Origin of the sequence: Rhizobium sp. FKY42 (assembly GCF_005222835.1) — a bacterium.
GTDB lineage: Bacteria > Pseudomonadota > Alphaproteobacteria > Rhizobiales > Rhizobiaceae > Neorhizobium.
The window spans coordinates 5699-46658 of the sequence record NZ_STGA01000056.1; the positions used below are offsets into that span (position 1 = coordinate 5699).

Below are 40960 nucleotides of genomic sequence, written 5' to 3' on the forward strand. Positions count from 1 at the left end.
ATTCAACGGCGGAACCGCCTCCCGGCCCGCTACGATGGACACCGGAAACCGTGGAAGCGATAGAAACGACAAGGGTATCGCGGTTAGCACGCGAGATTTCCGAGTACCTTCGGGAAGTCGCCCCCGAGGTCACACGGCCCATGTCTGGCCCGCAGTTGGAAACAGCGACGACCCAATACATCCGGGAGGCGCAAAAGCTTGGCGTCACCCACAATGTGGCGTTCGCTAAATGGTCTTACATGCGCATCACCAATTCCCATGAGGGACAACTCCTCAAGATGCAAAAATTCATGACGGATACCTCGATACCGAGCCACCCCAACAATCGGGTTAAATATCTCATGCAGTTTCAGGTAAACAGGCTGGAGGCGCTCTAGATGCCTGCCCCTCTCATCCTGATTCCCCCTGCTGTCGAAGCCCTGTTGTGGGCGCTGGGGATTGGCGCAGCGGCGGGAACCGCAGGGCTGGCCATGTCCAACGCCCAGCAGAAGGCAAACGCAAAATTCAAAGCAGCAGCCACGACGCAGGCTTGCTCGACCTGCCCACCGCCAGAGTGCAAGGACAACGCCGAGCAGCGAGAAAAATTGCGAAATCAACTAAAAAAACGCGCCCAGGAAATGCGAGAAGACAAGAACAATCTCTTCAATGACCACTACTATGAATGGCAGAGACATCCTACACCCGGCATAGGGAGCTGGATGGGGCACGTGCGTCAATTCCAACAGAAGCAAAAAACGATTAGGGACATCATACAAATTGGAGAAACTCTCGGATGCCCAGAGCCAGACGATGACAGTTGGCATTGGGCGACTCGACCGGCTCCAACACAGCCCGGAGTGTATTAAAAATGGACCAAAAGCGCCTTTTTGCTCTATCAAAAATAAGAGACCAAAGTCTTGCCAAGCTAAAAGAGCATGAGGGAACTCTATGGAAAGAAGTTCAAGGAGAGTTTCACAGTGCTTGGAAAGAATTGCCAACTTGGATTCTTCTGTACGAAGACAGCGAAATCGAAAAGTGTCATGCGGAATTCACCAAAATCGTCTCACCGTATTTCGATGAAATTGGTGATGCGAATTTTACGGTAGCTTATAGCGTCTACAAAGATAACAAAGACGTATATCTAGAATTTCTAAACGACAACAATGAGATCGCCCGTGGTTACGGTGTATCAGGTAAGCTCGCGGATATGCCGGAAGAGCATCCGATACCAAAGGACAGCATTTTTTTATCAAGAGATTCTAAGCGCCCATAACCATGCACCCAACGGCTAGCCCGCCCCGGCCCGCTCTTTTTGATTGGGCTGTAGGGCCGGGGCGGGCGGGTTTCTACCGCTCGAAGTCCATTCCCCTGCTGTGTTGGCGCTGCTGCTGGCGGTTTATTTCCTGAGCCTGCTGAGTGCCTCGTTCAATGAGTTCGTGCCGGTCTCGTAGGCGCTCAACCGCGCCTCGGATGCGGTCAATCGCTCGGTGAAGCCCTGCAAGATGCCCGTTAACTTGCTCCATGCCTCTCGCTGTTGCGCTTCGAGATCGCTCAGACGCCGATGCTGCGTCTGCTGTAGCCTCGCGGCTCTGAAGCCTCTCCACGGCCCTCTGCGCTCCTTTCTGGCCCAGTCGGCCCGAAGCTGCGATTTTGGCCAACTCGCAGAACGTTGTGGGAACACGGCGTGGAGGATTGACCCGAGAAGTGCCCGGTCGTGACATTGCGCTCCAATTTGAGGAGCGCTTTAATGAGTACGGGTATTACGAGTTCGGACATTGTCGGCCAATGGAGCCTGAGCTTCGCCGACATTGATTTCATCAATTCCAAACCGGCCGCGACGAGGCTCGGCTTGGCCTCGCAGTTGAAGTTTTTCAGCGCACGCGGTTTTTTCGCTGACAATGGCACATTGATCCCGACCGATGCTGCCGAATACCTGGCCGAGCAGATCGGCATCCCAGCCGACGAACTGTCTAGCTATGATTTCGGCGGGAGAACAGCACGTCGGCATTGCGCCGAGATTTTGCAGTATCTCGGCTTTGGCCGCATGACGCGACAAGACCGCGAAGCGCTTTCTTATTGGATTATCGGCGAGCTTTGCCCGTCCGGACAATCCGTCAGCGCCATGCTTGAGGCGATGTTCCTCTGGTGCCGGGATCGCAATATCTATGGTCCGTCTGCCAAGGAGCTTGAACGGCTTGTTCGTTCGCAACGGCAACAATATCTCGACGGCTGGCTTCATGAGGTGAGCGCAGCGCTTCCGCCTGGGACTGTTGCAGCGATGGAAAGCTCCCTGGCTGACGCGGAAGGGTTGACAGGCTTCAATGCGATGAAAGCAGACGCGGGGCGAGCAACCTTGGACAACATTCTCGAGGTGACCGCCCGGCTTGCGTTCATCCGGAGCCTGAAACTCCCACGGAATATGCTTTCAGCGATGAACCCGGCCTGGATCGAGCATGTTGCCCGCCGGGTTTCCGGCGAAAAGGCATCGGAGATGCGCCGTCATACAGAGACACGCCAACTCGCGCTTTATGCGGTGTATCTGATGGCGCGGGAAACGGCGATGACCGATGCAATGGTCGAGTTGCTCATGGAAACGGTACACAAGATCACAACCCGGTCGAAACGGAAGGTGGTGGGTGATATCGCCAAGGATGTCGAACGGGTCTATGGCAAGGAACGGCTGCTCGTCGACATTGCAACCGCATCGATTGACGATCCGGACGGTCGCATCTGCGATGTCATCTTTCCGGTTGTCGGCAAGGAAAAGCTGGCGGCGATCATCAAGGAAAGCAGTGCCAAGGGGGCGCTTGATCGCCGCATCTATGCAGTCATGCGCAATTCATGGGCCAATCACTATCGGCGGATGCTACCAAGCCTGCTTTCCGTGCTGGAGTTCCGGTCGAACAATGCGGTCTGGCGACCAGTTTTGTCCGCCCTCGACTGGATCAAGGCAAGGCTGGAGGACGGTTGCCGGTTCGTGCCGCAGAAGGATGTGCCGATAGACGATGTGATCCCGGCTAAGTGGCGCAGTTCGGTCATTGATGGAAATGGTCGCGTCAACCGGATCAGCTATGAACTCTGCGTCCTGACCCAATTGCGGGAATGCATCAGGTCCAAGGAAATCTGGGTTGTCGGCGCGGACCGTTACCGCAATCCCGATGATGATCTCCCGAAGGATTTTGCGGCTCGACGCTCCTCTTATTATTCCAAGCTGAACCTGACACAGGACGCATGCGAATTTGTGGCGATGGTTCGCAAGGAGCTGGAACACGAGTTGCTGCTTCTGAACGAAACAATGCCACGAAACGAGAAGGTGAGAATCCTCTGGCGCGGCGAAAACCGGATATCGATCACGCCGTTCAAGCCAGCGCCGGAACCGAAAGGGCTGGCAGCCATCAAATCGGAGATTGGTCAGCGCTGGCCGATGACGGGCCTTCTCGATGTGCTGAAGGAAGCAGCCCTCGACACCGGATTTCTTGACGCATTCGAGACCTCGGCCTCCCGTGTCGCCCTTTCCAAGCCTGTTTTGGATCAACGACTGCTTCTTTGCCTCTATGGCCTCGGCACCAATGCCGGGCTGAAGCGGGTGGCCGGTGCCACCACCGATGCCAGCTATGAGGAACTTCTTCATGTGCATCGCCGCTTCATTCACGGGGGCGCTTTGCGGGAAGCCTGCGCTCGGGTTGCCAATGCAACGCTTGCAATTCGCAATGCAGCGGTCTGGGGTGACGCCGGAACGGCCTGCGCATCGGATTCCACGAAGTTCGGGGCCTGGGATCGCAACCTGATGACGGAGTGGCATGCTCGCTATGGCGGGCGCGGCGTCATGATCTACTGGCATGTCGAAAGGCGGGCCACCTGCGTCTATTCCCAGCTCAAGCGGTGCTCGTCGTCGGAAGTTGCATCGATGATCGAAGGTGTTCTTCGCCATTGCACCGATCTGGAAATCCAACGGCAATATGTCGATAGCCACGGCCAGAGCGCCGTTAGTTTCGCCTTTTGCCGCTTGCTCGGCTTTGAACTCGCCCCGCGCCTGAAGGCGATTGCCCGGCAGAAGCTGGCACTACCGGATGCGAGCTTCCGGGCAAGATTGCCGAACCTGCTTCCGGTCCTTTCCAACCCGATCAACTGGGAGGAGATCGAGCAGCAATATGACGAAATGGTTAAATATGCCGCTGCCATGCAGACGCGCACGGCCGATCCGGAGGCGATCCTGCGCCGCTTCGCGCGGGCAGAAGTAATGCATCCGACCTACAAGGCGCTGAGCGAACTCGGCCGCGCGCTCAAGACGACCTTTCTATGCCGTTACCTGCGCCAGGAAGCCTTCCGCCGGGAAATCCATGAAGGGCTGAACGTCGTCGAAAACTGGAATAGCGCCAACGGTTTCGTCTTCTTCGGTAAAGGTGGTGAAATGGCGACCAACCGCATTGATGAGCAGGAGGTTTCGGCATTGGCGCTACACCTTCTTCAGGCTTCGCTCGTCTATGTGAACACGCGCATGCTGCAAACAGTGCTTGCAGAACCAGCCTGGCACGGTCGTATGGTACCGGAAGATTATCGCGGCCTTACCCCGCTGATCTACGCCCACGTCAATCCCTACGGTCGGTTCGATCTCGATCTGGACAGCCGGATAGATTTCGGCAAAATCGCTGCCTGAGTAGCGGTGCGAAAATGCGCGTTGCAAAACTCGGGCGCAAAATTCTAACTTTTGTGGGGAGTTTTGCGACAATCGCGACCTAAAACGTGTTTCAGGTCGCAAAGATGTTGAACAAGGTGCAAAAGCGCGTCTGAACTCACCCAAATTTAATGTCCGGCCCGCATGCTATTCCTTCCGCTATCGTTTTTCGTCGCCATACTTCTCATCATCCTGTTCATCGTCGTGGTGAGGGCTGGGGATGGCCGTACTTCCCGGAACGCTTCTTTTCTTGTGCTCATTCTGCTCAGTGCGTTCCAAGCGGTTCTGTCCGGGCTGCGCTGGGGATACGGCATAGTCGAAGTGATGTATGTGGCGCCTGTGGGGGCTGCGTTCGTGCCGCCGCTTGTCTATTGCGGTGTTGCGCGGCTGGTGCGCAAAGACGATCGCGCCCTTGATTGGTCGATTGTCTTGCACGCCCTTCCGGCGGTTGCCATCGTCACTCTGTTGACCGCGACGGGATGGCGAGGTGCGATCGATGTGGTTCTGCCGGCAATCTTCATCGGATATGCAGGAGCGATCCTCAATCTCATGCGGCGGGGACCCGACGGATTGAGGAGGACACCCTTCGAAAGCGCCGTTCCGGTCTATCGGGCTCTCGTCTTCGCCGCTTTGGCCTTGCTGATGTCGGCGGCGCTCGATCTGCTGATAGTCTTCGATTTCTCCTGGACACACGGCCGGCATGCGGCAGGCATAGTGGCGACCGGCAACCTCGTTGCGCTTGTCGTCCTCTCGATCGCAGCCGCCGTCGCGGTTCAAGGCCGGAACTCCTCGGATGCCGAAACCGAGGCTCCTGCAGCTGACGAGTCAGGCGACAAGGAGACGCTTGCCGCGATCCAGTCGCTGATGGAAATGAAGCATTCATACCGCGATCCCGACCTCAACCTCGATCGGCTGGCGCGCAAAGCTCTTATTCCGGCGCGACAAATCTCGACCGCGATCAATCGGACCACCGGCAAGAATGTCTCGCAATATGTCAACGAGTTGCGTATCGCGGAGGCTTGCAAGCTTCTGGCCGAGACAGAAAAATCGGTGACTGAAGTCATGCTCGATGTGGGTTTTCAGACCAAATCCAATTTCAACCGCGAGTTCCGCAGGGTCACCGACATGACACCTGTCCAGTGGCGATCAAGCCGCGCAAATTCCGGCTGAATTCGCCTTCACGACGTCCAAAATCGCGATTCAGCACGGTCTGAAACGTGTTTGAGGTCGAGCGGCACCCATAAAGCCGGCATTGCTTGCGGCATGAACACGCTCACCGAACACGACCGAAAGCTCGCCGAAACGCTCAAGTCTCTGTCTGTGGAGACGATGACCGAACCGCCGAAGCCACGCCGCAAAGCGATCCTCTGGATCACGGGCGTCCTGATGGCCGCAGTCGTTCCTGCGACCGTTATCCTCATTTCCCCGAACTCTGCGATTGCCATCAAGACCGCACTTTTTGGAGCGCTTGAACCTGCCACAACGGTTCGGTCCATCTCGCTCCAAAAGGATGCGATCGAGAGCAACAAACTGCCTGTCGATGCCAAGCCGTCGTCGCCAGCCGCACGTGAGATTACGGGCTCCGGCTATGTCGTCGCACCGCAATCGACAGCCGTCTTCGCCAAATATCAGGGCGAGATCACCGGCATTGCCGTCGAGCCTGGCGACTGGGTCCAACCCGGCCAGCCACTCGTCATCCTGAAGGATCCGAGCGCAATGCTGGCTCTTGAACAGGTTAGGGCGACCAAGGTCTCCGCCGATCTGGTCCTGGCTGCACGAGAAATCAGCCTTGCGCAGACGGAGGCGGCTTTTCATCGCGTCGAGACGCTCGTTCAGCGGAATGCGACGTCCAGAAAGGACTTTGAGGACGCGGAAGCAGCCTGGATGAGCGCTTCAAACCTCGTCGATCAGGCTCGCCAGGATATCATCAGTGCCGAACTCGCAATCCGCATTGCACAAGAGCAAGTGGATTCGCTGACAGTGCGCGCGCCCTTTGCCGGAACCGTGACGAAACTGACCGCCCACGTGGGCGACACGGTCCTTGCCCGTGCAGACAGCGTCCGGGAAAGCCAGAGCCTTCTGACGCTAACGGACATGAACAACATGGTCATTGACGCCGATGTTGCCGAAACCAATACCTCGATGCTTCGAGCTGGCTTGCCTGGCGAGGCCGTCCTCGACGGTTTTCCGGATCAACCGTTCAAGATCGAGCTGCAGCGGGTCGCGCCGGTCGCATCCGTCGAAAAAGGCACGGTCGGAATCCGGCTCTCACTCCTCAATCCGCCTGCCGGCATCAGGCCCAACATGGCGGCACGCATCCGCATCTCTGTCCCGGAACCCCAGACACAATCCCAACCTTAAGTCGGAGAAGCCCAGCCATGAGCGATCAGCCAACAGACACGCCCTTTATCCGTTTTCGACATGTCAAAAAGGGATACAGGATCGGAGGAGAGGCAATCTCGATCTTTGACAATCTCGATCTGGATATCCCGCGAGGCGATTTCGTCGCCGTCATGGGGCCGTCGGGATCGGGCAAATCGACGCTGCTCAATATGCTGGCGGGCGTCGAAAGCCCAGACGCGGGCGAGATTGCCATTGGCGCCGCCAGACTGGACCTGATGGGCGAAAGCGCCCGTTCGGCATGGCGCGCGCACAACATGGGCATCGTCTTCCAGTTCTACAACCTTCTACCGATGCTAACTGCGGCGGAGAATGTCGAACTGCCGCTCCTGCTCAAGCCTGTCTCGGCAAAAGAGCGTCGCATCCGCGTCGGCAAGGTTCTCGATCTTGTCGGCCTTGCGGGGCGTGAGCGACAGTATCCGGGCCTGATGTCCGGCGGCCAGCAACAACGGGTCGGCATTGCCCGCGCTATCGCGGCCGATCCCGATCTCCTGTTGTGTGACGAACCGACCGGCGATCTCGATCGCAAATCGGCGGATGACGTGCTGGCCATGCTGCGTCTCCTCAACCGGGAGCTGGGAAAGACCATCGTGATGGTGACCCACGATCCGCAGGCCGCCCGTCACGCCCGCCGGACCTTGCATCTCGACAAGGGACGTTTCACCGAAGAGAGGGAGGCCGCCTGATGAGTTTCTTCCGCCTTGCCAGGCGCAACGCCTGGCGCAAGCCATTGCGCACGCTTCTGTTGATCTTTTGCGTGACAGTCGCCTTCCTGATCTACGGGCTGACCGCAAGCTTCCTGAGTGGCACACAGGGAACGTCCGCCGCCAGCGATGATCTCCTGGGCGTCATGAGCGCGGCTGGGCGAACGCAAGCCTTGCCGATGGCCGCCATGACACGCATTGCCGCCGAACCCGGCGTCGCCTCAGTCGCTTACACGACGCGCATGCGCGGCTACGTGACGGTCGAGAAAAACGTGGTGGCGGTGAGCGCAGTCGATCCCGCACAGATCACAAAGGTGAACGGCAAGGAGCTTGGCCTGACGCCGGAACTGGTTTCGGCGCTCGGCGAGGCGCGCGACCGGGTGCTGGTGGGCCGGGCGCTCGCGCAGGCACAGGGATGGTCGGTTGGTCAGCGCATCACGGTCACCTCTTTCCAGACCGCGCGCAAGGACGGAAGCCGCGATTGGCGCTTCGACATCGCCGGCATTTTCGAAGGCGAGACCGCCAGCACTGACACCTATTTCATGCTGGCAAACTACGATTACATCAATACGGCGCGTTCGCGCGGCACGGATACCGTCGATGCCTTCGTCGTGCGGCCGGCGCCGGGTACTTCCGCTGGCGCGCTTGCAGCACATATCGATGCCATCTTCGCCAATTCAGCGACACCGACCCGCACTCAATCGGAGAAGCAGTTTCTGGAAGGCTTCCTGCGCCAATATGCCGATGTCGGGTTGATCATCAATCTGGTCATTGGCGCCGCTTTCGTGACCTTGCTGATGATCGTCATCAATACAATGATGTTTGCGGTGCGCGAGCGCACCTTCGAAATCGGCGTCCTTAAAACCCTGGGCTTCTCACGGAAGCGCATTCTCATTCTTGTCCTCGGCGAGACACTGTTTCTGTTTGCACTCGGCGGCACGCTCGGCCTCGTCCTGGCAAAGCTTGCCACAGTGATGACCGGACCGGCGCTCGGCCTCGTCTTCTCGACGACGGTGCTGGCCAAGGCCGCCTCACTCATCGCCGCGCTTGGGCTCGTCACCGGCCTGATACCGGCCATAAACGCCATGCGCACACCGATCACGACCGCCTTCAGAGCGAGATAAGAAGATGTCATCCCAATTCAATCAAGTGCTCGTCATGACCAGAGCAAACCTCCTGAGCCTGCCACGTCGCTCAGCGATCGCGGCATCCATGGCCTTTTCCGTCGCGCTCGTCGTCTGCGTGCTGGCCGGCTTTCTCTCGATGGCCGCCGGCTTCGAGACGGCGTTGAAAAGCGCCGGTTCTCCGACCGTGGCCGTGATCCTTGGAGGCGGCACGAACCAGGAGACCGGCTCCGATGTGCCGGCCGGCGTCATCCGCACCATCGAGGCCATGCGGGGCGACATAGGCGCTGCACGGGGTTCGGCGGGTAACCTCATTGTGTCACGGGAAATCGTCGTGCCCGTCGAAAAGACCGACGACAAGACTGGCCAGACAAAGATGCTGGCGCTGCGGGGCATGGACCCGACCGGCCCCGCCTTGAGGGATGGGATCACATTGACAACAGGGCGCTTTGCGGGACTGGGTGCGCGCGAGATCGTCGTCGGAAAGCAGATCGCCGCCGCGTTCCCAGCGCTTGCGATCGGGCAATCGGTGCGGCTTGGCTCCGTGAACTGGACGGTGGTCGGTCAATTCTCCTCCGGTGGCAGTGCGTTCGAATCCGAAATATGGGGTGACCTCGACGCGGTTCGCGCGGCCTTCGACCGGCAGGGCGAAGTGCAGAGCCTTCGCTTGCGGCTTGAGGGGATTGATGCGATCGGTACACTGAGAGCCGCTCTCGCAACCATCTCCGATACGCCTTTGAATGTCGTGACCGAAGCCGATCTCTACGCCGCGCAATCAGCCGGAACGGCCAATCTCATTCGGTTGTTCGGATGGCCGCTGGCTCTGCTGATGGCGCTCGGCGCAACGGCCGGGGCGCTCAATACGATGATGAGTTCGGTGTCTGATCGAACGGTCGAAATCGCCACTGTACGAGCGCTCGGCTTCAGCCGTTTTTCTGCTTTCATTGCGACATGGGTTGAGGCCATTGCGCTTGCAGTGCTGGGGGTCTTCATCGGCCTGATGGCGTCCTGGCTGATGTTCAACGGCTGGCAGGCCAGCACCGTTGGCGCCAACAATGCGAGCCTGTCGTTCCAGCTCACGATGAATGGCCATGTCATGCTGACAGCAGGTCTTTTGGGCCTGGCAATTGGTGTTGTCGGTGGAGCTCTGCCTGCGCACTCCGCCACGCGCCTGCCTTTAACGGCCGCCTTGCGCGCTCGCGGATAACCGGTCATGTCGCAAAAATTCTAATTTTCGCGACAAGAACGACTGGCATTGAATTTTTGTACAAATTTCGTTCGCAAAAGTCTTTCGCAAAATACCGAGTTACGCGACCGATTTTAGCGACAGCTTTGGGTAGTAGTTGTCCTAATGCGGTTCCTTTCCATTTTACCGGCGTGCAAACGCCAAGGTGCGTCTGCAAAAGCCGGTAAGCTCCTGATCGTTGATGACGGCTGTTTGCCAAGCTGCGTTGCTATCGTGGTGGAAACGATTGCCGTAGTCTTTAAGCGCTTCCAGTTCTGTGATGTCGGCCTGTGATAAAATCTCATGGGCAGTTCCAACGCGCTGTCGGCAAAGTCCCAGGAAGGGGCCGAGCAAAGTCTCCGGAGGATAGTGCGCCGGGAAGGCGACACGCATGAAGGCCTCCAGGATCGGGCGTAGTGCTTGCGCCGCCTCGCGTTCGGTCTCCGGGCCGCCGTTTGCAATATAGTCGCTGACGAGGGCATGCCTACGGTCATGTTCGGTGACCGCGTCCTGCGTCACGTCCCAGGCAGACAAGGTTGAGCCGGTACCCTGCCGGGCGATCCGGATGGCGGTACGGCTTGCTGCCCGGTCGGCGCCGTTCCAGACACCAAGAAGGAACGGCTTGGAGTGCGAAAGCACGATCATCTGGCTGACGCGGTCGTGGAGCGTCCGCATTTCGTGGACGGTGGTCAAGGAGCGGTGCTCATCGAGGCTCGTCATGGGGTCGTCGATCACGACGATCTTGTCGGCGAGCGATGGGTCGCGATCGAGCGAGGCAAAGAAAAAAGCGAGCGCCAGCGTGTTACGATCGCCGGCACTCAGGGTGTTGCGGAAAGACGGACCGTTTCCGGTCAGTGCGACCGAGGCGTTGTTTATTACAACGTTATAATTGGCCGACGAACCACTACGGCTGTTGACCGAAGCAACGGCGCCGATGCGAAACCCCGCATTGAATCGTTGGAGGTAGTCGTTGATGGCCGTCTGGTAGGCCGGAAAAACTCTCTGACGATACTGGTCGAGCGCCTCCCGGGCATTGTCGCGCAGCGTTTCCGTTGCGGTCTTAGCCTGCTTTTCGGCTAGATAGGCCGTGCAGAGATCTGTCGCGGGTTGTGTATGGCGTGTCCGGACCAAGACAAGCCGCTGCAAGTCGGCCGTGAGAGCTGCAAGGTTGGCGCCGGCCGCACGCTCCTTGACGATGGCGATATTTGCGTTGGCGGCCTGTAGGCGTCCAGAGAGCGCCTCGATATCGCGACGTGCGGCTTCATAGGCATCGATCGCAGCCTGCGCCTCAGCCGAAAGCGCCGACGGCTCAAGCGGGGAAGCCTGCTTGCTCCGTAGCGCCGCCACAACAGCGGTGCGCGCCGCGTTCCAGACGCGGGCAATTGCCGCTGTATCCACCCCGATCGCAGGGACGTCCTGTGTAAATCGCGTCCAGAACTCGCTAGTCTGCGCGGCGGTGCGGATACCGCGCTCGAAGGCGGCCGGGGTGTCGCCGGCATGGGCGGTGTTGACGCCTGATATCGCGGTAGCGATGTCCGTCTTTAGCGTCTGATATTCGGCGCTGAAATACGCTTGGTAATGTGTAATGAGCGGCGAACCTCTCAGATCTTGGGCGCAAAACGGACAGACCTCGTGATCTTCACCGGCCGAAGCCGGTCCGATGCGGCCCATCCCCTGGCTCACCCACGCTTCGCCGCCCTGGCCGAGCACGCCGAAATGCGCCTGAACCTGGGCGGCGGCGGCGGCTTCTAGAGCGGGCAAATCCCGTGCGAGCAGGCTGTTGATCGCCACCGCGTCGAATGCCGGCAGGCTCACCAGCTGGAATGTGTCCTGGCGCTGGACTGCGTCGGCAGCCCGCGCAGCGGCCAATTGACGCTCCGCCTCTTCAATCTTGCCGTCCACTCCCGCATCGGCCTGGAGCGCGCAGAACGCATCGACCGTCAGCGCCCCGCGCATGGCTTGGGGAATGGCGTCGGTCCGCTCCTTCAACGTCCGGTTATGCTGCTCTATCGCGGCGATATGCTGAAGCACCGTCGCATTGAGCTGTACCCCCTGCCCGCCGAGGATTAGTTCATGCAGGTTCTGGCGATGGGCCGTTTCGATCTCGATGCCGGAGCAGACGTTCTGCGCCACAAAAGCATCGTCGAAGACCGCAATATGCGGAAGCGGCTGGCTCCAGGCACCGTTTTGAAACATGTGAGGCGCCGTGCCCTGCCGGGTCACGATGATATGTGGCGGATTTTGCGCTCCGAGGCGCTGCCGTTCGCTGACCAGATCCGCCTCACCCGAGCTGAGCGACCGCAGGATGGTCGCCAGCGTCGTCTTGCCCCGGCCATTCTCCGCGTACATGAGCGTCAGCTTGCCGAACGGTAGCTGCGTTCCCGTGGCGACATTGTCAAACTGCCCGACATTGCGCAAAAGTTGAATTCGATCGACCGTCATATCTCCCCCCGAAGTTGCATGCAATGTGCGCAACTCACGTAGTTTATTTCAAGAAAAATCTCTGGCTTAGCCTTCATTACATTGAGGCTCGCAGGGTCGCTCTCAAGCAACATGCTATTTGCAGGCGACTGCTTCTAATTTGCTGGCGCGTTGTGGCCGAGTTCTTGAGCTTTTTTGCGCTGAGCGGATGTCAAGGCTTTCCAGATCCGATGCACATTGCGCGATGGCATTGCGCCGAGATCGGTGACGTAGCTTGCTTTGTCGAGGCGCACCTTAAAAAATGACGGATCATGATCGATGGCGTTGGCTTGCAGGCGCCAGAATACCACGTTGGCAAACTTGGGAGTCAAAGCCTTATGGAGTTTGTAATATGCCAGCGCGCTAGCAAGAATATCGTTTGATTCAGTGGCTGCCAGTCGTTCCAATGCACGCAGGCAGCTTTCTAGGCGCATCTGCCGTACGCGCTCGGCAAGGGCTTTACGCGCCTCTTCAGGCGTCAGTTCTCGCCCTTCATCAAAGACTGCAACCTGGAATTTAAGGATGCACTCAGAGCCAACATCTAGCCGATGACCCGTTTGGCGATTTCTGATTTCGAAATGATATCGGAGACCTTCCTTGTCGCATAGATTGCAGGTCTCCTCCGGAATTTCGTGGTCGACAGTTTCCCCAGTGAAGTACCATTCCCGAAAAGCGGCGGGCAGAGTGCCCGATGTCGACTTCGGCAGGATATTCTCGGCAACTCTCCTGGGAAAACTGTGCATGTCGGTAACACCTCGGCTTCCACCATGTTGACGACTTCATACATCAAGCGCGCCGACCACCAGATATCCAGCTGGTGTGCCGTCTCCCGAATTCGGGAAGACTTTAGTGCTCTCGATCTCGTGGCGGGATCGGATCATTGCCGCCGCCTAAGGTGTCTTTGCTGCGAATCTTGCCGTCGCGTCCCTTTACGGTCAGCTCTCCACCACCAGAATTGACAAGCTTTTCACGCCCCGAGGCGATCGCCGCTGCTTGGGTGTCGAATGTGAAGCCGCGGCTGGCGTCATTACGCTTGTCCACCCATTTGTTATCGGATGGGCGGCGGTAGATAGTGCGGTCATTATCCTTGCTCATGATCAACCTCCTTGGTTGTCGATGTCGATATCGCTTTCAATGACGGCAGTTTCGACGAAGGCTCCGAGCTGATCGCGCAGCTCGTTGTAAACGTCATCATCCTCGTCTCCCGTGCCGAGCGAGAGTACGAACACGGCGTCCATTTCCGGTACCTCTTCAGCTGCCGTGTAGCCGTAGAGGTAAAGATCGCGGGCATAGAGTCTTGCGTAGACACGCAGCGTATCGCCATCGAAGCCGACACTCTGGAAATCGTTTTTGTGGTGCCGGATCGGGCTCCACTTGTGATCGATCGTCCGCGCGTCTTGCTCTGTGATCTTGTCGGTGTCGAGAGACCCGAGGAGATTATGGAACTTCGTGGCGCCTTTAGGTGTCTTGCCGCGTTGGTATTGCAGAGCAGCCGCAAGCCGGACGCTGAAATAATTAGGACCGGCGTAGTCCGTCACCATTGGATGCGGATTGAGGATGGCCGTGAGAGACCCCATGCCTCGAAGCTTGCCTGATTGGCGCATGGAATATGGGATCGGAAGTTCCCAGTAGTAGGCGGCACCTGGACGGAGGGCCGCCCGCCATTGCAGTGTGACGAAACCTGGACGGCACTCCCAAGGTAGCGATGTAACGGCCGGCGTACCGAAACCTAGAGCAGGGTTAAAGCCTTGCCCATCGGCATTGTGCAGAAGCAGCGCTTTTACAAGATCGGGGGAGGCCTCTCGCACGCGGCGCATCGTGTGGGCGGCCACCGGAGATGCCAGCGCAGTCGAAAAGCTCGACCCCGAAATAATTGTGCCGCCCAATGCCCGCACGTGGGAAAAGTGAGAAACGTCTGGCTTCAGCATGCTCGAAGGCCCTGGCCCGATAAGGCTGACCGGGCATTCTGAACCAGGTGCGCCGTTGTCGCCATGCAGGCGACCGCCAACCGTCAGAGCCGCTTCACAATCTGCAGGGGGTTGTAGCCGATTGCCAGGTTTGTTGCCGATCGAAATCACCGGAAGTACGCGGTGTTTACGGGCCAGGAGGGCAATATCATGGCCAAGCTGGCTCACGGAATCGAGCGGGCATTCCTGCTTCTGATTCAGCGAGAAATTCCAGACCTTTGTCTCTGGGTTCGCTGTCATCACACTGTCGAGATAAGCAATGAAATCCTGCGGATCGACAAGTGCGCGAACATTTTCGCGAGGAACGGCCTGTACAGTGCCGATCTGACAATAGAGCGGCGGCAGGGTGAGATTGTTGTTCCAGTCGTGACCTTGAACAACTAGCGATGTAACGCGATTGCCATGCTGGGTATCAGCAATACCGTCCCTGATAAAGGGCGGCGCGCGCCATGCTTCGGCGTGGCGGTAGGAGGCGGCTGTCATGCCGCCATCTACAACACCGACAATCGGCAGCGATTGCATATCAGCGGGAAGCGGACGATCGGGTTCGCGGCCCTCTCCCGGTGACGTGGAGCTGATCGGCTGTACAGGTTCAATTCGAAAGACAGTGCCAGAAGCAACAAGCTGCTGCAGAGCTGTAACCGTTGGTACGATGACAGTGGTGCGAGCGCGGTGGCGAAGACGATATTCCCGTACCGCGAGATTGAAGCGATCGCCAGCCGCATTTGCAGCTCGAAGACTATGGCGCATGGCCGCTGGCACGGTTGCATCTAGCCCTGTGGTGATGTCAGCCAATAGCGGCGGTGGTGCGATGATCGTTCCGTCTCGCAGAGCCGCAAATTTCTGGATCAGGTTCTCGGCAGCCTCGCGGCCACGGAGTGGCATAAGCCAGATAACGAATGCTTTTCCGCCATCGGTCTCAGGTGCTTTATCCCAGATCGTATTCAGTGAATGAGCGCCAGCCGCATCCTCATCGTTGAAAAATCGTACCGATTCTACACGTGAAATATCGACCTGGTCTTTCGCCGTGCTCGTTTGCTGGACGAGGCGTGCAAAGCCTCCGAGTTGGGACGCTGCGACTTCAACGAGGTATCCACCTCGATAGGGTGCTACAAGGCGGGCGTTACGATCTGGTTGAAACAAATCGTTTGGCGTCCATGTCGGGGCGAGTGAATCGTCAAACATGGCCGCATACAGAATAACACGCCCATCAAAGCGCGGCTGTTGGGGCGCTTCTGACGCAAGGCTGCTAAATTGAGTTGCAAGCGTTTGCCGTTGCCTGGGCAGCCGTTCTTCCTTGATGCCTTTGGCGTTCTTGCCCCCACCAGTCACACCTTCGGGTTTCGGATCCCGTGTGAAAAGGAGGACTGGGTTAAGGAGCGGCCGTGGAGTCTCAGCCATGTTCAGCCTCCTTTAGGTATCGGTGAACCATCTGGCGGCTGACGCCGACAATGTTGGCGATATCAGCTACCCGCGCGCCACCTTTCTCGTGAAGGAATACCGTCAAGGCTTTCTTGTCGGTCGTGCTGAGCTCGCGATTGTCTAGGAGGCGAGGGCTGCCGACGCGCGAAGATTGAACTGCCAGTAGGATCTGGGCGAGGCTCGGTTTTTGGTTTCCGAGGATCGAGCGGCGACGAGCGGCGAGTGCAATATTCTCTATATCTGCGCCATTTAGGCCATTTGAGGCTCGAGCCAGCAAGTCGATTTCTTCCGGTGTATCGGAATCTTGGAAGAGGAAGTGATGCCATAGGCTACGACGCACATCCTCATCCGGGAGCGTCATTTCCACTTTGTATGGGAACCGGCGCCAAATTGCAGGATCGAGGAGGTGTGGATGATTGGTTGCGCCGATTGTCACAACGTCATCAGTCAGGGAGTCGAGCCCCTGTAGCACGGTGTTGACGACGCGCTTCAGTTCCCCCAACTCGTGCCGGTCATCACGAAGCTTGGCAACAGCATCCATTTCATCGAGAAAGAGGACAGCATTGCGCGCTGGAACGAATTCAAAAATCCCACGAATATTTTTTGCAGTTTCGCCAAGACGCGAGGAAATCAAAGAGTCTAGCCGAGCGATGTAGAAAGGGCGCTTAAGGCTTGCAGCTATATGGCCTGCCAGGAGAGATTTTCCGGTTCCAGGCGGTCCGTACAGGAGCAGGCCAAGGCGTGCGGACACTCCTTTCTCGGTCAGCAGCCGGATGTTTTGCGCGTCTTCGATAAACTGGCTGATCGTATGCCCTGCCTCGTTACCGAGCAGGATCGGCGTAGTTGGCCATTCACCCTCTTCTACTAAAGGCAGGCGCGAGCCGGCATCTCGCGGCAAGGCTTCTGCATAGCCTGACGCTTGCAGGGGGACGCCCCTCTTACGAAGCAGGCTCTGCAGCGCCTTTGCGCCTTCAATATCATTTTGCTCGGCCAACCGTTTTGCGATTTGGCCGCCAATCCTGCGAACGCCTGTGTAGTCCGCGGACATTGCGGCTTCGATCAGCGTGGTTATGAGTGCTTTGTCAACTTGCATGGCGTAGAAGTCTCATTTATAGGAATAAACGTCAACCGATATTCAAAATATGTAAACATAATATTTAGGGGGTAGGGTCAGTAGCGAATTAAGCGCAAGAATCAAAAATGTCGCAAAATTGGTGTTTTCGCGACGGATTGCACGCGGTAGATTCCGGCTCACACCATATCGAACGGAAGCCGCCTTGCTGATCGGATATGCTAGAGTTTCGACTGACGACCAGACCTTAGACCAGCAGCGCACAGCGCTGAAGGCGGCGGGGTGTCAGCGTATTTTTGAAGAAAAGGTGTCCGGAGCCAAGCGCGATCGACCGCAACTCGCCGCGTTGTTCGATCAGCTCCGTGACGGCGATGTGGTAACCGTCACCCGGCTAGACCGCCTCGCCCGCTCGACGCGCAATCTTCTCGACATTGCCGAACAACTGGATGCGGCCAAGGCCGGATTGCGTTCGCTGGCAGAGCCGTGGGCCGATACAACGTCACCAGCTGGTCGCATGGTGCTGACCATCTTCGCCGGCATTGCCGAGTTTGAACGATCTCTGATCCATGATCGCACCAGCAGCGGTCGGGCCGCGGCGAAGGCAAAAGGCGTTCGATTCGGCCGTCCCCCTGCCCTCTCGGCCGAGCAAATCGCTCTTGCCAGAAAACTGATAGATGAGGGGCAAACGGCACGTAATGTCGCCGCGATGCTGAAGGTGCATCCTGCCACGCTATACCGCTGCATTTCGGGATAATACGGTCTATAGCGAAATCCCGGTCCGATCCTCGATCTGCTTCCTGATGAAGCCCTTGGCGAGGTCTTTCAGAAGATCGACCGTAAATCCGCCGGCCTTCAGAGCGCCTGCCTTGGTTCTATCCCAAACATCTGGATCGCGAACGCTATCCAGGAAATCATGCCCCGACCACGTAATCCCCTCAACGAACCAGCCGCCGGCGCCAGTTTTACGAAACTCGACCTGACCGGATTCCTGCAGAAGGTTCAGATGATAGTTCCATTTGTCGGCCTCTTCGCGTGACAGAGAGCCCTCTTCTTCTATTCCCAGCGCCCTGCTCATTTCGCCTGAGCGAATGTCGTACATGCGTTTTCCGCCCTCGATTTCCAGCAAAATCTCGCGGATAAGGTCCATATCGCGCTTCATGAAGGCTCCCGGCCATTGTTCAAAAGGCGGTGTCATTCCCCATCATATGGTTTTGTCACCCGCCGTAGAGGTGCTTCGAGCCGGCGTTTGATGACGCGGCGGTTATATTCGAGCTTATTCAGCACTTGGCTAATCGTCGTCTGCGAGACGTTGAACTCCTGAGCCAGCGCCGCAAGGGTTGCTCCGTCTTTTCGCTTTTTCTCAATCAACGCATTTCTGCTGGCTTTATTGGCCGTCATTCCGCAAATCTCCGCCGTCAAACGATTGAGATGCAGGCATATCACGGCGCTGCGTGTTCTTCATTTGTTTTCTTCATGGGGTTGTGATCTCCACAGGCACGCCCCTCCGGGGCCAGGCTCTATTCCGCCGCGGTGCGGCTCCACGGAACCCCTTTCCGGGTTTCCGCCGACAAGCGGTGACGATCCTTCGTGCATCCGGCATGCTTGCCGGGACATGACGCGCGTTTGCGCGAGTTCATTTGTCTGATGGGGGAACCGAGGGCCTTGCCCTTCTCGCCCCCAAAATAGCCTTCCGCCCAGCTTCCTCCACTGCGCTGGCGCTGCGTTCCGTGCAGCCGGTTCCCCGCGAAGGCTATTTTCCCCCTCCATCCCACCGCTCGCGCGGCCCCGGGAAGCAGGACGAGGTCCTGCTTCGCAGTCTAGGACAAGAAAGGACAAGGGAATGTGCGAACCTACTTTCGAGGAATGGTTTTTCAGCTTTGCGGGCGAGCTTGCCCGGCTCAACGGTGAACTGCCGGATTTCGATGCCGCCTATGATCGGTATTTCCCGGCCTATGAGAACGGCATTTGCGGCGGCACATGCGCCCGTCAGGTCGCCGGGATCGGCTCGGCCGCCGTCTATGCCGACGAATGGGAGGGCGCCGAATGATGCGTTTTGCCCCTTCACGCGATTTCTACATCCCAAAAGGTTCCGTGAAGATCGCAGACAAGGCGGGTGACGGCCTTGTTTACATCTACACCAGCGCCAAGGGCAGACCTGCCGCCATCGCCTTCCACGGCAAGGCAGCAAAGCCCGACTGGCACCACAGCTTTGCCAGCGCCGAGGCCCGCGAACGCAAGATCAGGGAGCATTTCGAGGGGCGGCGGCGCTGGGCCGAATGGAAGCAGGAACGCCGCGACGAGCGCAAGAAGCCCCACGGTTTCGAAGTCGGCCACGTTCTCTATGCCTCATGGGGCTATGAGCAGACCAATATCGATTTCTATCAGGTGACGAAGATCATCGGCGCTCACATGGTCGAGGTTTGCGCCGTCAGCCAGATTTCCGCCGACAAGGGTGATGAGCCGTGGATGACCGGCAAGGTTGTCCCTCACCTCGACGCCTTCACCGGAAAGCCCATGCGCCGCCGCGTCAATGGACGTTCCAAATCCGTGCGCATCGACAATGTGCGTACCGCCTTCCTCTGGGATGGCCGCCCCATCAACTGGACCGGCTACGCCTGACGGCCACTCCCCTCCCCCACAGACATTTTCCGATCACACCAACATGAGGACCATTCCCATGAACGCTATCACTGCATCCGAAACCGCCGTTGAAGCCGTCGCCGCCGAGATCGAGGACAACGCCCCCGGCATTACCTATCTGTCATCGGACACCAAGGAAATTCCGCTGTCACGCCTTGTTCCAAGCCCTGCCAACGTTCGGCGCTTCAATGCCGCCGTCAATGTCGAGGAACTGGCCGATAGCATCGAGGCGCATGGCCTGATCCAGAACCTCACCGTCCGGAAGGCGAAGCGCGGAAACAAATATGAGGTTGTCGCCGGTTCCCGCCGCCTTGCCGCCCTCACCCTTCTGGTCACGCAAGGCCGATTGGACAAGAGCACACTCATTCCCTGCAACATTCGTTCCGGTGACGACAGCGACACCGAGATTTCCCTTGCCGAGAACACGCAGCGCGAGGCCATGCACATTGTGGATGAGATTCTGGCCTATCGCCAGCTTGTCGAGGACGGCATGACCCCGGAGAACATCGCTGCCCGGTTCGGCCAGTCCGTCGCCACCGTGCGCCAGAGGCTCAAGCTTGCAAACCTCTCCCCGCGCATCCTCGAAGAGCTGCGCGGGGATACCATCCGCATTGATCAGGCGAAGGCGCTGGCGATCAGCGACGACCACGCCGCGCAGGATCGGGCATGGTTCGAAACACAATCATGGAACCGTGACCCCTACTCGCTTCGCGCCATGCTAACCCGCGATCATGTCCGCAGCACCGACAAGCTCGCTCTGTTCGTCGGGATCGAGGCTTACGAGGCCGCAGGGGGTGCAACCATGCGCGATCTGTTCGCCGAGGCCGACACCACGTTCCTGACGGATCGGGCTCTTCTGGTGACGCTGGCGACCAGACGGTTTGAACAGGAGGCCGATACCCTCAAAATCAAGGGGTGGAAATGGGTGGACGCCGGACTCGAGGCCTCAGTCATTCACAACGGCGGCTTTGCCCGTATCTTCCCGAAGAGCAATGCTCCGACCGACGCCAAACAATCCGAGCTTTCCACCTTGGCCGAGCGTTTCGATGAGATTGCGGGCCGCATCGAGGACTATGCCGAGGGCGATCCGGCCATTGAAGCCGACGAGGCCGAGCTGGGGTCTGAGTAGCAACGGAGCAGAAAACCTACATAAGGATTTTACGGCTCATCGTCCGGATCGGCGGCGTTGGGATCGCGTAACGGCCTGAGCTCACCTCGCGCAACGAATTCCGGGACCGTGAAGGCATATCGCCCGAGCATGTTGATGTGGCGGAAGCTTAGCGGCGACAGGCGCGCGACATCCTCCGGTCTGACCTCATACCCTTCGGCCACGAGCTGGTCGATCGCCGCATCCATATAGATCGTGTTCCAGAGCACGACGAGATTGACGACCAGGCCAAGCGCTCCGAGCTGATCTTCCTGACCGTCCCGATAACGCTGGCGTAGTTCGCCGCGCTTTCCATGGAAGATGACGCGGGCAAGTTGGTGACGACCTTCACCACGATTGAGCTGGATGAGAATACGGCGTCTATAGCTTTCATCATCGATGAAGCGCAGGAGGTAGAGGGTCTTGATGAGACGGCCGAGTTCCTGCAGGGCACGGGCGAGACGGGTTGGCCGGTCGTTCGTCTGAAGGGTCCGGGTGAGGCCAGCGGCTTGGACGACGCCGAGCTTGAGTGAGCCGGCAAGTCGCAGCAGATCGTCCCAATGGTCGGCGATCAACTTCATGTTGATCCTGTTCGAGGCGATATCGTCGAGGATTCCATAATCGGCCTGGGCGTTGACGCGCCAGAAACGTGCGCCTCCGACATCCGCAATGCGAGGGCTGAACTGGTAGCCGAGCAGATAGAATATGCCAAAGACCGTATCGGTATATCCGGCTGTATCGGTCATGATTTCGGTTGGCTGAAGCTCTGTCTCCTGCTCCAGCACGATGGCGAGCAGGTTGAGACTGTCACGCAGAGTGCCGGGAACGGTCATGGCGTTGAGGCCGGTGAACTGATCGGAGGCGAGATTGTACCAGGTGACGCCGCGCTCCTGTCCAAAATATCGAGGATTGGGGCCGGAATGAATGGTGCGGACCGGCACGACGAACCGCAGCCCATCGGCAGACGCCACATCACCGCCGCCCCACTTCCTTGCCAGTGGAATGGCGTTCTGCGCAGCGACGAGGGCGGCATTTGCGGCAGTCAGCGTCTCGGCGCGCAGAAAATTCTGCTTGACCCAGCTCAGTCGCGAGCGTCGAAGCGCTGGCATATCGAGGCGGACCAGAGGCTCGAAACCGGTATTGGTCGCCTCGGCGACGAGCACGGCACAGATGCTGGTCGCGATGTTTTCCGCGCGTGAGCTGCCCTCGCTGGCATGGGTGAAGAGGTCGGCGAAGCCGGTTCTCGCATGCATCTCCATGATCAGTTCCGGCAGATCGAGCCGAGGCAGACGCGCGTCGATCGCGGCTCGCAGTGCGATCAGACTTGGGGTTTCCTCGATTTTCTCCAGGCGTTCGAGGGACAGGTCGGGACCTCCCGTCGTGTTGACCACGGTGACGGCCGGGTTCATCGGGATACGATCGGCGGTTTCCCGGTAGGCCAGATCGAGCCGGTTCGATAAGAGCCGGAGCTCTTCATCCGCGATGGTGGACACCCCGACGGTCCGGCAGACTGTAGGGCGGGCCGCCTCCCATGCAGGACCTGAGAGCAAACTCTTGCGCGGATCGGCATAGCGTAATGAGCGAACCGGAAAGATGTCTCGCCGGCGAATGGCGCGACGAAGCCCATCGAGAACGCAGAGTTTATATCCCGCAAGATCGACAGCGCCGTCAGGGGTCTTCAATTGAGGGAGCCAGATCTTCGGAGCAAAGGCCGTAGGCGGCGGACCGGCACGCTTGCGGCCGGACTGGACGACACGAAGATAATCAATCGCTTCCAGCAGAGGACGACCGGCCGGAGCTGCGCCGAGATCGAGACCGGCGAGCAGGCCCGGCGTATAGGCAATCTTTCGATTGTTCTTTCTGAATTCGGTGAAATAGGTGTCATCGTGCGGTTCCGCGAGAGTGCCGACGCGCTCGACTGCTGCATCGAGTGTCTGCCTGTCGATCAGGTCGAAAATCGCGGTGCGAACAGCATCATCCGGTGTTTCGGGATCAAGGATGACGATCGCCGCATCTCGTAGCTTCAACGCTGCAGCGTCGAGATCTCGCAAAGATCGTAGCCGGGCCTGTTTGGCGGCCATAGCTGCCTGCGACACCATCGATGTCGAAACCGCATCGAAAAGGTCGATGACGTCATCCCCGGCCGAAGCCTCAAGGGTTCGGATAAAGGCTAATAGGGTTGCTGCGCGTCGATCGTCCGGCAGGCGCGAAACGGCTTGAGCCTTCGCCGAACTGGCAAACCGCGCCAGCGCCGTTACCCTGCCGGGCGGCAAGCGGTCGATGGATGGCAATCCGCTCGCGAGAGCGCGGATCTCCTCAAGCCGGCCGAGAGCACGGCTGATCTCACGGCCGCTTTGAATGTAGGGGCCATCACGCAGCCGGTCGAGCGGGCTTTGCCGTTCGCCGTCCGGAACGGCGACCAGACTGTCGAGGCGTATCCGCTGTTCCGGTGTTATCGCCCCAATCAGCAATTTATGAAGCCGGTTGGTTGCCCGTGCGCGTACCCTCGCCACCGCTCTTTCCAGCACAGACTTGCCAGGTAGAAGGACCTTGGCTTCCAGCAGCCATGCTACCGCCCGTTCGAAGAGATCGGAGGGTCGATCCGATCCCGTCCAGCACAGTGCATACAAAAACCGGTTGAGACGAAACGCGACACCGTGATCGGTGTAAGTGAGATAGCCATAGTGCTGCCGAATGCGCGGTGCATGTCGCCACCGTCCGTCACTTCGGGCGTATTCTGCGATCAGCCCCTCTGGTTCGGCAATGGAAAGCTGGCGAGCGGTATAGCGCTGGGCTGAAAGGGGAACGTCTTCCGGCCTTTCCAGAAACACGCCGAGCATGCGCACTGAGCCAAGCTGGACAGCAACGCCCAGGCGATTGTGATCACCACGATGAAAGGCGACAAATGTGCGGTCGGCGTCGTCGAGATGGAAATAGCGGGCCAACTGATCCGACGTCAGTTCACCCGGAAAGCGACCATACTCCCGCGCCTGGTTGTCGCTCAGAAAACCAACCGGCAAGATCGTCAGGCCTGCGCTGCGGCGTCGCGCTTCGTCGAGCGCCGGGCGAGCAATTCGTTGGCCCGCTCACGCGGCTTGCCCTTCGCGTCGACATAGGCATAGAGCGTGGACAAGGAGACGCCGAGTTCGGCGGCGACATCGCGAGCGGCATTGTCTCTGTCTGCCATCATCGCCATAGCGGCCTTCAGCTTCTTGCGGGTCATCACACGCGGCCGTCCGCCGGCCCTGCCACGGGCGCGCGCCGCCGCCAGGCCCGCCATGGTTCGCTCATGGATGAGATCGCGCTCGAACTCCGCCAATGTTGCAAAGATGCCGAAGACCAGCCGGCCGGTCGTCGTGGTCGTGTCCATATCGCCGGTCAGCACCTTGAGTCCGACCCCACGTTGTTGCAGATCGTTCATCAACCCGACGACATGCGGAAGCGAGCGACCGATGCGGTCGAGTTTCCACACGACAAGGGCGTCACCCGCCCGCGCGATCTCAAGCGCCTTCGCTAGGCCGGGCCGGTCGGTGGCGCGTCCGGAGCACACATCGTCGTAGATCTTATCGCAGCCGGCCCGCTCCAACCCGTCACGCTGGAGGTCGAGATTCTGCTCGCCGGTTGAAACCCGCATATAGCCGATCAGCATGGCTTCTCCCCATTTTACATTAACTTAGACGGCAGAGAGTTTATCGGCTATAGGTTTTTGCACGGGTATTTGTGAAATTCGACGGCTATTCCGGGATTTTTGTGATCGGCCGTTCTGCATCACATCAAACCGGGGTTTGTTGCGACGGCTGAACAAGGCTTTGTGCGGAAGCAACGTGGAGCGGATCTCTTGCGAACGAAACATCATGACTGACAACGACAACAATGTCGCGGGCCTGCCGCCGGAAGACAAGATGGGCTTTGCCGTGCCGAAGACGCCGGCCCACTCGCTCATGCTCCTGAACAGCTATATGAGGACCGACATGCTGCAGCACATCCATTCGCGGCTTCACAAGATGAGGGATGCCGACGAGCCTGGTTCGCCTTTGCATCATGTGGCGATAAGCCTCGAACAGGTGATCAACACCTGGGACGGCATCAATCTGTTCGAATGCTTCACCCGCAACCCATTCCACATCGATCCGGATTACGAGTTTCGGCCGGAGCAGGATTATCTCCACGACATCCGCCTGATGAAGCATCACCTCAAACACCACAGGAAAATGATCAGCGAGCTGGGTAGCTGGCGCTGACCGGACAAACCCTTATGTAGGTTTTCTGTTCCGTTGCTACTCAAACCCCGAAGCTGCTCGTCCCCGTGCCGGAACTGCTGATACGTCTGGCGATGGCGGGCCGGGCGGCGGCGCGACGACAGGCTTATCGCGGCTTGATCCGGGGCCTGGAGCAAACGTCCATCGAGGCGCTTGATCAGTTTCTCATCGATCGGGCCGGCGATCGGAGCAATCTCGGCTGGATTGCCGAAGCGCCAGAGGGGACAAAACTGAAGAACCTCAAGGGCCTGATCGCCCGTCTTGAGGTTTTGCGTTTGGCGGCCATTTCCGATGAGCGGCGTAAAACGATCCATGCCAACCGCTATGGCATCATCGCCCGGGACGCCCGCATCCTGCATGCCCGTGAGAGACGACGCCTGACTGTCGAGCGTCGCTACGCCACGCTCACGGCGTTCGTCATCGAGAGGCAGGCGGCAATTACAGACCTTGCGATCGACATGTTCTGCAAACTGATCGGCAGCACCCGTCGCAAAGCTGAACTGAGCCGCACGGAACGCCGTCTGAAAGAAGCCGAGGTTCTTGATGGGGTGGCGCTTGATCATCTCAAGCTTGGCGAGGCGCTTCTGGCCGCGTGTGAGAGCGACACCGATCTCGCATCCGCAGTTGCAGCCTCACTCGGATGGGACGGTTTGACCGCCAGCATGGCGGCAGCCAGGTCCATCGTGCGCCCCGATCGCAGCGACGAATTCGATGAGCTCATCGAGCGGCACAAATCACTGCGAAAGCTGGGCAGGCTCATGTTCGGCACGTTCTCTTTCCGGTCGTTTCGTCCCGATGATCCGGTTTTGAGAGCAGTGGATCATCTGCGTGCGCTCTACAGCGGCAGGAAACTACCCGCGCAGGTGCCGTTCGCGTTCATGACCCGCAAGTGGCGGCGACGTGTGCGCTCGGACGGCGTCACGATCGACCTGCGCGCTTGGGAAGTGGCGGTCCTCGTTCACCTACGGGAGCGCCTGCGGGCCGGCGACATGTGGGTTGATGGCAGCCGGGCATGGCGCAGTTTCGAGGATTATCTTCTGCCTCGACCGATCTTCGCCCTGATGCGGGCCGAAGGGCGGCTCGGGCTTGCCATCCCTGACAGCTTTGCCGAATGGCGAGCCGAACGCACCGCCACACTCGACGCGAAACTCAAACAGCTGGCAAGGGCGGCGGCCGCCAACGCCATTCCGGATGCCGCTATTTCCGACAAGGGTTTGTCGGTTTCCCCGATCCGCGAGGAGGAGCGTGACAGGATCGTCGCGCTCAGCCGCCGACTTTATGTTCTGGTGCCACGGATCAGGATCACCAGCCTGCTTGCTGAGGTCCACAGCTGGACCAGGTTCCTCGACAGCTTCACACACTATCGCACCGGCGAGACGGCGAACGATGAGCCGGCGTTGATGGCCGCGATCCTTGCCGACGCCACCAACGCCGGTGCTGAACGCATGGCGGAAAGCTCACGCGGCGTCACGATCCACCAGATGATGCTGATGGTAGATCGGCATCTGCGCTCGGAAACCTATGCCACGGCGACCGCCGTGCTGGTCGATGCGCAGCAGGCTCATCCCTTCGCCGCGGTCTGGGGCGACGGCCACATCTCCTCATCGGACGGGCAGTTCTTTCCGGCTGGCGGGCGCGGCGAAGCCAACCTCGAATACAATGCAAAATACGGCAAACGGCCGGGTGCCTCGGTCTACGGCTTTCTGTCTAATCGCTTCGCCTCCTTCTTCTCCCGCATGATCCAGGCCTCCGAGAGCGAAGCGCCCTACGTGCTCGATGGCCTCCTTCACAATGAAAGCTCCGTCGAAATCCATGAGCATGCAACCGATACCGCCGGCGCGACCGAAACGACATTCGCTATGTTCCACGGCTTCGGCTACAGGCTCATTCCCCGTATCCGCAATCTCGGCAATCGCAGGCTCTTCGTCATTGATCCTGGCTCGGCTTACGAGCCACTCGGGCCGCTGATCTCGGGAGCCGTCAACATGGATGTCATCGAGCATCACTGGGATGAGGTCTTGCGGCTGATGGCATCGATCGGCGCGGGCCTCGTGCCGCCATCCGTCATCCTCAAAAAGCTTGCCGCATCGCCTCGGCAAAATCGGCTCAATCAGGCGCTAAGAGAAATGGGCCGGATTGAACGCTCGATCTTTATCTGCGACTGGTTGCTCGACACCAAGCTTAGGCGCAGATCGCATGCCATCCTCAACAAGGGTGAAAGCCGTCACGCCCTTGCCCGGGCGGTCTTCCTCCACCAGCTTGGCGAGCTGCGCAACCGCGTGGCGGAAACCATGGCCTATCGGGCGTCAGGTCTCAACCTCGTCGTCAACGCCATTATCCTGTGGAACACCGTCTATCTCAGCCGCACTGTCGATTATGTTCGCGCCCAGGGCATCGATATTCCCGCCGAGCTGCTCTCCCAGGTCGCACCGCTACCATGGGCGCATATCGCGTTGACCGGTGACTACCTCTGGAACGAAATTGACCGACCCCTCGAACGCTTCAGACCGATTCGAGCTAACCGCTTCAATCCAAACAACTTCAAATTTCCTTAGCGTGTATTAATGTAGAAATACCCACGGAGTCCCAAAAAGATAAGTTATGCAGGGCCGTGGCGGTTGACGCTGGGATTGCCGTCAATATCCACATCCGGCAGCGCACGATTGCCGCCGAATGAAGGATTTCAATCCTGCGGAGCCTTAGCCGTTGCCCTGTTGGATCGCAAGCGGCCGGGCAACCGGCGCGCCGGCTTCTTCAGGTCCCATATCCTCGGATTTGCTGCGGATGCTGCGGTAGCGGGAGAGCAGGGGAGCGACCACCGGCATGGTCAGCATGGTCGAGCCAACCGCCATCAGCAGCAGGGCTGTGAAGGTGGTCGACGTGATGATCTCTTTGTCGAGCAGGATGTTGGCGAAGATGATCATGATCAGGGCCTTGGTCTGCAGCAACCAGCCAATGATCGTCGCCTCGCCCGGTTCCCAGCGCAGCAGCCGGCCAGCGATCTGCACGCCGATCAGCTTGCCTGACACGGAAGCAACGAGCAGGAGGCCGGCGGCGGCCAGCACGCCGACGCCGCCCATGTCCCAGCTTGTGCGCAGGCCGGTCGACAGGAAGAACACCGGCATCACTGTCATCAGCACCGTGCTGCGGAAGGCATCCATGCGCTCCAGCTTGTACCAGCGACTGTCCAGCACGGCGCCGGACAGGAATGCTCCGACCATGTAATGCAGTCCCGCCCAGTCGGCCGCAAGGCCGCAGGCAATCAGCCAGATCAGCCCGAGGATCCAGCGGTCCAGCTCTCCGGACGCGGCAATGATCCTGCGGGCGAGGAGGGCGGCGGGGATGAAGACGAGCAGGAAGCCGGCCTGTCGCGTTACCCGCTCCCAGTCGAGCAGGATCAGGGCGAGGACCGCCCAGATGGCCACGTCATCAAGGCTGGCATACCTGAGGATGCGCTGGCCAAGGTTCGAGCGCAGGATGTCCATGTTCTCCATGAACAGGACCAGGATCGGCAGCGCCGTCACGGCGCAGGCCATTCCGATGCCGAGCAGCACCTGCCAGTAGGCCCCGCCGGGTCCGATCCAGCCGTCCGTGGCCAGCAGCATGGCGGCAGCCCCGGCCCCAAGCCCCAGCGGAACGATGAGCGCGAGCAAGGCAACTGTGCCAGTTTCCCTCCGCTTTGCCCAGGCTTGGTGCAAGTCGAGTTCGATACCGGCAATCCAGACGAACATCATCACAGCCCACCAGGCGATGCCGTTGAGGGCGGTGATGACCTTGTCCGTGAAGACCAGCGTGTAGACCTCCGGCAGTGCCGCGCCAAGAACGCCGGGCCCGAGCAGGATGCCGCCGACGATCTGCACCACGACCAGCGGCGCCCAGCTGCGCTGCCCGAGCAGGCGCCAGGCCAGATAGGGCAGGGTGAAGATCACCAAAAGGGCCATGAGAAACAGTTCGGTGATTGGGATCTGCATATGCGGCTCCGGAGATGGGAAAAGACGCCGGGCATCCCGCCCGGCATCAAAGTGACAGAACAGGCCGACTGCGGACTTGCGGCCTACCAGGTCGGGCTGAGTGCAGCCAGCTGGGCGCGTGCGGCGGACAAGGATGCTGCGGCAGCATCCGGGCCGCCCCACATGTTGCCGGCCGAGACGGCGTCTGACTGGGTGATGCCCATGAAGCCGAACACCTGGCGAAGATAGGGTGTCAGGTGATCGAACGGCTCTGTCGGGGTGCCGGGCTGGTACTCGCCTGCGCTCGACCAGACGATCATCAGCTTCTTGTCTGCAGACAGGAGCGGACCGAAGCCGGTGGCCGGGTCGAAGGAGAACGTCTTGCCGACACGGACAATAAGGTCGACATAGGACTTCAGCGTCCAGGGAAGACCGAAATTGAACATCGGTGTGGCGATGACGATATGGCTCGCGGCATGCAGGTCGGCGATGGCCTGATCCGAGGCGGCCAGAAGATTGGCCTGGTCCGGAGTGCGCTCGGCCTCCGGGGTCATGTTGGCCGCAATCCAGTCCTCGTCCGGACCTGCGATCGCCTCGCGGCCAAGGGCACGCTGGCGCAGTTCTGCATCGGGATTTGCCTTGTGCCAATCGGCAATGAACCCGTCGGCAAGGGCGGCGCTGGTCGATGCGACGCGGGGCGAAAAGCTCAAGGATAGCAAAGTCTTTGTCATGGAAGTTTCCTGTTTCCGGGGAAGATTTCCGTCCGCGCGAGGGCTAGGGCGGCAGACACAGCAAGGTGGTCGGCACCCGGGCCCGCGACGATCTGGACGGCACGCGGCAAGCCCTCCGGCCCGAGGAGAACCGGGGCGATGGTGGCGGGGTTGCCGAGTACGTTGAACACGGCGGTAGCGCCGATGTTGAAAGGATGGCGGAAGGCGTGGCCATGGTGCGGTGCAGGTCCTGGCACCGGCGGGCACAGCAGCAGCGCATTGCCTGCAAGCATGTCGGCCAGCTCGGACGAGAGAGCCTGCCCCTGGTCGCGCCAGCGCCGCCAGAGCCGGGGGCCAGTCGGATCAAGCCTTCCACTCCAGGCAAGCAGCAGCGCAGCGGTGGTGTGCTCGCCGCGGCCAGTCAAATGGCGGAAGGACTGGCTGAGAAGCGGCAGGCGGCAGCCGTCGCCGACCAGCTGTTCCATGGTGACGTCAGCGGCACAGCGCAGCGTGCCCATCCAGATCCAGAACGCGCCTTGCAACAGATCCGTTCGCACAGTCTGCAAACGCGCACCGGCTGTTTCCAGCAGGCTGGCAGCCCGCTCGACCGCTGCAATCTGCGCCAGGTCCGTCCGCTCGCTGCCGGTTATGGAGGGCGCGGGCAACACAAAGACGGAGCGCCCTTCGAGCTGAGCCGGGGTGGGCCAAGGCAGGCTGGAGGGAAGGGGAGCCTCCATGTCCGGGTGGATACCGTCGGGGCCTGTCATCACCGACAACATCGGCCAGAGGTCTGCGGCGTCGTGGCACATCGGTCCGGGGGCAAAGAAGCGCGCCAGGGGCGCTGCAGCCGTATCTGGGCCCCGGTCCAGCGGGACATGCCCGGTAAGAGGCACCATTCCGGCCGTCGGCTTGTGCGCGTAGAGGCCACAATAGGCGGCCGGGATGCGCACCGAGCCGCCGCCATCCGTGCCGACTGCAACGCTTACTGCGCCAGCTGCCACCAGTGCCGCATCTCCGCCCGAACTGCCGCCGGGGGTGCGTGTCGGGTCCAGCGGATGCAGGGCGCGTCCGGTGATACGGTTCACCGTTTCTGGCCAGAGCGCCATTTCGGCCATGCTGCCGACACCGGTGATAACAGCACCAGCTGACCTGAGGCGCTGGACAACCGTGCCGTCCTGGCTGGCAATCCGGTCGCGGTGACGGGCAGCGCCCATCATCCACGGAGCGCCAGCGACTTTCAGGCCTTCCTTGACCGTGACCGGCAACCCGAGCAACGGCTGGCTGACCAGCGCTTCTGGGCCAAGCGCCCGGGCCGCCGTGTCGGCGGCCCGGGCCGCGCGGCGGGCCTGATCCGGCAGCAGTCCAGCCAAGGCAGCGAACCGGCGCCCGGCGGAGGACAGGCGTTGCAGTGCCTGTTCCGTCAGCTCGCTGGCTGGCACGTCCTGGAGGGCGACCGCGACTGCGAGTGGTGCGGCCGCCCCCCCCTGAGCCGCGGGAGGCAGCAAGGATGCAGGTTGATTGGATGCGGTCATGCTGCGGCGTCCGCCGTGGGCTTGCATATCAGGTCCGTGGCATGGGCATGGGGCTGTGCAGGAACGGCATCGTCCGCCGCCAGCATTGGCGGAAGCTGCCAGGCCCGCTCAGCGGCCTGCCGGCGTTGGACGAGCCGCGACTGGGCCATGCCGATGTGCTTGTTCGGCGTAAAAAGAAAGGCATGCGGGGGCGAGAAAGGGCTCTGATGGGCCGGCCTGACCGAAGCAGCCCGCTCATAGGTCCAGGGCAGGAGGCCGATCAGGCCCGATCGCAGCAGATCGCCGCCGGCAAGCAGCGTCTGTCCGATCGCGAGCAACCAATGCTGCGGCTTGCCGAGCGGGGCCAGCAGGGCCAGTGCCTTCATCCGCAAATAGGCGCGCTTGCGGAAATAGCGGCTGATGAGGCGGCCACGGGGAATGTCATCCGGCCGGTAGTAGCTGAAAGGCACCGTTGTCTCGTAGAGGGCCGGTGCCCGGCGGATCAGCTCCTGCGGGTCCGCGGTCATGGCGAGGGCATCGAGCAGTTTCGGGAACGGATAGACCGGAGGCTGCATGCCGCGCTTGTAGCGGGGTAGCAGCATCGCGACCTGCCTGGCGACACCGGCGTTCAGAAAGGCGCCGCTCATGTAGTTCGGCACCACGAGGTGGAAATAGCCCATGTTGGCGACGATCAGCGTCCAGGCCATTTTCACCGGGTCATTCATGACCTCGTACCAGTGGCTCCACTGGTCCTGCAGGGCGAGCTGGGCCCGCAAGTGGCCTTCCAGCGCCTCGACATAGCAGGGGGACAGCATCCCGCCACGCGCCTTGCGGATCATGCCGGTGATTTGCGGGATCTGATGCGCCAGATAGGCAATGCCGGCGCTGTTGGCCGGGTCAAAGGTGAAGCCGGCGTCTCCCAGCAGGAACCAGCGTCCCTTGCGGTCATAGTAGCTGCTGGCTTCGTACATGTAGTTGAAGTAACGGCTGTCATCGAGCTTGCGGCCGCTCAGGATCAGCGCCTTCAGTTGCGGATGGTCGCGCTCCAGCACCTCGCAGAGGCGCTCGAAGCCCATGCGCTTCTCGCCCATGACCTCCGGCCGGTAGGTGATGCCGAAGCTCACCATGTCCTCGCCGGTGTCGCTGCGCATCGGGATGATCCAGATCCAGTAGCCCTCGCCGTAGAAGTGGTGGGTCACGTAATAGGACTCGAAGCAGTGCTGTTTCAGCTTGGCCAGCCGCAATCCGTCGAGAAGGCGCCGGTCGAAGCCCTGCAGGCGGAACCAGTAGCTGCAGCGCTGGTAGGGCGGGTCCTGGTGCAGGCCGAACTGCTTGGTGAGGACGCGCATGCGTCCCGAGCAGTCGATGACATGATCGGCTTCGATCTGCCGGCTTGAGCCATCCGCAAGCTGCACGTTGACCTGTTGCGGCGCGCCTAGCTGGTCCGACAGATCCACACCCGTGACGCGGCCGGTGACACGGGTCACCAGCGGGTCGATCCGGGCGTCCAGTTCGGCGTCGAAGCTGTGCCGGTTGAGATTGTAGGACGGCAGGCGGATGATCCCGGGGGCTTCGTGCTGGATGTATTCAGGTGCATCCGGCTCTTCGCCGGGCGGCAGGCGGAAATAATAGGTCAGGCCATATTTGTGCAGGTGGTCTTCCTCGAGATGTTCCCCGAGGCCAAGCGCCTTCATGAACTGGGCCGTCACCTCGACGGTGGATTCCCCCACAACCGGCAGGCCCTCGGCCTCCGGGTCGATCACGGTGATGTCCGCGTCGACCATGTCGCGCGCGAGGTACAGAGCTGCCATCTTGCCGGCGAGGCCGCGTCCGATGATCGCAATTCGGGTCATGCGAAAGTCTCCTGCAGAAGGGGGGCAAGGGTATCGGTTGGCGCGCGGCGGCGGTAACGTCCGGGCGAGATGAGGCCATCGGGATCGAGGGCACTCTGGACCCTCCCGGCCAGCTGCCAGTAGGCGTTGTTGCCGGCCGTGGCTTCATCCATCAGGCCGCTGTGGAACCGGTAGGGGGGGAAACCGAGACGGCGGCCTTCGGCAATGAGCGCGCGCAGGCATGCCAGCGCCCTGTCGCTGTTGTTCCGGTCGCGCGGGAACAACAGCGGCACCGTGCTGTCAAAGGCCGAAACGGACAGGGTGGAGAAGGTGATTGGCGCGGCAAAGCCATGCGCTCCGCAGACCCTTGCGACCATGTCGATGTAGCGCCGGGCTGCGCGGCCCTCGATTGGAACGATCGGGGCGTACCAGAGCAGACCGCAGCCATCGCGGGCCGGATCGCGTCCGCTTAGCGGCATCGCCGCCGGCGCACCGCCATAGGCAAGCGCCAGGGCAAATTCGCCCGGATGGCCCGCCAGCATGCGATAGGCAGACCTGACGGGCTCGACGAGCGGCGACAGCGAACGCCCGATGAAGGGCAGACGGGCGAGCGTTTCGGCAAGACGCAGGCGCTGGCTGTTGACAAAGGCCAGCCGTGCGGCAACCGGCCTCAACGCCTGGCGCAACACCTTTCGTCCGGCCCGGACGACGCCTTTGTCGCCGTAGACGACGCCGGTTCCGATCCAGGGCGCGCCTTTCAGGGCTGCGTCACCAGCCAGTGCGCCGACCCGGGCCGCGTTCATGAGATTGATGCCGCCGATGGTGAGTCCGCTGCGGGTCAGGATCTGGCGCATGGTGTCGATGGTGCGCTCCAGATCCGCGTCAGCCTTGAGCCAGAACACGAACATCTCGACAGCCGCCGGGCGCGGCATGAGCTGCAATGTGAGGCTGGTCACTACCGCGCCGCCATTCTGGCTGAACAGTCCGTCGAGATAGGGCCCGCTGCCCCAGCGGTAAACGGCAGGCCCGGTCTGGTCCGTCGAGGCGCTGAGGAAGGGCGAGCGATACAGCGATCCGTCAGCAAGAACGGCGGTCAGACCAAGTACGGCCTGGAAATGGTCGGCAACCGGCGTCATGCCGTAGCCGCGTTCCAGTGCGTTGCCGACGAGACTGCAGTCCGGCCCTGCGCCGGTGGTCGGCACCATGAATTCTGCGCCCCGCCCGGCCAGAAAGGCGTCCAGTTGGCCCTGGGTGACACCGGGCTCGACGGTGATCACGCCGAGGCCGGGATCAAAGTCGAGAATGCGCGTCATGGGGCTGAGGTCGAACAGAACCTGTGTCTCAGGACTGGCGGGACGCGCTGTGCCATAGCCCCAGTTGTGCCCGCTCGAGACGGGGTGAATGCTGAGGTTCTCGCGTCGCGCCAGATCCAGGGCCGCGCGGATCTCGTCCTCGGTCTCAAGCAGCAGCACGAGCGGCGCGGCGGCAGAGTGCGGCCATTGCAGCGTGTCGTGACCGCGTTCGGCAGACCTTGCAGTTTCGGCAAGGCGACCTGCCGTGCCGCTGATGCGGATCGCCTCGCGCAACCGCTCCAACGCGGTATCTGCTTGGGGGAAGTGTCGCGTCACAGCGGGAACCCCAGACCGCCAAGCCGCAGGAACAGCCGCATCAGCGCCAGCTCGGCACGGCGATGCGCCGACAGCTGGCGCTGCGCACGCGAAAAGGCATTCACAGCACGCTGGCCCGCGGGACCGGGGGGCGGGGTGCAGGCAACCATCAGAAGCGGCGCGATCACGCTGCGATGCAGGGTGATGTCCACGCGGCCGAGGCGCAGGATTTCCTGGTCAAAGTCTTCGGGGGTAAAGGCAGCATAGAGGCTGGCGCGATAGTCCTGGCTGAGTGCTGGCGTTTCCGTCCGGGCGACCTTGCCGACAAAGATCTCCACCGCCTGGCGTGACCGCAGGCGTCCGAAGTCCATCAGATAGAGATGTCCCGCCGGCTTCAGGACGCGGCTGATCGCCAGGAAACACCGCGTGAGGTCGTCGCGATCAGGCAGGTGGTGCAGCGCCATTGAGGAAATGACGGCATCCGCCTCATGCAGCCCGAAATCGTCGAGGTGCGAGAAGTCGGCCTCAAGATAGGTGACATTGCGCAACCCAAGCAGCTCGGCCTGCCGACGCGCGGTTTCGAGCATCACGGGAGCGAGGTCAGTGCCAATGAAGGACACCTCCGGGTTCCAGCTGGCAATCAGGTTCAGAAGGCGCCCGGAGCCGCAACCAAGGTCAATCACCTTGTTTCCCGGTGCAACGCGGGCAGAGACTTGCAACGCGTTGTAAAGGTAAGGCCCGAACAGCGCGCCGCCTTCCTCGCCGCAGCTGGAGTAGTCCTCCACTGTCTGCACGCCATTCATGACCAGTTCGGTCTCTGGCGTGCGCGGCAACTGTTGGCGCGCTGTGATCTCGTGGAACACGGCAAAAGGCAGGTCGAGTGTCATGCGGCACCGTCCAGGGTCAGGGAGAGGGCAGGGAAATAGCGGCGCAGGGTGGCCGCCTCGCGGTCCTCCATTGCCTCGGGGCAAAGCGAAAACCTGCGCATCAGACTGCTGACGGCCCGGTCCTCGAGCGGACCTGCAACGGGCATTGGCCGGCGAAAATCCGGGTGGGCGGAAAAGTCGAAACGATCTGACGGGGCGCAGAAAAAATCGTAGAAATCGAGGCCTGAGCGCTTGTCGACGATTTGCCCCCGGTAGATGCGGTGAAACCGCATTTGCACGCCCGGAATATCCAGGCGCATCGGCAAGGAAGCGGCACCGCGAAGTCCTTCGTAATTCTGCACCGGCCCAAGCGCGCGGAACAGCAGCAGGTTCGAGTAGAAGAACCGCGCCGAGGGATGCACCGCGATCATGAGGTCATCGACATGGCGCCAGTATCGGGCCCAGCGGTACATCATGTTGTAGAGCATGATGGAAAGGCCGGTCCGGCGTTGATCAGAGCGCACTGCGAGCGCCCCAACTTCCGCCACCTTGCGAAACAGCTGGCGCACGCCGGCGACTTCCGGTCCGTGAACCTTCTCCATGGGAAGACCCAGATCGGAATCCTCGATCAGCGACAGCGTGGCGAGAATCTGGTCGCCCTTCTTGGCGATAAACGTCGTTGTCGATGGCAGGAGGCTGATGACCTGCAGCCGCATCTGACCTTCGGCTACGATGCCACGGCGCACATAACTGTCCTCAAGCAGCGCAAAGGCACCGGCCATTTCCTCTTCCGTCGAGACGATCTTGAAGGTCACATCGGGAAAGGATATGTCGCTGGCACGGATGCGGCGCACAGCAAATAAACGCATAAGCTGTGGTGGCAGCAATGCGAAGTGAGCATTCTTGAAGCGGCCGAGCCGGTCTTTCATGGCTTGTCTCCAACCACTATTTCAGCGAGCGCATGGCCCGAGTGGTGATCCGCCGGGTCGGCGGACAATCGTCTGTTTCACGCAACCAGCGCTGACACAGGCTCCGGACCCAGTCGGGCTGGTCCTTGGCAGCGTCGTTGAGCCAGTTGGCGACGGAGTCCTGCGCGTATTTCTCGCTTTCGCGTCGCATCGGCTCCAGGAGGGGCAATCCCCTGGCCGGGTCCTCGCGCAGGGCCGAAATATGCTTGCACCAGACGCCACGCGGCCGCAGTGCCTCCACGGCAAAGCGCCGGATGTTGACGTCGGCGTCGCCCGTCCAGTCGGTGAGCGCGGCAATGGAGGGGGCGAGATCGCGTACCAGCCGCGGCCGAACCGCCAGCCAGGCCCATTCGCGGACGCCGAAATGCCCGTCCGCGGCGAAAGGCCGGACCATGGTCAGCACATCCGCCACCGCCGAATCATCGTTGTGACGCGCAAGGCCAAACAGGGCCAACCCACGCACGGTGTCGCTGGCATGGTCTGTCCAGGTGGCAAGGACGTCAGCGCCAAAGTGGGCGAGCAACGCCTCGCCGCACAGGGCCATCCGCCGCGAGATGCCTTCTTTCTGAAAGGCCGGAAGTCCGGCACCCGGTGCGAGCGTCTCCATCAGGTCAGTGAAGTCGATCGCCAGGATCTCGCCCAGGTTGGACGCGGCAATTTCGCCGCGCGACAGGGCCGCCTTGCGTTCAGCGGTGAGATCGCCCGCCATGTCAGGCGATCCAGGCGCCGGAGAGATCAAGGTCGGGACTGGCAACGCCGACAAGGCGCAGGCTGCCCTCCGACCAGGTGATCAGCGTGTCGCGGCCTGTGATGTGGATGTCGAATGGCCCAACGTCGAAGGCGAGCACGTCACGGCGCAGATCGAAGCCGAACAACAGGTCATGGCCACCATCGCCGGCGCTGTAGCGAAACACGTCGCGGCCGCTTCCGGCATAGTAAATGTCATCGCCGGCACCGCCATTGACCACATAACCGGCGTTGCCAAGAAAGACCGTGTCATTGCCGCTGCCTGTATCGATCACGCCGTAAACCTGCGCGCCATTATCGATGCGGATCACGTCATTGCCTGCCCCCGTCAGGATGTCGCCCAAGATCTTGCTTCCGCTTCTCACATGAATGCTGTCGTTGCTTGCATCCGTCGAGATCGCCGCGCCGCTGCCGCCCTTGACCACGCCAGAGACGTCGATGGTTGTTGTGGCGAAATCGCCTGTGACGATAATTCCGCCGGTAGCGCCTTCCAGAAGACCTTTCTGGTGGATGATCGCCCGGCCGATCCCGTCGCTACCGTCGATGTCGCGGACATGGATGCCGATGCCATCGGCGTCGATGCGTCCGTGCGGATCTCGATGGTGCCCTGGGCTTCGGCGCGGATGCCGTCGCCGGTCGTGCACAGCGTGCCGCTGTTGGTGACGGTGACATTCGAGTTCGCAAGCGCGGCCACCCGGTCGCCGGTAAAGGTGAGGTCGACGCGGGCGGTCGCCAGAATGCCGTCGACATGGTCACCACCCGTCAGCACGGCTGCCCGGTTGGTGACGAAACTGTTTTCACGGCCCTCGACCATGATCGCACATTCACCGCCATGGGCCTCGATCAGTCCGCTTGTCACCGAATGGGCATCACTGGCGGCTGCCTGCGTGCGCAGGGCAAAGCCTCGCTCGGAAATCATCACTCCGGAGGCCGTGACATAGGCATCAGCCAGAGCCGAAAAGGCACCGATGGTGCCGCCACCCTCGATCTGGGCACGAACAACGCCGGCGAATGTGACGCGGGCGTCGCCCAGGATGGCGCCGGCGGCAATCAGCTCGTCGACGGGTCCAGTGGGCTGAGGCTCGCCGGGCGGCACGGGCACTGGCAGGGTGACGATGGCGCCACTGCGGGCGGTGCTGCTGATCGTGCCGGCGACATTGACGGTTGCACTTTCAAGGGACACCGCAGCGATGGCGAGGGCTGCCGGCGCGTCAATCGTCATGCTTCCAAGGAAATTCAGGGTTGTCGCCGTTTCGTAAGTTCCTCCAAAGCCCCACAAGAATGAATTCGCGTTATAATTGAAAATGCCAGCGCGAGGAAAAGTCTCCATCGAACTATCTATTCCTAAAAATAATGGATACACTATCTATTACTATTACCGTTTCGTTAATGCGTCAAGCGGGTTTTGGCTCCCATTTCCTATTGTTTTTCAGCAGAGCGTTTGCGAGCACAATGAGCTTTCGCATGACAGCGGTGATGGCGACTTTCGGTGGCTTTCCGGCGGCTTTGAGCTGCTCGTATTTGGCTTTGAGGTCCGGGTTGAAGCGGCATGCGACAAGGGCCGGCATGTAGAGTGCCTGCCGGACGATGGCCCTTCCGCCAGCGATGAAGGCGCGTCCGGTCCATCGCCCGGACTGGTGGCTCATGGGGGCAAGACCGGAAAGTGCGGCTGCGGCCTTCTCCTCCAGTTCGCCCAGTTCCGGCATCTCGATGAGAAGCGTAAAGGCCGTGATCTGCGATATGCCGGGGATCGAGACGAGGATGTCGAACCTGGCCTTCAATGCTACGTCTTCGGCAATGAGGCTCATGATGGCCTCGTCCACGGCCTTGATCTGGCGCTCGATCTGCCGGAGCCTATCGGTGTTCTGTCGCTTCAAGAGCAAGTTGGACAGATTCTTCGACCTGTTCTTTGCAGCAGTCCTGTCCTTGATCAGAGCAAGGCGCGCCATATGCAACTCTTTCAGGTCATTGTGGATTTGCCTGTTGACCTCAAGGATGCGCGGTTCAAGAAGCGTGCCGTAACGAGCCAGCAGTGCGGCATCGATGCTGTCTGTCTTGGCAAGTCTGCCGGTCGCCTCTGCGAAGCGTCGAGCAGAGCGGGGATTGACCTTGGAGAGAGCCAATCCTTGCACCATCATGAAGCGCTCGAAGGCCTTGTGGTAGGGGCCGGTGGGTTCATAGACAATGCGGGCCACACTCTTTGTGCCGATCCATCGGACAATGGCGGCAAAACCCTTGCGATCATTGGCAACCTTCAAGATTTGACCGTCCGGCAACATATGCAGATCGATATGGTCTTTCGATATGTCCGCGCCGATGGTAATATCCGTCATCTTTTCTGATCTCCCATGCTTGTCATCCGAGCCCAAAGCTCGGGTATCCGTTCAGGACGATTGGAAAAGATGGGGGCGATCAAACTTTAGCTCGGCCCGGCATTCGCAAGAATGGCGGCCTGCGCGGCCACGATCCGTCCCCCATCGCCGGCATGGGGCTGCAACCCAAGCCGGCGCTTCTTTATCTCACCAAGAAGCAAAGAGATCATAAGACAAGCGGTTCCCTGACTGAGTGAATCTGCGGGGCTTTGCAAATCAGGCGGGTTCTGATTCAAACTATCTGCCGATGGAGATCGGCGGATATGTCGAAAGCCCTTTCTGTCGATCTGCGTGTTCGCGTTCTTGCTGCCGTTTCTGCTGGTGCGACCCATCGCGAAGCCGCCGAACGGTTTGGCGTGAGTGCTGCAAGCGTCAGCCGCTGGCGAAATCTACAACTTCGCCAGGGCGACGTGCGTCCCGGTCCTCTTGGCGGAGATCGAAATTCCCGAAAGACAGAGACCCATGGCGAGGCGATCATGGCATGGCTCGCCGAGAACCGCGATGGAACCTTGTTCGAACTGCGCGATACGCTTTCTGCTCAGGGCATCACGATCAGCAAATCGGCTTTGCACCGGTTTCTTGTCCGGCACGGGCAGACGCGCAAAAAAAGACTGGGCACGCGGTAGAGCAAAGCCGTCCTGACGTCCTGGAACAGCGTGAGCAGTGGTTCGATGATCAACTGGACCTTGATCCTGAAAAGCTCGTCTTCATCGACGAAACCTGGACTGCGACGAACATGGCGCGCACGCACGGACGATGCAGGAAGGGAGAGCGCCTGCGAATGGGCTTCCCACACGGCCATCGCAAGACTACGACGCTGGTGGCTGGCTTGCGCAGCACAGGAATGGTTGCGCCGCTCGTCATCGACGGGCCGATCAACGGAGAATAGTTCGAGGCCTATGTCGCCCAGGTTCTTGTGCCGACACTGAAGCCTGGCGATGTCGTCATCCTTGACAATCTCTCCAGCCATAAGCGACCGGCGGCGCGTGAGATGATCGAGGCTGCCGGTGCGCGCATGCTGTTCCTCCCGCCCTACAGCCCAGAGTTCAATCCCATAGAGAAGGCATTCTCGAAGCTCAAAGCGCTCCTGCGCAAAGCGGCAGAACGCACTGTGACCGGCCTGTGGGACAGGATCGGGAAACTGATCGACCTCGTCGAGCCTCAGGAGGCCCGAAACTTCTTCACATCATGCGGATACGATCCAACATGAAAGGGAAGCGCTAAGCAATGTTATATGGAGTATTCTGTATAATTAGTCCTCCCTGAACAACTCGGAAGCCGTTGATTTTGTGCGGTGTGATGGTGCTGGCAAAGTATTGGTTT

Annotated in this window: 34 protein-coding genes and 2 pseudogenes; 16 read left to right on the forward strand and 20 right to left on the reverse strand. The window is 60.3% G+C overall.

Annotated elements, in window-relative coordinates; all coding sequences use genetic code 11:
- The 9 genes from E8M78_RS23575 to E8M78_RS18740 all read left to right on the forward strand — a co-directional run.
- Positions 1-377: hypothetical protein (locus E8M78_RS23575; RefSeq protein WP_205910258.1), on the forward strand; the 377-nt coding region annotated here is incomplete at its 5' end.
- A complete protein-coding gene (locus E8M78_RS18700; protein ID WP_137136492.1) occupies positions 378-845 on the forward strand; it encodes a hypothetical protein in 468 nt (155 codons plus the stop codon). It abuts the gene before it with no gap.
- A 2-nt stretch (positions 846-847) separates the two neighbouring features.
- Positions 848-1252, forward strand: a complete 405-nt coding sequence (locus tag E8M78_RS18705) for a hypothetical protein (RefSeq protein WP_137136493.1) — start codon at positions 848-850, stop codon at positions 1250-1252.
- A gap of 474 nt (positions 1253-1726) precedes the next feature.
- Positions 1727-4636, forward strand: coding sequence for a Tn3 family transposase (locus E8M78_RS18715; RefSeq protein WP_137136495.1), 2910 nt, complete (start codon positions 1727-1729; stop codon positions 4634-4636).
- 162 nt (positions 4637-4798) lie between these two features.
- Positions 4799-5824, forward strand: a complete 1026-nt coding sequence (locus E8M78_RS18720) for an AraC family transcriptional regulator (protein WP_137136496.1) — start codon at positions 4799-4801, stop codon at positions 5822-5824.
- Between the two features lie 93 nt (positions 5825-5917).
- Positions 5918-7015 carry an efflux RND transporter periplasmic adaptor subunit gene (locus tag E8M78_RS18725; protein ID WP_137136497.1) on the forward strand — a complete coding sequence of 366 codons (1098 nt, stop codon included), beginning with the start codon at positions 5918-5920 and terminating at the stop codon, positions 7013-7015.
- 17 nt (positions 7016-7032) lie between these two features.
- The gene (locus E8M78_RS18730; RefSeq protein WP_137136498.1) at positions 7033-7740 is read left to right on the forward strand and encodes an ABC transporter ATP-binding protein; all 708 of its coding nucleotides are present in this window, start codon (positions 7033-7035) and stop codon (positions 7738-7740) included.
- Positions 7740-8882, forward strand: coding sequence for an FtsX-like permease family protein (locus E8M78_RS18735; RefSeq protein ID WP_137136499.1), 1143 nt, complete (start codon positions 7740-7742; stop codon positions 8880-8882). Before E8M78_RS18730 ends, E8M78_RS18735 begins: the two co-directional genes overlap by 1 nt.
- Positions 8883-8886: 4 nt before the next feature.
- Entirely contained in the window at positions 8887-10089 is a 1203-nt protein-coding gene (locus E8M78_RS18740; RefSeq protein ID WP_137136500.1) for an ABC transporter permease, read from the forward strand.
- A 162-nt stretch (positions 10090-10251) separates the two neighbouring features.
- Here the strand turns inward: E8M78_RS18740 and E8M78_RS18745 are convergent, their stop codons facing one another.
- The 5 genes from E8M78_RS18745 to E8M78_RS18765 all read right to left on the reverse strand — a co-directional run bounded on the left by E8M78_RS18745 (position 10252) and on the right by E8M78_RS18765 (position 17049).
- Positions 10252-12549, reverse strand: coding sequence for an AAA family ATPase (locus tag E8M78_RS18745; protein WP_137136501.1), 2298 nt, complete (start codon positions 12547-12549; stop codon positions 10252-10254).
- 134 nt (positions 12550-12683) lie between these two features.
- Entirely contained in the window at positions 12684-13310 is a 627-nt protein-coding gene (locus E8M78_RS18750; protein WP_137136502.1) for a hypothetical protein, read from the reverse strand.
- Positions 13311-13413: 103 nt separating this feature from the next.
- Positions 13414-13662 carry a DUF2188 domain-containing protein gene (locus tag E8M78_RS18755; RefSeq protein WP_137136503.1) on the reverse strand — a complete coding sequence of 83 codons (249 nt, stop codon included), beginning with the start codon at positions 13660-13662 and terminating at the stop codon, positions 13414-13416.
- Positions 13663-13664: 2 nt separating this feature from the next.
- A complete protein-coding gene (locus E8M78_RS18760) occupies positions 13665-15935 on the reverse strand; it encodes a S8 family serine peptidase (RefSeq protein ID WP_137136504.1) in 2271 nt (756 codons plus the stop codon).
- Positions 15928-17049, reverse strand: coding sequence for an AAA family ATPase (locus tag E8M78_RS18765; protein WP_137136505.1), 1122 nt, complete (start codon positions 17047-17049; stop codon positions 15928-15930). The genes E8M78_RS18760 and E8M78_RS18765 overlap by 8 nt, the downstream gene beginning before the upstream one ends.
- A gap of 184 nt (positions 17050-17233) precedes the next feature.
- Between E8M78_RS18765 and E8M78_RS18770 the strand changes: the two genes are divergently transcribed.
- Positions 17234-17782 (forward strand): recombinase family protein, encoded by a 549-nt coding sequence (locus E8M78_RS18770; RefSeq protein WP_137136506.1) that lies wholly within the window; start codon positions 17234-17236, stop codon positions 17780-17782.
- A 6-nt stretch (positions 17783-17788) separates the two neighbouring features.
- Here E8M78_RS18770 and E8M78_RS18775 read toward each other — a convergent pair whose 3' ends face one another.
- A complete protein-coding gene (locus tag E8M78_RS18775; RefSeq protein WP_137136507.1) occupies positions 17789-18187 on the reverse strand; it encodes a DUF2513 domain-containing protein in 399 nt (132 codons plus the stop codon).
- Between the two features lie 32 nt (positions 18188-18219).
- Positions 18220-18426 carry an HTH domain-containing protein gene (locus tag E8M78_RS18780; protein ID WP_137136508.1) on the reverse strand — a complete coding sequence of 69 codons (207 nt, stop codon included), beginning with the start codon at positions 18424-18426 and terminating at the stop codon, positions 18220-18222.
- Between the two features lie 442 nt (positions 18427-18868).
- On the opposite strand from E8M78_RS18780, the gene E8M78_RS18785 reads away from it, so the two are divergent.
- Genes E8M78_RS18785 through E8M78_RS18795 form a run of 3 tightly spaced genes read left to right on the forward strand, consistent with a single transcriptional unit; the run spans position 18869 to position 20797 of the window.
- Positions 18869-19075, forward strand: a complete 207-nt coding sequence (locus tag E8M78_RS18785; RefSeq protein WP_137136509.1) for a hypothetical protein — start codon at positions 18869-18871, stop codon at positions 19073-19075.
- A complete protein-coding gene (locus E8M78_RS18790; RefSeq protein ID WP_137136510.1) occupies positions 19072-19647 on the forward strand; it encodes a hypothetical protein in 576 nt (191 codons plus the stop codon). Before E8M78_RS18785 ends, E8M78_RS18790 begins: the two co-directional genes overlap by 4 nt.
- A 58-nt stretch (positions 19648-19705) precedes the next feature.
- Complete coding sequence (locus E8M78_RS18795) at positions 19706-20797, forward strand: ParB/RepB/Spo0J family partition protein (protein ID WP_137136511.1); 1092 nt, start codon at positions 19706-19708, stop codon at positions 20795-20797.
- Positions 20798-20826: 29 nt separating this feature from the next.
- On the opposite strand, the gene E8M78_RS18800 is transcribed toward E8M78_RS18795, so the two are convergent.
- Both E8M78_RS18800 and E8M78_RS18805 read right to left on the reverse strand, forming a co-directional pair.
- Entirely contained in the window at positions 20827-23835 is a 3009-nt protein-coding gene (locus tag E8M78_RS18800) for a Tn3 family transposase (protein WP_137136512.1), read from the reverse strand.
- Positions 23836-23840: 5 nt separating this feature from the next.
- Positions 23841-24464, reverse strand: a complete 624-nt coding sequence (locus tag E8M78_RS18805; RefSeq protein ID WP_137136513.1) for a recombinase family protein — start codon at positions 24462-24464, stop codon at positions 23841-23843.
- A gap of 205 nt (positions 24465-24669) precedes the next feature.
- On the opposite strand from E8M78_RS18805, the gene E8M78_RS18810 reads away from it, so the two are divergent.
- Both E8M78_RS18810 and E8M78_RS18815 read left to right on the forward strand, forming a co-directional pair.
- The gene (locus E8M78_RS18810; RefSeq protein ID WP_137136514.1) at positions 24670-25056 is read left to right on the forward strand and encodes a hypothetical protein; all 387 of its coding nucleotides are present in this window, start codon (positions 24670-24672) and stop codon (positions 25054-25056) included.
- 50 nt (positions 25057-25106) lie between these two features.
- Positions 25107-27629 (forward strand): annotated as a pseudogene (locus E8M78_RS18815) (Tn3 family transposase); the annotation flags it as partial.
- Positions 27630-27773: 144 nt separating this feature from the next.
- Here the strand turns inward: E8M78_RS18815 and E8M78_RS18820 are convergent.
- From E8M78_RS18820 to E8M78_RS18870, 11 genes are all read right to left on the reverse strand, one after another.
- Positions 27774-29045, reverse strand: a complete 1272-nt coding sequence (locus E8M78_RS18820; protein ID WP_137136515.1) for a cation:proton antiporter — start codon at positions 29043-29045, stop codon at positions 27774-27776.
- 83 nt (positions 29046-29128) lie between these two features.
- Positions 29129-29755, reverse strand: a complete 627-nt coding sequence (locus tag E8M78_RS18825) for an NAD(P)H-dependent oxidoreductase (protein WP_137136516.1) — start codon at positions 29753-29755, stop codon at positions 29129-29131.
- Complete coding sequence (locus tag E8M78_RS18830; protein ID WP_137136517.1) at positions 29752-31293, reverse strand: amidase family protein; 1542 nt, start codon at positions 31291-31293, stop codon at positions 29752-29754. Before E8M78_RS18830 ends, E8M78_RS18825 begins: the two co-directional genes overlap by 4 nt.
- The gene (locus E8M78_RS18835; protein WP_137136518.1) at positions 31263-33098 is read right to left on the reverse strand and encodes a tryptophan 7-halogenase; all 1836 of its coding nucleotides are present in this window, start codon (positions 33096-33098) and stop codon (positions 31263-31265) included. Before E8M78_RS18835 ends, E8M78_RS18830 begins: the two co-directional genes overlap by 31 nt.
- Positions 33095-34663: an FAD-binding oxidoreductase gene (locus tag E8M78_RS18840; protein ID WP_205910259.1), complete on the reverse strand. Its 1569-nt coding sequence runs from the start codon at positions 34661-34663 to the stop codon at positions 33095-33097. The genes E8M78_RS18835 and E8M78_RS18840 overlap by 4 nt, the downstream gene beginning before the upstream one ends.
- Before the next feature lie 38 nt (positions 34664-34701).
- On the reverse strand, positions 34702-35571 hold the full coding sequence (locus E8M78_RS18845; protein WP_137136520.1) for a class I SAM-dependent methyltransferase: 870 nt from the start codon (positions 35569-35571) through the stop codon (positions 34702-34704).
- A complete protein-coding gene (locus E8M78_RS18850; protein ID WP_137136521.1) occupies positions 35568-36479 on the reverse strand; it encodes a GNAT family N-acetyltransferase in 912 nt (303 codons plus the stop codon). The genes E8M78_RS18845 and E8M78_RS18850 overlap by 4 nt, the downstream gene beginning before the upstream one ends.
- 16 nt (positions 36480-36495) lie before the next feature.
- The gene (locus E8M78_RS18855; protein WP_137136522.1) at positions 36496-37227 is read right to left on the reverse strand and encodes a DNA alkylation repair protein; all 732 of its coding nucleotides are present in this window, start codon (positions 37225-37227) and stop codon (positions 36496-36498) included.
- Position 37228: 1 nt separating this feature from the next.
- Positions 37229-37609, reverse strand: coding sequence for a hypothetical protein (locus tag E8M78_RS18860; RefSeq protein WP_137136523.1), 381 nt, complete (start codon positions 37607-37609; stop codon positions 37229-37231).
- 17 nt (positions 37610-37626) lie between these two features.
- Positions 37627-38595, reverse strand: coding sequence for a hypothetical protein (locus E8M78_RS18865; RefSeq protein ID WP_137136524.1), 969 nt, complete (start codon positions 38593-38595; stop codon positions 37627-37629).
- A 64-nt stretch (positions 38596-38659) separates the two neighbouring features.
- Positions 38660-39598: a transposase gene (locus tag E8M78_RS18870; protein ID WP_137136525.1), complete on the reverse strand. Its 939-nt coding sequence runs from the start codon at positions 39596-39598 to the stop codon at positions 38660-38662.
- A gap of 302 nt (positions 39599-39900) precedes the next feature.
- Here E8M78_RS18870 and E8M78_RS18875 point away from each other — a divergent pair.
- Positions 39901-40847: pseudogene (locus tag E8M78_RS18875) on the forward strand (IS630 family transposase).
- Positions 40848-40960: the final 113 nt, after the last annotated feature.

Coding starts and splice junctions, on each gene's coding strand:
- E8M78_RS18845 (WP_137136520.1), bottom strand. CDS start 35,571: ATGACACTCGACCTGCCTTTTGCCGTGTTCCACGAGATCACAGCGCGC.
- E8M78_RS18765 (WP_137136505.1), bottom strand. CDS start 17,049: ATGCAAGTTGACAAAGCACTCATAACCACGCTGATCGAAGCCGCAATG.
- E8M78_RS18775 (WP_137136507.1), bottom strand. CDS start 18,187: ATGAAGCGCGATATGGACCTTATCCGCGAGATTTTGCTGGAAATCGAG.
- E8M78_RS18750 (WP_137136502.1), bottom strand. CDS start 13,310: ATGCACAGTTTTCCCAGGAGAGTTGCCGAGAATATCCTGCCGAAGTCG.
- E8M78_RS18720 (WP_137136496.1), top strand. CDS start 4,799: ATGCTATTCCTTCCGCTATCGTTTTTCGTCGCCATACTTCTCATCATC.
- E8M78_RS18740 (WP_137136500.1), top strand. CDS start 8,887: ATGTCATCCCAATTCAATCAAGTGCTCGTCATGACCAGAGCAAACCTC.
- E8M78_RS18820 (WP_137136515.1), bottom strand. CDS start 29,045: ATGCAGATCCCAATCACCGAACTGTTTCTCATGGCCCTTTTGGTGATC.
- E8M78_RS18785 (WP_137136509.1), top strand. CDS start 18,869: ATGTGCGAACCTACTTTCGAGGAATGGTTTTTCAGCTTTGCGGGCGAG.
- E8M78_RS18755 (WP_137136503.1), bottom strand. CDS start 13,662: ATGAGCAAGGATAATGACCGCACTATCTACCGCCGCCCATCCGATAAC.
- E8M78_RS18725 (WP_137136497.1), top strand. CDS start 5,918: ATGAACACGCTCACCGAACACGACCGAAAGCTCGCCGAAACGCTCAAG.
- E8M78_RS18855 (WP_137136522.1), bottom strand. CDS start 37,227: ATGGCGGGCGATCTCACCGCTGAACGCAAGGCGGCCCTGTCGCGCGGC.
- E8M78_RS18745 (WP_137136501.1), bottom strand. CDS start 12,549: ATGACGGTCGATCGAATTCAACTTTTGCGCAATGTCGGGCAGTTTGAC.
- E8M78_RS18870 (WP_137136525.1), bottom strand. CDS start 39,598: ATGACGGATATTACCATCGGCGCGGACATATCGAAAGACCATATCGAT.
- E8M78_RS18780 (WP_137136508.1), bottom strand. CDS start 18,426: ATGACGGCCAATAAAGCCAGCAGAAATGCGTTGATTGAGAAAAAGCGA.
- E8M78_RS18850 (WP_137136521.1), bottom strand. CDS start 36,479: ATGAAAGACCGGCTCGGCCGCTTCAAGAATGCTCACTTCGCATTGCTG.
- E8M78_RS18865 (WP_137136524.1), bottom strand. CDS start 38,595: ATGGAGACTTTTCCTCGCGCTGGCATTTTCAATTATAACGCGAATTCA.
- E8M78_RS18830 (WP_137136517.1), bottom strand. CDS start 31,293: ATGCAAGCCCACGGCGGACGCCGCAGCATGACCGCATCCAATCAACCT.
- E8M78_RS18705 (WP_137136493.1), top strand. CDS start 848: ATGGACCAAAAGCGCCTTTTTGCTCTATCAAAAATAAGAGACCAAAGT.
- E8M78_RS18795 (WP_137136511.1), top strand. CDS start 19,706: ATGAACGCTATCACTGCATCCGAAACCGCCGTTGAAGCCGTCGCCGCC.
- E8M78_RS18700 (WP_137136492.1), top strand. CDS start 378: ATGCCTGCCCCTCTCATCCTGATTCCCCCTGCTGTCGAAGCCCTGTTG.
- E8M78_RS18730 (WP_137136498.1), top strand. CDS start 7,033: ATGAGCGATCAGCCAACAGACACGCCCTTTATCCGTTTTCGACATGTC.
- E8M78_RS18790 (WP_137136510.1), top strand. CDS start 19,072: ATGATGCGTTTTGCCCCTTCACGCGATTTCTACATCCCAAAAGGTTCC.
- E8M78_RS18810 (WP_137136514.1), top strand. CDS start 24,670: ATGACTGACAACGACAACAATGTCGCGGGCCTGCCGCCGGAAGACAAG.
- E8M78_RS18835 (WP_137136518.1), bottom strand. CDS start 33,098: ATGACCCGAATTGCGATCATCGGACGCGGCCTCGCCGGCAAGATGGCA.
- E8M78_RS18760 (WP_137136504.1), bottom strand. CDS start 15,935: ATGGCTGAGACTCCACGGCCGCTCCTTAACCCAGTCCTCCTTTTCACA.
- E8M78_RS18805 (WP_137136513.1), bottom strand. CDS start 24,464: ATGCTGATCGGCTATATGCGGGTTTCAACCGGCGAGCAGAATCTCGAC.
- E8M78_RS18715 (WP_137136495.1), top strand. CDS start 1,727: ATGAGTACGGGTATTACGAGTTCGGACATTGTCGGCCAATGGAGCCTG.
- E8M78_RS18825 (WP_137136516.1), bottom strand. CDS start 29,755: ATGACAAAGACTTTGCTATCCTTGAGCTTTTCGCCCCGCGTCGCATCG.
- E8M78_RS18735 (WP_137136499.1), top strand. CDS start 7,740: ATGAGTTTCTTCCGCCTTGCCAGGCGCAACGCCTGGCGCAAGCCATTG.